Source organism: Vibrio salilacus (genome assembly GCF_002811245.1).
GTDB classification, from domain to species: domain Bacteria; phylum Pseudomonadota; class Gammaproteobacteria; order Enterobacterales; family Vibrionaceae; genus Vibrio; species Vibrio salilacus.
The window spans coordinates 1-57,546 of the sequence record NZ_NIVQ01000012.1; the positions used below are offsets into that span (position 1 = coordinate 1).

58 protein-coding genes and 1 pseudogene (1 of these 59 only partly in view) are annotated in these 57,546 nt (G+C 47.0%); 34 read left to right on the top strand and 25 right to left on the bottom strand.

Going from position 1 to position 57,546, the window contains the following annotated elements; genetic code table 11:
• Positions 1 to 389: 389 nt before the first annotated feature.
• On the top strand, positions 390 to 938 hold the full coding sequence (locus CDZ87_RS09915; RefSeq protein WP_100753407.1) for a gamma carbonic anhydrase family protein: 549 nt from the start codon (positions 390 to 392) through the stop codon (positions 936 to 938).
• Here the strand turns inward: CDZ87_RS09915 and CDZ87_RS09920 are convergent.
• From CDZ87_RS09920 to CDZ87_RS09935, 4 genes and pseudogenes are all read right to left on the bottom strand, one after another.
• Positions 931 to 1,197, bottom strand: a complete 267-nt coding sequence (locus CDZ87_RS09920; protein ID WP_100753408.1) for a DUF1488 family protein — start codon at positions 1,195 to 1,197, stop codon at positions 931 to 933. The two genes, CDZ87_RS09915 and CDZ87_RS09920, sit on opposite strands and share 8 nt — an antisense overlap.
• A gap of 2 nt (positions 1,198 to 1,199) precedes the next feature.
• Entirely contained in the window at positions 1,200 to 2,033 is an 834-nt protein-coding gene (gene aroE, locus CDZ87_RS09925; protein WP_100753409.1) for a shikimate dehydrogenase, read from the bottom strand.
• 75 nt (positions 2,034 to 2,108) lie between these two features.
• Positions 2,109 to 3,026, bottom strand: coding sequence for an oxygen-dependent coproporphyrinogen oxidase (gene hemF / locus CDZ87_RS09930; protein ID WP_100753410.1), 918 nt, complete (start codon positions 3,024 to 3,026; stop codon positions 2,109 to 2,111).
• 24 nt (positions 3,027 to 3,050) lie between these two features.
• Positions 3,051 to 3,269 (bottom strand): annotated as a pseudogene (locus tag CDZ87_RS09935) (Sua5/YciO/YrdC/YwlC family protein); the annotation flags it as partial.
• Between the two features lie 163 nt (positions 3,270 to 3,432).
• Between CDZ87_RS09935 and purE the strand changes: the two are divergent.
• Positions 3,433 to 3,918, top strand: coding sequence for a 5-(carboxyamino)imidazole ribonucleotide mutase (gene purE, locus CDZ87_RS09940; protein WP_038175858.1), 486 nt, complete (start codon positions 3,433 to 3,435; stop codon positions 3,916 to 3,918).
• Positions 3,919 to 3,922: 4 nt separating this feature from the next.
• Positions 3,923 to 5,056 carry a 5-(carboxyamino)imidazole ribonucleotide synthase gene (locus tag CDZ87_RS09945; protein ID WP_100753411.1) on the top strand — a complete coding sequence of 378 codons (1,134 nt, stop codon included), beginning with the start codon at positions 3,923 to 3,925 and terminating at the stop codon, positions 5,054 to 5,056.
• A 38-nt stretch (positions 5,057 to 5,094) separates the two neighbouring features.
• Here the strand turns inward: CDZ87_RS09945 and CDZ87_RS09950 are convergent, their stop codons facing one another.
• The 3 genes from CDZ87_RS09950 to dprA are packed head-to-tail and all read right to left on the bottom strand — an operon-like array spanning position 5,095 to position 7,293.
• Entirely contained in the window at positions 5,095 to 5,676 is a 582-nt protein-coding gene (locus tag CDZ87_RS09950) for a DNA topoisomerase family protein (protein WP_100753412.1), read from the bottom strand.
• A 16-nt stretch (positions 5,677 to 5,692) separates the two neighbouring features.
• Positions 5,693 to 6,172 (bottom strand): DUF494 family protein, encoded by a 480-nt coding sequence (locus CDZ87_RS09955; protein ID WP_038175854.1) that lies wholly within the window; start codon positions 6,170 to 6,172, stop codon positions 5,693 to 5,695.
• A 2-nt stretch (positions 6,173 to 6,174) separates the two neighbouring features.
• Complete coding sequence (gene dprA / locus CDZ87_RS09960; RefSeq protein WP_100753413.1) at positions 6,175 to 7,293, bottom strand: DNA-processing protein DprA; 1,119 nt, start codon at positions 7,291 to 7,293, stop codon at positions 6,175 to 6,177.
• A 236-nt stretch (positions 7,294 to 7,529) separates the two neighbouring features.
• On the opposite strand from dprA, the gene def reads away from it, so the two are divergent.
• The 5 genes from def to CDZ87_RS09985 all read left to right on the top strand — a co-directional run bounded on the left by def (position 7,530) and on the right by CDZ87_RS09985 (position 13,262).
• Positions 7,530 to 8,042, top strand: coding sequence for a peptide deformylase (gene def / locus CDZ87_RS09965; RefSeq protein WP_038175850.1), 513 nt, complete (start codon positions 7,530 to 7,532; stop codon positions 8,040 to 8,042).
• A 32-nt stretch (positions 8,043 to 8,074) separates the two neighbouring features.
• Positions 8,075 to 9,022 (top strand): methionyl-tRNA formyltransferase, encoded by a 948-nt coding sequence (gene fmt, locus CDZ87_RS09970; protein WP_100753414.1) that lies wholly within the window; start codon positions 8,075 to 8,077, stop codon positions 9,020 to 9,022.
• A 71-nt stretch (positions 9,023 to 9,093) separates the two neighbouring features.
• Positions 9,094 to 10,374: a 16S rRNA (cytosine(967)-C(5))-methyltransferase RsmB gene (rsmB, locus tag CDZ87_RS09975; RefSeq protein ID WP_100753415.1), complete on the top strand. Its 1,281-nt coding sequence runs from the start codon at positions 9,094 to 9,096 to the stop codon at positions 10,372 to 10,374.
• A 55-nt stretch (positions 10,375 to 10,429) separates the two neighbouring features.
• Positions 10,430 to 11,806, top strand: a complete 1,377-nt coding sequence (trkA, locus tag CDZ87_RS09980) for a Trk system potassium transporter TrkA (RefSeq protein WP_100753416.1) — start codon at positions 10,430 to 10,432, stop codon at positions 11,804 to 11,806.
• A gap of 10 nt (positions 11,807 to 11,816) precedes the next feature.
• The gene (locus tag CDZ87_RS09985) at positions 11,817 to 13,262 is read left to right on the top strand and encodes a TrkH family potassium uptake protein (protein ID WP_100753417.1); all 1,446 of its coding nucleotides are present in this window, start codon (positions 11,817 to 11,819) and stop codon (positions 13,260 to 13,262) included.
• 6 nt (positions 13,263 to 13,268) lie between these two features.
• On the opposite strand, the gene trhA is transcribed toward CDZ87_RS09985, so the two are convergent.
• Together trhA and CDZ87_RS09995 are read right to left on the bottom strand one after the other, a co-directional pair.
• Positions 13,269 to 13,922, bottom strand: coding sequence for a PAQR family membrane homeostasis protein TrhA (gene trhA, locus CDZ87_RS09990; protein WP_100753418.1), 654 nt, complete (start codon positions 13,920 to 13,922; stop codon positions 13,269 to 13,271).
• Positions 13,923 to 14,014: 92 nt separating this feature from the next.
• Positions 14,015 to 14,812 (bottom strand): sporulation protein, encoded by a 798-nt coding sequence (locus tag CDZ87_RS09995; RefSeq protein ID WP_100753419.1) that lies wholly within the window; start codon positions 14,810 to 14,812, stop codon positions 14,015 to 14,017.
• Between the two features lie 176 nt (positions 14,813 to 14,988).
• On the opposite strand from CDZ87_RS09995, the gene CDZ87_RS17165 reads away from it, so the two are divergent.
• From CDZ87_RS17165 to CDZ87_RS10025, 6 genes are all read left to right on the top strand, one after another.
• Positions 14,989 to 15,273, top strand: a complete 285-nt coding sequence (locus CDZ87_RS17165) for a hypothetical protein (protein WP_172953574.1) — start codon at positions 14,989 to 14,991, stop codon at positions 15,271 to 15,273.
• Positions 15,274 to 15,371: 98 nt separating this feature from the next.
• The gene (locus CDZ87_RS10005; RefSeq protein WP_100753420.1) at positions 15,372 to 15,638 is read left to right on the top strand and encodes a YihD family protein; all 267 of its coding nucleotides are present in this window, start codon (positions 15,372 to 15,374) and stop codon (positions 15,636 to 15,638) included.
• 261 nt (positions 15,639 to 15,899) lie between these two features.
• The gene (gene ccoG, locus CDZ87_RS10010) at positions 15,900 to 17,318 is read left to right on the top strand and encodes a cytochrome c oxidase accessory protein CcoG (RefSeq protein WP_100753421.1); all 1,419 of its coding nucleotides are present in this window, start codon (positions 15,900 to 15,902) and stop codon (positions 17,316 to 17,318) included.
• Between the two features lie 54 nt (positions 17,319 to 17,372).
• Entirely contained in the window at positions 17,373 to 18,359 is a 987-nt protein-coding gene (locus CDZ87_RS10015) for a serine/threonine protein kinase (protein ID WP_100753422.1), read from the top strand.
• A 25-nt stretch (positions 18,360 to 18,384) separates the two neighbouring features.
• Complete coding sequence (locus tag CDZ87_RS10020) at positions 18,385 to 18,987, top strand: thiol:disulfide interchange protein DsbA/DsbL (RefSeq protein ID WP_100753423.1); 603 nt, start codon at positions 18,385 to 18,387, stop codon at positions 18,985 to 18,987.
• A gap of 227 nt (positions 18,988 to 19,214) precedes the next feature.
• Positions 19,215 to 20,192, top strand: coding sequence for a DUF2860 domain-containing protein (locus CDZ87_RS10025; protein WP_100753424.1), 978 nt, complete (start codon positions 19,215 to 19,217; stop codon positions 20,190 to 20,192).
• 41 nt (positions 20,193 to 20,233) lie between these two features.
• Here CDZ87_RS10025 and CDZ87_RS10030 read toward each other — a convergent pair whose 3' ends face one another.
• The gene (locus tag CDZ87_RS10030; protein WP_100753425.1) at positions 20,234 to 21,757 is read right to left on the bottom strand and encodes a YifB family Mg chelatase-like AAA ATPase; all 1,524 of its coding nucleotides are present in this window, start codon (positions 21,755 to 21,757) and stop codon (positions 20,234 to 20,236) included.
• 483 nt (positions 21,758 to 22,240) lie between these two features.
• Between CDZ87_RS10030 and ilvG the strand changes: the two genes are divergently transcribed.
• The 6 genes from ilvG (at position 22,241) to acuI (ending at position 29,700) form a co-directional block, all read left to right on the top strand.
• Positions 22,241 to 23,887: an acetolactate synthase 2 catalytic subunit gene (gene ilvG / locus CDZ87_RS10035; RefSeq protein WP_100753426.1), complete on the top strand. Its 1,647-nt coding sequence runs from the start codon at positions 22,241 to 22,243 to the stop codon at positions 23,885 to 23,887.
• 1 nt (position 23,888) lies between these two features.
• Positions 23,889 to 24,173, top strand: coding sequence for an acetolactate synthase 2 small subunit (gene ilvM, locus CDZ87_RS10040; protein ID WP_100753427.1), 285 nt, complete (start codon positions 23,889 to 23,891; stop codon positions 24,171 to 24,173).
• An 11-nt stretch (positions 24,174 to 24,184) separates the two neighbouring features.
• Positions 24,185 to 25,132, top strand: a complete 948-nt coding sequence (ilvE, locus tag CDZ87_RS10045) for a branched-chain-amino-acid transaminase (protein WP_100753428.1) — start codon at positions 24,185 to 24,187, stop codon at positions 25,130 to 25,132.
• 26 nt (positions 25,133 to 25,158) lie between these two features.
• Entirely contained in the window at positions 25,159 to 27,000 is a 1,842-nt protein-coding gene (gene ilvD, locus CDZ87_RS10050) for a dihydroxy-acid dehydratase (RefSeq protein WP_100753429.1), read from the top strand.
• 3 nt (positions 27,001 to 27,003) lie between these two features.
• Positions 27,004 to 28,551: a threonine ammonia-lyase, biosynthetic gene (gene ilvA, locus CDZ87_RS10055; protein WP_100753430.1), complete on the top strand. Its 1,548-nt coding sequence runs from the start codon at positions 27,004 to 27,006 to the stop codon at positions 28,549 to 28,551.
• Positions 28,552 to 28,719: 168 nt separating this feature from the next.
• On the top strand, positions 28,720 to 29,700 hold the full coding sequence (gene acuI / locus CDZ87_RS10060) for an acrylyl-CoA reductase (NADPH) (protein WP_100753431.1): 981 nt from the start codon (positions 28,720 to 28,722) through the stop codon (positions 29,698 to 29,700).
• Positions 29,701 to 29,825: 125 nt separating this feature from the next.
• Here the strand turns inward: acuI and CDZ87_RS10065 are convergent, their stop codons facing one another.
• A complete protein-coding gene (locus tag CDZ87_RS10065) occupies positions 29,826 to 30,767 on the bottom strand; it encodes a LysR family transcriptional regulator (RefSeq protein ID WP_172953577.1) in 942 nt (313 codons plus the stop codon).
• Between the two features lie 153 nt (positions 30,768 to 30,920).
• Entirely contained in the window at positions 30,921 to 31,109 is a 189-nt protein-coding gene (locus CDZ87_RS10070) for a hypothetical protein (RefSeq protein ID WP_100753433.1), read from the bottom strand.
• 138 nt (positions 31,110 to 31,247) lie between these two features.
• On the opposite strand from CDZ87_RS10070, the gene tusA reads away from it, so the two are divergent.
• Complete coding sequence (gene tusA / locus CDZ87_RS10075) at positions 31,248 to 31,496, top strand: sulfurtransferase TusA (RefSeq protein WP_038175819.1); 249 nt, start codon at positions 31,248 to 31,250, stop codon at positions 31,494 to 31,496.
• Positions 31,497 to 31,545: 49 nt separating this feature from the next.
• Here tusA and CDZ87_RS10080 read toward each other — a convergent pair whose 3' ends face one another.
• On the bottom strand, positions 31,546 to 31,806 hold the full coding sequence (locus tag CDZ87_RS10080) for a hypothetical protein (RefSeq protein ID WP_100753434.1): 261 nt from the start codon (positions 31,804 to 31,806) through the stop codon (positions 31,546 to 31,548).
• Positions 31,807 to 31,958: 152 nt separating this feature from the next.
• Positions 31,959 to 32,513: a TMEM165/GDT1 family protein gene (locus tag CDZ87_RS10085; RefSeq protein WP_100753435.1), complete on the bottom strand. Its 555-nt coding sequence runs from the start codon at positions 32,511 to 32,513 to the stop codon at positions 31,959 to 31,961.
• A 454-nt stretch (positions 32,514 to 32,967) separates the two neighbouring features.
• Between CDZ87_RS10085 and glyQ the strand changes: the two genes are divergently transcribed.
• The 3 genes from glyQ (at position 32,968) to CDZ87_RS10100 (ending at position 37,443) form a co-directional block, all read left to right on the top strand.
• Positions 32,968 to 33,903, top strand: a complete 936-nt coding sequence (gene glyQ, locus CDZ87_RS10090) for a glycine--tRNA ligase subunit alpha (protein WP_100753436.1) — start codon at positions 32,968 to 32,970, stop codon at positions 33,901 to 33,903.
• 2 nt (positions 33,904 to 33,905) lie between these two features.
• Entirely contained in the window at positions 33,906 to 35,987 is a 2,082-nt protein-coding gene (gene glyS / locus CDZ87_RS10095; protein WP_100753437.1) for a glycine--tRNA ligase subunit beta, read from the top strand.
• 205 nt (positions 35,988 to 36,192) lie between these two features.
• Positions 36,193 to 37,443 (top strand): valine--pyruvate transaminase, encoded by a 1,251-nt coding sequence (locus tag CDZ87_RS10100; RefSeq protein WP_100753438.1) that lies wholly within the window; start codon positions 36,193 to 36,195, stop codon positions 37,441 to 37,443.
• 73 nt (positions 37,444 to 37,516) lie between these two features.
• On the opposite strand, the gene CDZ87_RS10105 is transcribed toward CDZ87_RS10100, so the two are convergent.
• The 5 genes from CDZ87_RS10105 to dnaA form a co-directional block, all read right to left on the bottom strand.
• Positions 37,517 to 37,954: an Hsp20 family protein gene (locus CDZ87_RS10105; protein WP_100753439.1), complete on the bottom strand. Its 438-nt coding sequence runs from the start codon at positions 37,952 to 37,954 to the stop codon at positions 37,517 to 37,519.
• A 361-nt stretch (positions 37,955 to 38,315) separates the two neighbouring features.
• Positions 38,316 to 40,736 (bottom strand): DNA topoisomerase (ATP-hydrolyzing) subunit B, encoded by a 2,421-nt coding sequence (gyrB, locus tag CDZ87_RS10110; RefSeq protein ID WP_100753440.1) that lies wholly within the window; start codon positions 40,734 to 40,736, stop codon positions 38,316 to 38,318.
• An 18-nt stretch (positions 40,737 to 40,754) separates the two neighbouring features.
• Positions 40,755 to 41,834 carry a DNA replication/repair protein RecF gene (recF, locus tag CDZ87_RS10115; RefSeq protein ID WP_100753441.1) on the bottom strand — a complete coding sequence of 360 codons (1,080 nt, stop codon included), beginning with the start codon at positions 41,832 to 41,834 and terminating at the stop codon, positions 40,755 to 40,757.
• Position 41,835: 1 nt separating this feature from the next.
• Entirely contained in the window at positions 41,836 to 42,936 is a 1,101-nt protein-coding gene (gene dnaN / locus CDZ87_RS10120; RefSeq protein WP_100753442.1) for a DNA polymerase III subunit beta, read from the bottom strand.
• A 71-nt stretch (positions 42,937 to 43,007) separates the two neighbouring features.
• On the bottom strand, positions 43,008 to 44,417 hold the full coding sequence (gene dnaA, locus CDZ87_RS10125; protein WP_038175804.1) for a chromosomal replication initiator protein DnaA: 1,410 nt from the start codon (positions 44,415 to 44,417) through the stop codon (positions 43,008 to 43,010).
• A gap of 406 nt (positions 44,418 to 44,823) precedes the next feature.
• Here dnaA and CDZ87_RS10130 point away from each other — a divergent pair, with 406 nt between their 5' ends.
• From CDZ87_RS10130 to CDZ87_RS10175, 9 genes are all read left to right on the top strand, one after another.
• On the top strand, positions 44,824 to 45,570 hold the full coding sequence (locus CDZ87_RS10130; RefSeq protein WP_100753443.1) for an amino acid ABC transporter substrate-binding protein: 747 nt from the start codon (positions 44,824 to 44,826) through the stop codon (positions 45,568 to 45,570).
• Positions 45,571 to 45,684: 114 nt separating this feature from the next.
• Positions 45,685 to 46,356, top strand: coding sequence for an amino acid ABC transporter permease (locus CDZ87_RS10135; RefSeq protein ID WP_038175801.1), 672 nt, complete (start codon positions 45,685 to 45,687; stop codon positions 46,354 to 46,356).
• The gene (locus tag CDZ87_RS10140) at positions 46,353 to 47,090 is read left to right on the top strand and encodes an amino acid ABC transporter ATP-binding protein (RefSeq protein ID WP_100753444.1); all 738 of its coding nucleotides are present in this window, start codon (positions 46,353 to 46,355) and stop codon (positions 47,088 to 47,090) included. The genes CDZ87_RS10135 and CDZ87_RS10140 overlap by 4 nt, the downstream gene beginning before the upstream one ends.
• 495 nt (positions 47,091 to 47,585) lie before the next feature.
• Positions 47,586 to 47,720: a 50S ribosomal protein L34 gene (rpmH, locus tag CDZ87_RS10150; protein ID WP_004735800.1), complete on the top strand. Its 135-nt coding sequence runs from the start codon at positions 47,586 to 47,588 to the stop codon at positions 47,718 to 47,720.
• Positions 47,721 to 47,765: 45 nt separating this feature from the next.
• A complete protein-coding gene (gene rnpA, locus CDZ87_RS10155) occupies positions 47,766 to 48,089 on the top strand; it encodes a ribonuclease P protein component (protein ID WP_239928257.1) in 324 nt (107 codons plus the stop codon).
• Positions 48,056 to 48,313, top strand: coding sequence for a membrane protein insertion efficiency factor YidD (yidD, locus tag CDZ87_RS10160; protein WP_084185992.1), 258 nt, complete (start codon positions 48,056 to 48,058; stop codon positions 48,311 to 48,313). Before rnpA ends, yidD begins: the two co-directional genes overlap by 34 nt.
• Before the next feature lie 2 nt (positions 48,314 to 48,315).
• Complete coding sequence (gene yidC, locus CDZ87_RS10165; RefSeq protein WP_100753445.1) at positions 48,316 to 49,935, top strand: membrane protein insertase YidC; 1,620 nt, start codon at positions 48,316 to 48,318, stop codon at positions 49,933 to 49,935.
• Between the two features lie 121 nt (positions 49,936 to 50,056).
• Positions 50,057 to 51,418: a tRNA uridine-5-carboxymethylaminomethyl(34) synthesis GTPase MnmE gene (gene mnmE / locus CDZ87_RS10170; RefSeq protein ID WP_100753446.1), complete on the top strand. Its 1,362-nt coding sequence runs from the start codon at positions 50,057 to 50,059 to the stop codon at positions 51,416 to 51,418.
• A 171-nt stretch (positions 51,419 to 51,589) separates the two neighbouring features.
• Entirely contained in the window at positions 51,590 to 52,771 is a 1,182-nt protein-coding gene (locus CDZ87_RS10175; RefSeq protein WP_100753447.1) for a site-specific integrase, read from the top strand.
• Between the two features lie 22 nt (positions 52,772 to 52,793).
• Here the strand turns inward: CDZ87_RS10175 and CDZ87_RS10180 are convergent, their stop codons facing one another.
• Genes CDZ87_RS10180 through CDZ87_RS10190 form a run of 3 tightly spaced genes read right to left on the bottom strand, consistent with a single transcriptional unit; the run spans position 52,794 to position 55,067 of the window.
• Positions 52,794 to 53,129: a helix-turn-helix domain-containing protein gene (locus CDZ87_RS10180; protein WP_100753448.1), complete on the bottom strand. Its 336-nt coding sequence runs from the start codon at positions 53,127 to 53,129 to the stop codon at positions 52,794 to 52,796.
• A gap of 60 nt (positions 53,130 to 53,189) precedes the next feature.
• Positions 53,190 to 54,863, bottom strand: a complete 1,674-nt coding sequence (locus CDZ87_RS10185; protein WP_100753449.1) for a DUF927 domain-containing protein — start codon at positions 54,861 to 54,863, stop codon at positions 53,190 to 53,192.
• Positions 54,864 to 54,875: 12 nt separating this feature from the next.
• Positions 54,876 to 55,067, bottom strand: a complete 192-nt coding sequence (locus CDZ87_RS10190) for a helix-turn-helix transcriptional regulator (protein ID WP_100753450.1) — start codon at positions 55,065 to 55,067, stop codon at positions 54,876 to 54,878.
• 501 nt (positions 55,068 to 55,568) lie between these two features.
• Here CDZ87_RS10190 and CDZ87_RS17030 point away from each other — a divergent pair.
• On the top strand, positions 55,569 to 55,724 hold the full coding sequence (locus tag CDZ87_RS17030; protein WP_157806459.1) for a hypothetical protein: 156 nt from the start codon (positions 55,569 to 55,571) through the stop codon (positions 55,722 to 55,724).
• Positions 55,725 to 55,740: 16 nt separating this feature from the next.
• Here the strand turns inward: CDZ87_RS17030 and CDZ87_RS10200 are convergent, their stop codons facing one another.
• The 3 genes from CDZ87_RS10200 to CDZ87_RS10210 form a co-directional block, all read right to left on the bottom strand.
• Positions 55,741 to 55,965, bottom strand: coding sequence for a hypothetical protein (locus CDZ87_RS10200; RefSeq protein ID WP_100753451.1), 225 nt, complete (start codon positions 55,963 to 55,965; stop codon positions 55,741 to 55,743).
• 407 nt (positions 55,966 to 56,372) lie between these two features.
• The gene (locus CDZ87_RS10205; RefSeq protein ID WP_100753452.1) at positions 56,373 to 57,119 is read right to left on the bottom strand and encodes a M48 family metallopeptidase; all 747 of its coding nucleotides are present in this window, start codon (positions 57,117 to 57,119) and stop codon (positions 56,373 to 56,375) included.
• Positions 57,119 to 57,546 carry the 3' portion of a type I restriction endonuclease subunit R gene (locus CDZ87_RS10210; RefSeq protein WP_100753453.1) on the bottom strand. 2,836 nt of this gene lie beyond the right edge of the window, so 428 of the gene's 3,264 nt are visible here — the last part of the coding sequence; its start codon lies off the right edge, out of view; its stop codon occupies positions 57,119 to 57,121. The genes CDZ87_RS10205 and CDZ87_RS10210 overlap by 1 nt, the downstream gene beginning before the upstream one ends.

The following is a 57,546-nucleotide window of genomic DNA, read 5'->3' on the forward strand; positions in this document are numbered from 1 at the left end:
CTAAGCAATAACCTATTGGATTGTCATCAACGAGTGCCCACACAGATTGATAGGTTTATATTGTTAAAGAGCGTTCTTCTTTGTGACTTACGTCACTTCGGAAGAGGCGGTCATTTTAGCGATATAAAGTTTAGTGTCAACCACTTTTTTCAAACTTTTTTCAAGCGTTTCCACTTGGCTAGATGACCTTGCTAATCGGTAATTCGTTTCTTTCGAAGCGTTCCCGTGTCAGCGAGGGGGCATTATAGAGATCGCCATCACATTGGCAAGTCCTTTTTTGCGTTTATTTTGATTTTTTTATTGTTTGAGTATTTTCTATTCAAAACGACCTATTTTCAGCACTAAACTGTATCCAAATGGGTGAATTTCCCTTGGTATAAGGAGATAAAATGAGCGCTTTACGTAGTTATAAAGGTATAAAGCCCCAAATCGGCCAACGCGTCTATATAGATTCGAGCTCTGTTTTAGTCGGCGACATTAAGATCGGCGACGATTCAAGCATTTGGCCATTGGTCGCGGCAAGAGGTGATGTCAATCATATCCATATCGGTCAACGGACCAATGTTCAAGATGGCAGTGTGCTGCATGTAACCCATAAAAATCATGCCAACCCGCAAGGCTATCCACTAATTATTGGTAATGATGTCACCATCGGTCACAAAGTCATGTTGCACGGCTGTATTATCAAGGATCGTGTTTTGGTTGGTATGGGAGCGATCGTTCTCGATGCTGCTACTATAGAAGAAGAGGTCATGATTGGTGCTGGAAGTCTGGTTCCACCAGGAAAAGTACTTAAGAGTGGCTACCTTTATGTCGGTAGCCCAGTTAAACAAGCCCGGCCATTAAATGATCAAGAACGAGCTTTCTTGCAAAAATCCGCTGATAATTACGTCCAGAATAAAGAAGACTACTTAAACCAAGTCGAAGTACTTAACTAACGATCTCTATTTGGCCATGATGATTGAATTCTTCGTCTTCTATTAGCCCTTCGGCAAGCTCTTCGAGATCAAAGCGATATTGATTAAATATCCTTAGAGCTTGCTGCTCATCAGCGATGACCTGAACCGATAACTTCTCTAGCTCACCCTTCGTGACGATACACTCAATCAATGCGCCAGATTGTTGAGCCGGAAATGTCATCACTTCGCTCTCGGCATGCCAAGTTTGTATATCAGGAAATAGGATAGATTGATTCACGCTTACATCCCTTCTATATTTTTACGTAGCTCTCGAAGAATCTGTTTGGCTCCAGGCCTTAATCCGCGCCATAACATGAAACTTTCGGCCGCTTGACCAACTAACATACCCAACCCATCATACGCCGTAGTAACACCATGTTGATGAGCCCATTGATTGAACGTTGTCTGCCCGGAGCCATACATCATGTCATAGACCACGCTAGACGGCGAAAAGATGCTTGGTGCAATTTCTGGCAACTGTTTAGATAAGCTCGATGAAGTCGAGTTAATAATCACATCAAAACTCTCATCTATCTGATCCATCGGCAATGCCGTTATCGGTCCATATAGCGCAAACATGTCGGCCAGTTGCACCGCTTTACCATGGGTACGATTAGTTATCACAATTTGTTGCGGGTGTTGATCTAATAGCGGCTTAATCACCCCACGCGCGGCACCACCAGCGCCAATCAACAATATTCGAGCCCCTTTTAAGCTGACCTGATATTGCAACAAATCTTGTACCAACCCTTCCCCATCGGTGTTATCGCCCAAGATTTCGCCATCATCGAGCTTTTTCAAAGTATTGACCGCGCCCGCTAATTGAGCGCGCTCTGTGAGTCGAGTAGCAAACTGATAAGCTTCTTCTTTAAAGGGGACCGTCACATTACACCCTTTCCCCCCTTGGGAAAAAAACGCAGAGACAGCAGGGATAAAGGCGTTTTTATCCGGACATGCTGTGGTGTAGTTGAGTGACTGATTTGTCTGGCGAGCAAATAGAGTATGAATAAACGGCGATTTGCTTTGTGAGATAGGATTTCCAAAAACCACGTAACGATCTAGTTGCTGAGTCATACCCTTACCTAGCATAAAATTAAAAAGGTCAATGCGAACATTGACCCTATCACTATCTATATAAGGAAGAAAGTGTTACCACTCTCTCGGCTTGAGGTAGTGATCGTACAATTGTGCTTCAGGAGAATTCGGTTCAACTTGATGCCCATACTCCCAACGCGCCAATGGCGGCATCGACATCAAGATCGATTCAGTTCTTCCGCCACTTTGCAGACCAAATAACGTGCCACGGTCAAACACTAGGTTAAACTCAACATAGCGACCACGGCGATAGAGTTGGAACTGACGTTCACGTTGACCATATTCCATCTGCTTGCGACGCTCGACAATCGGTACATAAGCTTGGGTAAAACCTTCCCCGACAGCTTTAATGTAAGCGAAACACTGCTCAAACTCCCACTGATTAAGGTCATCAAAGAACAGCCCACCAACACCACGAGTCTCATCCCGATGTGGTAGATAGAAATAACGATCACACCAAGCTTTGTGTTCGGCATAAACATTATCACCAAAAGGCGCACACACTTGTTTTGCCGTGTCATGCCAGAATTGAGCATCTTCTTCGAACGGGTAGAATGGCGTTAAATCAAAACCACCACCAAACCACCAAATAGGTTCCTCACCCTCTTTTTCGGCGATAAAAAAACGCACATTGGCATGGGAAGTGGGCACATAAGGATTATTAGGGTGCATGACCAAAGAAACCCCCATGGCTTCAAAACGGCGACCTGCAAGTTCTGGGCGATGCGCTGTCGCTGAAGCGGGCATCTCTTTTCCGGCAACGTGCGAGAAGTTAACCCCGCCTTGCTCAAAGACTTTACCCGCGGTCATCACGCGCGTGCGACCTCCCCCTCCGAGTTTTTCTCCCGGTTCACGCTGCCAAGCATCTTCGACGAACTTAGCCTGACCATCCGCTTGCTCAAGCTGGTGACATATTGAGTCTTGCAGTTCCATCAGGAACTGTTTAACCGCTTGTTTATCTATCGCTGACATACGACTTCCTTTACGACTGCAGGGTTAACCCTGTCTTAATACTTGTGAGGTTCGAGCATCGCGTATTTCACTCGGTTTTTCGCAACCACCCGTTTGCCCGTCAAGCACCGCCGCCAATTGGTGACCTAATTGCTGCCTGACTTGCTGGCTGATAAGGCACGGTGACTGACCAGTCAAATTCGCGCTGGTAGAGGTTAACGGCTTTGCAAACGCATTACACATCTTTTGTACTAAAGGATGATCGTAGTGTACAAATAATCCCTATCGATGACGAAAGCTAATTTGTCTCAAGTGCACACTTGCGGATAGTAAACCATGCGCAAACGTTTGCTTCAGTAAAAAATCCCCGTATAATGCGCTCAAACCAATTGCTCACCATATCTAAGCAGCTTTGAAGGAGTTTGAGATGAAAGTCGGGATCATCATGGGTTCGAAATCAGATTGGCCAACCATGAAATTAGCAGCAGAAATGCTCGATACCTTTGGCATTGAGTACGAAACTAAAGTGGTATCGGCGCACCGCACTCCTCAACTCCTTGCAGACTACGCGAACAGCGCCAAACAGCGTGGATTGAAAGTGATCATTGCTGGTGCCGGTGGCGCAGCGCACTTACCGGGAATGTGTGCTGCTTTTACCAGTTTACCAGTGCTCGGCGTTCCGGTTCAATCTCGCGCACTTAAAGGTATGGATTCACTCCTTTCGATTGTACAAATGCCAAAAGGCATTGCTGTCGGTACATTAGCTATCGGCGAAGCAGGCGCAGCAAACGCAGGCATTTTGGCCGCACAAATCATCGGCACACACGATGAGCAGGTGATGGCCAAAGTCGAAGCCTTCCGCCGTGAACAAACCGATACGGTTCTTGCTAACCCAAACCCAGCCGAGGACTAAGTCGATGCACGTTTTAGTATTAGGCGCTGGCCAACTCGCACGCATGATGTCTTTAGCTGGTGCGCCCCTTAATATTGAAATTTTGGCCTATGATGTCGATAGTGGCAATATCGTTCATCCATTAACGCAAAGTGTGATTGGCAATGACCTGCACAATGCGATTGAGCGAGCGGATGTGATTACGGCAGAATTTGAACACATTGCTCACGATATCTTGGCCATTTGTCAGCAAAGCGGTAAGTTTCTCCCTTCAGCCGACGCGATTAAAGCCGGTGGCGATCGTCGACTCGAAAAAGCCTTGTTAGATAAGGCCGGTGTACGTAATGCCAACTATTATGTCATCACCTCTCGCCAAGATTTCAATGATGCAATTGAACACGTTGGCCTGCCCATGGTGCTGAAAAGCGCGCTTGGCGGTTACGACGGTAAAGGTCAGTGGCGCTTGAAACAGCGCGATCAGATCGAGAAAATCTGGCATGAAATGGAGCAGTGCCTTGCAGCAACTGACACACAAGCGATTGTTGCTGAAGAGTTCGTTCCTTTTGACCGAGAAGTCTCATTGGTCGGCGCGCGCGGCAAAGATGGCAGTGTGGCGGTGTACCCATTAGCAGAAAACGTTCATACCAACGGCGTACTGACATTATCCACGGCGATTGCCGACACCGAACTGCAACAGCAAGCCAAACAGATGTTTACTGCGGTAGCAAATAGCCTTGAGTACGTAGGCGTATTAGCACTTGAGTTCTTCGATGTGGATGGTACGTTACTGGTGAATGAGATTGCCCCACGCGTCCATAACTCTGGCCACTGGACTCAGCAGGGCGCGGAAACCTGCCAGTTTGAGAATCACTTGCGCGCAGTGTGTGGCTTACCTTTAGGTAGCACAAAATTAATTCGTTCCACTGCAATGATCAACATTTTGGGAGAAGACACCTTACCACCGCAAGTTCTAGCTATTGGGGGCTGTCATGTTCATTGGTATGGCAAAGAAAAGCGCGCTGGACGTAAAATGGGACACATCAATGTGTGCGGAGACTATAACGGCGAACTGCAACGCAAGCTGTGCAAACTTGCGAAAATATTGGATAAACACGCGTTTCTTGCGGTGCATGAATTCGCGGCCAACTTTAGCGAATAAACCTCAATACACACAAATGGCGCGGATAGCGCCATTTTTTATGATGGTTGAGTGTGGTGGCACTTTCGACTCGCACACTGCAATTTCTCACCACTGGCCAACTTCTTCTCAATCAAAAGCGGAAAACCACACTTTTTACACTGCCCTGCAACTGGCGGCTGATTCACGGCAAACTTACACTTAGGGTAATTGTCGCAAGCATAGAACACTTTGCCAAAACGTGTTTTACGCTCGACTAACTGCCCTTGCTGACACTCAGGACAAGTATGAGCTTGTGGCGCTTGTTGCTGTTTGGGTTGGTCAATAGACTCAATGTGATGACACTCAGGATAATGACTGCAGCCAATAAACATCCCATAACGCCCTTGACGCAGCACCAATTCATTACCACACGCCGGACAAGCAACGCCCAGCTCTTTGATGACATGGCCATCATTTTGGTGTAATGGTTTAATGTAGTCACAATTTGGGTATTGGTCACAACCAAGAAATGGACCATGTTTACCGTGACGCAAGTGCAACTCGCCCTGTCGCTGCTCAGTTTGGCACTTAGGGCAAGCTTGGTGTTCTAACGCATGTTCATGAGCTGAAAACAGCTGCTGATCAATTTTGTTGCTCATAACCACTCAACAAGGTTTAGTGAAGAATACCTTGTTCCTTGGTATACAACAGCTCTTCCATAAGCGTATAGGCATTCTCGTTACCCGGTACGTTAAACAGCACCATCAAGACAATCCATTTTAAATCGTCAAGCTCAAAATCATCGGTCTCTAACCCCATGATACGATCAATGACCATTTCACGCGTTTCAGTGGTCAGTACATTAACCTGCTCAAGGAAAGTCAAAAAACCACGACACTCTAAGCTCAGGCGCTCACACTCTTTCGCCGTATAGATACGAGTTGAATTGGAGGCATTGCACACTGAGATCGCAGAGTGAGTTTCACTTTGCTGCAGTGCTGCTAGTTCTTCTAGCCAAACAAGGGCTTTATAAATGTCTTTTTGATGAAACCCTGCCCGAAGCAACTCTTCCTCGAGTTCATCTTGATTGACTTGTAACTCTGCATCGCTATGGATGTAAGTCTCGAATAGATACATTAGGATATCCATCATCATAGCTAGCCCCTCTCATTACGAATATAGCCACCGGAAACTGCAACAACATGCCCTTCGAGCTCAAGCTCCAAGAGCTGCATCATGACTTCTTGTACAGGTATATTGGTCCTGCTTGCAAGAATATCAACTGGTGTAGCCTTACTTCCTACGTTAGCTAACAGTGAAGCAAATGGCAATTGTTGTTTAGCTTCTATTTCCTCGAACAGTGGCGGCTGAACCTGTCTGTGCGTTTGATTGGTCCAATCAAGCAGCGAGTTAACTTCATTGAGGATATCTTCAACCGTCACAACCAAGCACGCACCCTGTTTAATCAACAAGTTACACCCCAAGGCTTGCGTGTTGTGAATCGAACCTGGCAAGGCAAAGACTTCTCGCCCTTGTTCAAGGGCATAGCGAGCGGTAATCAATGAGCCGCTCTTTTGCGCCGCCTCTACCACCAATACCCCCAGCGAGAGACCACTAATAATGCGATTACGACGCGGGAAATGCTCCGCTTTAGGCTGAGCGGTAGGATGAAACTCGGAAACCAGTGCGCCACCACCAGCAACCATTCGCTGCGCTAAGTCGCGATGACGCGCAGGATAAACACTTTGTAACCCGCAACCTAACACCGCAAGCGTCACGCCTCCTGCTTGTAGCGCACCATCGTGTGCATAGCCATCAGCGCCCAATGCCAAGCCACTGGTCACGGCTAACTGATGCTCAACTAAACGGATCGCAAAGTCGCGCGCACTGTTAAGCGCATCCACACTGGCATTGCGGCTGCCGACTATCGCAATTTGCGGCAGTGCAAGCGCGCTAGGGTCACCTTTAACAAAGAGCACCGCTGGTACAGAAGCGGCTTGGCGAAGTAGATCAGGATATCGAACATCATCAAGCGTCACTATGTGTTGGTTGGTGTCCGCGCTTTGCCACTCAAGACATTGCTCTACTTGAGTGTGCGCTTGATGTTTTAAAAATTGAATTTGCGCCGCATTTAATCCAAGCGCTTGCATCGATTGCGCTGACGCATTGACGATATTGAGCGGCGCATCGCGAGCGATTAACTTAGCAAAAGATTTAGGACCAATGCCGGGTGTGAAATAGAGCGCTAGCCATGCACTGAGTTGTTGGTCAAACATATCGTTCTCGTCACCGATGTTTGGCGTACGCTACGAACGCCAAGGTTGTTAATGTGGCCAGTTTGGTCTGCTTTAAAATCGCCGATTGACCGCTCTACAGCACGTAAAGTAGCATCGAATGAGAAAGAGAAGCGCTCCAAAAATCGTATTGATGCTGTCATTTAAAGTGTAAAATGTCTAGAATTGAGCCAACGAGGTTTATCCTGATTCGGCACAGTTCAACATTTCGAGTGTATATGTCTGTATTACAAGTATTAACAATCCCAGATGACCGCCTTCGCACCGTGGCAAAGCCGGTAGAGAAAGTTACTCCTGAGATTCAAAAGTTCGTCGACGACATGATTGAAACCATGTACGACGAGGAAGGTATTGGCCTGGCAGCAACCCAAGTCGATGTTCACCAACGTATTGTGGTTATCGATGTTTCTGAAACTCGCGATCAGCCTATGGTTCTGATCAACCCCGAGATTCTAGATAAACGCGGTGAAGATGGCATTGAAGAAGGCTGTCTCTCTGTTCCTGGTGCGCGTGCGCTTGTTCCTCGCGCGGCAGAAGTAACAGTGAAAGCCCTTAACCGTGATGGTGAAGAGTTCACCTTTGAAGCGGATGATTTATTAGCAATTTGTGTTCAGCACGAGCTTGATCACTTAGAAGGCAAACTATTTGTTGATTACCTTTCGCCTCTAAAACGCAAGCGTATCCAAGATAAGCTCGCGAAGATTAAGCGCTTCAATGAGAAGAACGCATAAGCTTAACCGCTAACCTATAGAAGGAAGGTACCTTGAGCAAACCTTTAAAAATTGTTTTTGCTGGTACTCCGGATTTCGCCGCCCGTCACTTGGCGGCGTTGTTGTCTTCGGAGCACGAGATTATTGCGGTTTACACCCAACCCGATCGCCCGGCAGGACGAGGGAAAAAACTCACGGCAAGCCCAGTTAAACATATTGCTGTGGAGCATGGTATTGCGGTTTATCAGCCAGAAAACTTCAAATCAGACCAAGCAAAGCAACAGCTGGCTGATCTGAATGCGGATCTGATGGTGGTGGTTGCTTACGGCTTACTTCTACCTCAAGCGGTACTTGATACACCAAGACTCGGCTGCATTAATGTTCACGGCTCGATTCTGCCTCGCTGGCGCGGTGCGGCACCGATTCAACGCTCGATTTGGGCGGGAGACACCGAGACTGGTGTCACCATCATGCAGATGGATATTGGCCTCGATACTGGCGACATGCTAAAAATTGCCACGTTACCCATTGAAGCCAATGACACCAGTGCATCGATGTACGAAAAGCTCGCGCAGCTAGGGCCAAGCGCCTTAGTTGAATGCTTAACTGAGATTGCACAAGGGACCGCCGTCGCACACAAGCAAGATGACGAACTTGCTAACTACGCCAAGAAGCTCAGCAAAGAAGAAGCGCGCATTAATTGGCAAGATGACGCGCGGCACATTGAGCGCTGTGTTCGAGCATTCAACCCTTGGCCAATGAGTCATTTTGACGTTGCCGACAACAGCATTAAAGTATGGCAAAGCCAAGTCGCTGAGCAAAGTACCGAACAACCTGCAGGTACCATTCTTCAAGCAGATAAAACGGGGATCTACGTCGCCACTGGTAACGGGGTTTTGGTGTTGCAACAACTGCAAGTGCCTGGTAAAAAAGCCATGCCAGTTCAAGATATTCTGAACTCACGTTCAAGCTGGTTTGCCGTTGGCACCCAACTGGTTTAACTCTCTATTCCCTCTTGGGAAACGTACATTTTGAGGGTGGAGACACCCTCCCTTTATTTAAGGTATTCAACATGAATGTTCGCGCAGCAGCAGCTAACGTCCTGTTCCAAGTGGTCGATAAAGGCCAATCTCTGTCACACGCACTCCCAGCCGCGCAAAAAACCATCAAACCTCGCGATCACGCTCTGCTCCAAGAGATCTGTTATGGTGCTTTACGCTACCTGCCACGCTTAGAGTCAATTGCCAACGAACTTATGGACAACCCTCTAAAAGGCAAAAAGCGAGTTTTCCACCACTTGATTTTGGTCGGGATTTATCAATTAAGCTTTATGCGTATTCCAGCTCACGCCGCAGTAGCCGAAACCGTCGAAGGCACCAAAACCTTGCGTGGTCCTAGCCTACGAGGTTTGATTAATGCCGTACTGCGTAGCTACTTGCGTGATCAAGAAACATTGGATGAACAAGCCGTCAGCCACAACGCAGGTAAGTATGGCCATCCAAATTGGCTGTTAAAAATGCTCCAAGAGAACTACCCGGAACAGTGGGAACAGTTGGTCGATGCCAATAACAGTAAGGCTCCGATGTGGTTACGTGTAAACCGCCAACACCATACTCGCGATGAATACCTTCAACTGCTGAATAATGAAAACATTGAATACAGCCTCCATTCACAAGCTGAAGATGCCATAAAATTGGCTTCACCCTGTGATGTCACTTTACTGCCAGGTTTTAGTCGCGGTTGGGTATCGGTACAAGATGCAGCCGCGCAGTTGTCAGTCAACTATTTGCAGCCGAAAAACGGCGAACTCATCTTAGATTGCTGCGCCGCTCCGGGAGGGAAAACTGCCCATATCCTAGAGCATACTGAAGACACTGAAGTAGTGGCGATCGACTGTGACGCCAAACGCCTGGATCGTGTTTACGATAACCTTGAGCGCCTACAATTACGTGCTGATGTGATATGTGGCGATGCGCGCTACCCTCATGAGTGGTGGCAAGGTGAGAAGTTTGATCGCATCCTACTTGATGCGCCCTGTTCAGCAACAGGGGTTATTCGTCGTCACCCTGATATCAAGTGGTTACGTCGCGCCAGCGATATTGAAGCTTTAGCTGAATTACAAAGCGAAATCCTCGATGCGATGTGGCAACAGCTTAAACCTGGTGGTACCTTGGTTTATGCAACTTGCTCGATCACACCACAAGAAAACGCCGAACAAGTGAAAGCATTTTTAGCCCGAACCAGCGATGCTCAACTGCAAGGCTCAAAAATCGATAACCCAGGACGTCAAATATTACCTGGAGAAGAGGATATGGATGGCTTCTATTATGCCGTCCTAACCAAGCAAGCGTAACCGTATCGGCGGCAGCTAATCTGCTGCCTTTAAAGTTGTTAAACGAGATAAACGTATGAAAATCATCATCCTTGGTGCAGGACAAGTCGGCGGCACACTGGCAGAAAACCTCGTTGGTGAAAACAACGACATCACTATAGTCGATCAAGACAGTAATCGTCTGCGTGGACTACAAGATAAGTATGATTTACGAGTGGTTAATGGTCACGCCAGCCATCCCGATGTCCTGCGCGAAGCAGGGGCCCAAGATGCCGATATGCTGGTCGCGGTAACCAATATGGATGAGACTAACATGGCAGCATGCCAAGTGGCGTTTTCTCTGTTTAACACCCCGAACCGAATTGCTCGAATTCGTTCACCTCAGTATTTGTATGAAAAAGAGGCATTGTTCCAATCAGGGGCGGTACCCGTTGATCATCTGATTGCCCCTGAGGAGCTAGTCACTAGCTATATTGAACGCCTAATTCAATACCCTGGGGCACTGCAAGTGGTCAGCTTTGCCGAGCAAAAAGTCAGCCTAGTTGCTGTTAAAGCGTATTATGGCGGCCCACTGGTCGGCAACGCACTCTCTGCTCTGCGCGAACATATGCCGCATATTGATACCCGTGTTGCAGCGATTTTTCGCCAAGGCCGCCCTATCAGACCACAAGGCACGACTGTCATTGAAGCCGATGATGAAGTGTTCTTTGTCGCCGCCAGCAATCATATTCGCTCGATAATGAGTGAACTCCAACGCTTAGAAAAGCCCTATCGGCGCATCATGATTGTCGGCGGGGGTAATATTGGCGCTAGCCTTGCTCGTCGCCTCGAACACTCTTACAGTGTTAAATTAATTGAGCGTAGCTATCAGCGTGCCGAACAGCTCTCGGAAGAACTCGAGAACACAATCGTCTTTTGTGGTGATGCCGCAGACCAAGAACTGCTTGCGGAAGAAAACATCGATCAGGTGGATGTGTTTATCGCACTGACCAATGAAGATGAAACCAACATCATGTCGGCCATGCTCGCTAAGCGCATGGGAGCCAAAAAGGTGATGGTGCTGATCCAGCGCGGCGCTTATGTTGATCTCGTACAAGGCGGCGTGATTGACGTGGCGATCTCTCCACAACAAGCGACCATTTCGGCCTTGCTTACTCACGTTCGTCGTGCCGATATCGTTAACGTGTCATCACTGCGCCGAGGCGCTGCAGAAGCTATCGAAGCAATCGCTCATGGTGATGAAACAACCTCGAAAGTAGTCGGTCGCGCCATTGCCGACATTAAATTGCCACCGGGCACCACTATCGGCGCGATTGTGCGTGGTGAAGAGGTACTGATCGCCCACGACCGTACCGTGATTGAACAAGATGACCACGTAGTAATGTTCTTAGTTGACAAAAAGTACGTACCTGACGTCGAATCCCTGTTCCAGCCGAGCCCGTTTTTCCTTTAAGGCGATTTATATGGTTAACTTTCGTCCCATACTTTTCGTCATTGGACTCGTGTTGTCTAAGCTCGCGTTATTTATGTACGTTCCCACTATAGTGGCATTTATAACGGGTACTCCCGGCTTTCTGGAATTTGGTCAAGCCGTGCTTATCACTCATCTGGCCGCTTTTTTCTGCCTAACGATTGGGCGCACTCGAACCTTTAAACTAAGCGTGCGTGATATGTTTCTGATCACCAGTTTGGTTTGGACAATTGCCAGTGCCTTTGCCGCGCTACCTTTTGTATTTATCAATCACATTAGTTTTACCGATGCTTACTTTGAAACCATGTCGGGCATTACCACGACAGGCTCAACCGTACTCAGCGGTTTAGACAATATGGCACCGAGTATTCTTCTGTGGCGTTCAATTTTACAGTGGCTGGGAGGGATTGGCTTTATTGTTATGGCGGTGGCAGTACTGCCGATGTTGAATGTCGGGGGTATGAAGCTGTTTCATACTGAATCGTCTGATTGGTCAGATAAGAGCAGCCCAAGAGCAAAAACCGTGGCTAAAAACATTGTTGCGGTTTATTTGGTCCTTACTGGTTTATGCTTCGCTGGCTATTTATTATCGGGGATGACGCCATTTGAAGCGATCAATCACTCGTTTACTACCCTGTCAACGGGTGGCTACTCGACGTCTGATGGTTCAATGAACCACTTTTCTAACGCTGCACATTGGGTGGCAATTCTGTTTATGTTCTTAGGTGGCTTGCCCTTTTTATTGTTCATCGCAGCAATACGTAAACGTCGGCTCAAGCAACTGATCAATGATGCGCAAGTACGGGGGTTTACCTCCCTATTTTTAATCAGCAGCGTAATCGTTGCCTCATGGCTCGTCATACGAGATGACTATATCATCATCGATGCACTACGAGTTTCTATGTTTAATATCATTTCAGTCGTAACCACCACCGGTTTTGGTCTGGAAGACTTCACCGCTTGGGGCGCTCTGCCAACCACCTTGTTTGCATTCTTAATGATGGCAGGGGCTTGTTCCGGATCAACCTCTGGGGGGATTAAGGTGTTTCGCTTTCAAATTGCCTTCACTCTACTCAACAAGCAAATGATGAAACTTGTTCACCCATCTGGTGTATTTGTTCAGCGTTACAACCAACGCCCAGTCAATGACGACATTATCCGCTCTGTGGTCGCTTTTGGCCTGGCATTTTTTATTACGATTATTATCATTGCTGGCGGGTTAAGCGCGATGGGATTAGACCCTATCACCAGCATCTCAGGTTCGATTACTGCTGTAGCGAATGTCGGCCCTGGAATGGGGTCTGTGATTGGTCCGACAGGGAACTTTGCTCCTTTGCCAGATACGGCAAAATGGTTGCTCAGTTTAGGTATGCTGATGGGCAGGCTTGAGATTCTGACGCTGCTGGTCCTTTTCTTCCCCGCCTTTTGGCGTCGTTGAAGCGCGTTAAGCGGTTGCCACGTAAAGATAAATAGCAAAAAAATGACAAGCGCAGCCGGCCAAAACAAAACCGTGCCAAATCGCATGATTGTAGGGGATGCGCTTAGCGACATAGAAAATCACCCCCAGTGAGTAAATCACGCCTCCCGCAGCGAGCAGAGTCAACCCGCCGATGGCTAAGTTCATCGCCAACTGATAAAGGACAATCAGCGATAACCACCCCATGATGAGATAAGTGGCCAAAGAGAGCTTTTTAAACCGATAGACAAAAGCTAGCTTCATGATGATACCGAATAAGGCAATCGCCCAAATCACGACCATTAAGCCCATCGCTAACGGCGTGCGCAGGCTGATTAACAGAAATGGCGTATAACTCCCCGCAATCAACAGATAAATAGCGCAATGGTCGAAAGTTTTCAGCGCCCGTTTGGCTTTTTGGTACGGGATCGCATGGTATAAAGTCGACGCAAGAAACAGCACAATCATGCTCACACCGTAAACCGTCATACTGGTCACGGTTAATGCATCGGCATCTTGTTGAATTGACTTCATCAACAGCAACACTAAGCCGACAATACTCAGCACCATGCCGAGGGCATGAGTTAAGGTATTGGCTAACTCTTCTTTTGTGCTGTATTGAGCGGCTTGATTGGCAGGCATAGACACCATACTCCGAGTCACTATTGGAATAATCACTCAAGAGTATGGCATATTAGGCTTACAGTTGTAAGCTGAAAGTGTGGCTTTTTCGTTTAAGAGTGTTGGTCCAAATATTCGACCACTAACTGACCCGCTTCTTGCGCAGAAGTGTGTAATGGAATCGCTAACTGACGTTTAAGTTGGCCAATACCTAATAGGCTCGCCAACATACCTCTAGCTCCCTCGCGATGACGATCGATTTCAAACCACATCTGCAACTCATCATCGGTCCGATAGGCGACCACTTCTAGTTCACGCCAACGGCCATGGAATGGTCCAGTGGTCGGAACAAATTCGAACTCTTGAACAAAAGGCCATGAAAAGCCATCGACCTCTTCACATTCGACCTGACGAATGCGCAAACCTTGTTCTTCCAGCGCGGTAAAAATACCGTCTAACAGTGCATCGGGTCTGACGGTTAACACATCTTTATCGGTTGGATCTTTGGCCATTTCGATGTCTAAGCCAGTCTCAAGCCACACTTTCGAGTCACCGACAGTGACTGGAGTATTCCAAGGCACATCAATTTCGATGTCAAAGTCGCGTGCCTCACCAGGGTTGATCGTAAACGCATAAGGCAGGGACCACTCGGCCAGCACATAACTTTCGGCAACGCGACGCATCCGCCCAGCCGTGTGTTTATCCTTATCGTGATCGGCGGGTACCTCTTTGATGTAGCGGCAGTACAGCTTCAGTTCGATGTTGTCAATCTCTTGCTCTGTCGCCCCTCCGTAGACATGAATGGTGATATTGACCTTCTGTCCTGGATACAACACTTCTTGCTGCAATACTGAGTCAACTTTTGCACTACCAATCCCAAAACTCGCCAAGGTTTTTTTAAATAACGACATAACTACCTCCATGGCATCAACGAGACACTCTAATATTCTCCATACTAATCTGCATTACCGTATCACGACTAGTGGCTTGTTCACATAATTGTAGTGGATTGCAATCGATTATTTATCGACCAGACAAATTGTTAGTGCTAATCTAATTATGATATGCATGCATATCATAACCCTGATTGACTATTTGGATTGGCGTAAGCCAGAAAGAGCCAAACTTCAGCGATGAAGATCAACTCATAGTTAATCAGGTCATTACATTGGCAATGGATATGCCTGACAAGTTAGGTAACTTAATGCGCCCAACAACCGTCAGGTTTTCGCACACTAACCGTAGTGCGATGCGTCGTCGTAGTGGCTTTGTTTCCGCTCCGATGGCCAAAAAGCCTGCTCCTGCAATGACTTTGGTTGAGAGAACCGCCGTCATGGCTTCAGCACCAGCTAAAGTTGTTCAAGCAGCATAATTAAAAAGCGCAGGAATCTCTGCGCTTTTTTCTTACCTTCATTTACTCAATTTGATACCTTTACTGGAAAGTCATTATAAAGAATATGGAGAAAGCCAATGAAGTGTCACCGTATTGAAGAACTGCTAGCATTGCTTGAACCGGAATGGCAGAAAGACCAACAGATGAACTTATTGCAATTTATCGTCCAACTTAGCCAAGAAGCGGGCTACCAAGGTAAACTTGAAGACCTCACCGACGATGTTCTGATCTACCACCTCAAAATGCGTAACAGCAGTAAAGAAGAGATGATTCCCGGCTTAAAGAAAGATCAAGAAAACGATTTTAAAACTGCTATTTTACGTGCTCGTGGTCTTATTGATTAAACAAAAACGTATTAACAGTAAGCGGCCATGCGTCGCTTTTTTTGTGCTAAATTTTTATCAACAGCCAAACTGTTAGGTGATTTATTTATAGAACTGTTGTGCACTTTGTTGTTAAAGGTTGATAGCCTTAAAGAAATGAAATTGTTATCGGGTATATAATCACCGCCCATTAGCATTAACTAAAATAGTACATCCTCATAATTTCGAGCGAGAACAATAAAAATCTCGCCAATTTACCGTTTAGCCCTAAAAGGAAGCGCAATGAGTCGGGATAAAATTGATATTAAAGATGTGACTCCCAAAACCTTCAACCCTAAAACCCATAAAACCAAAGGGGACAGGTTTAACCCGAGCAATCGAATCTATGTTCGCGAAAGTAAAGGGGTGTTCCAAAAACTGCGCCGTTATGGTGGCTGGTTCCTACTGGTTATGTTCGCCATGGTGCCATGGATTCCATATGGCGAGCGCCAAGCAATTTTGCTCGATATCGGCAACCAACAATTTAACTTTTTCGGCACCACACTTTATCCACAAGATCTGACCTTACTCGCGCTGCTGTTTATGATCGCAGCGTTTGGCTTATTCTTTCTCACCACATTTTTAGGCCGTGTCTGGTGTGGCTACTTGTGCCCTCAAACCGTCTGGACCTTTATGTACATCTGGTTTGAAGAGAAGCTTGAAGGCAGCGCCAATAAACGACGTAAGCAAGATTCTGGTAAGCTCACCACCAACATCGCGATGCGTAAGGCCATCAAACATTTAGCCTGGTGGGGGATCGCCCTAGCAACGGGCTTCACGTTTGTCGGCTATTTTGCGCCAGTGAAAGAACTCGTCGTGGACTTCTTTAGCTTTAACGCAAGCTTTTGGCCTGTATTTTGGGTACTGTTCTTTGCTGGCTGTACCTACGCCAATGCGGGTTGGATGCGTTCAATTGTGTGCATCCACATGTGTCCATATGCTCGCTTCCAGTCGGCAATGTTCGATAAAGACACCTTTATTGTTGGCTATAATGCCAAGCGTGGAGAGACTCGTGGCCCACGCTCTCGCAAAGCCGACCCAAAAGCCCTCGGTCTCGGTGACTGTATCGATTGTGACCTGTGTGTTCAGGTTTGCCCAACCGGTATCGATATTCGTGACGGCTTGCAATACGAATGCATCAACTGCGGTGCCTGTATCGATGCGTGTGACAACACCATGGAACGCATGGGCTATGAAAAAGGCCTGATTAGCTACACCACAGAACACCGCCTGTCAGGTAAACATACCAAAGTCGCTCGGCCTAAATTATTGGGGTATGGCGCCGTGCTGCTGGTTATGATTGGCCTGTTCTTTGTTCAAGTCGCCAGTGTCGATCCGGTTGGCCTGAGTGTACTTCGTGACCGAAGCCAACTCTTTAGAGTCAATGGCTCAGGTGAAATCGAAAACACCTATACGCTCAAGATCATCAATAAAACCCAACAACAACAGCAATATCGTCTTGATGTTGAAGGTCTTAATGATGTTTCGTGGTACGGTAATCAGACAGTAAAAGTCGAGCCAGGTGAAGTACTCAGCTTCCCACTAAGCCTTGGCGTCAAGCCCGATAATCTTAGCTCTCCAGTTTCAACGATTCAGTTTATACTGTCGGATAGCGAAGACTTTTCTATTGCCGTTGAGAGCCGTTTCATTAAGAAACTTTAGCCCGTCAGCGCCACCTAATGGAAAGAGGCTCAGCAATGAGCCTCTTTTATTTTTATGACCGAACAAGCTTTTAATTTTGAGGCTCTAACGCCGGATTTCATGTGGTATGCCCTTGAGAGTATCGGCATCCGCGCTGAATCTGGCTTCCTGGCACTCAACAGTTATGAAAACCGCGTTTATCAATTTACTGATGAAGAGCGCCAACGCTATGTGGTGAAATTCTATCGCCCACAGCGCTGGAACCAGGCACAGATCCAAGAAGAGCACGATTTTACCTTGGAGCTCATCGAGTCAGAAATTCCGGTTGCTCCCCCCGTAATCCTTAACGGACAAACCCTACATTATTACCAAGGTTATCTGTTTGCTTTATTTGCTAGCGTAGGTGGACGCCAATTCGAAGTGGATAACCTTGATCAACTCGAAGGTGTCGGCCGCTTTCTTGGTCGCATCCATAAAGTGGGCGAGAAACAGACGTTTAAACATCGCCCAACAATCGGCTTTGATGAATATGTCTACCAGCCGCGCAAGATCCTTGAACAGTCGCCGTTCATTCCCTCACATCTTGAGAACGCCTTCTTTAGCGATCTCGATATGCTGATCAAATCATTGGAAGCTCGCTGGGATGATAATTTCACTGACATTCGTCTGCATGGGGACTGTCATCCGGGTAATATTCTGTGGCGCGATGGGCCAATGTTTGTTGACCTCGATGACGCGCGTAACGGTCCGGCGATTCAGGATTTATGGATGCTGCTAAACGGTGAGCGCCACGATAAGCTTGCTCAACTCGATATCGTTTTGGAAGCGTACCAAGAATTTAGCGACTTTAATGTTAATCAGTTGAAACTAATTGAGCCTTTACGCGGTCTACGAATGGTGCACTATATGGCATGGCTGGCAAAAAGGTGGCACGATCCTGCATTTCCGCTCGCTTTCCCATGGTTTAATGATCCAAAATATTGGGAAAGTCAGGTCCTTGCGTTCAAGGAGCAGCTTTTTGCCTTAGATGAAGCGCCACTTTCACTTATGCCACAGTGGTAATTAATACGACAACATGGAGTCAAAAATGAAAAAGCTGTTTGCACTCGTCGCAACTGTGATGCTGAGCTTCACTGCTCACGCCGCCCAATTTAGTCAAGGCGAACACTATAAAGTGTTGGATCTTGAGGGATCAAAAAAACCGACTGTCACTGAGTTCTTCTCTTTTTACTGCCCACACTGTAAATCATTTGAACCCATCATCCAGCAACTCAAAGCGCAGTTGCCTGAAGAGGCCAAGTTACAGAAAAACCATGTGTCGTTTATGGGTGGCAACATGGGTGAGTCGATGAGCAAAGCTTACGCGACCATGTTGGTATTGAAAGTAGAAGACAAAATGGTACCTGTCATGTTCAACCGCATTCACAACATGCGTAAAGCACCAAAAGATGATGCTGAACTGCGTCAGATCTTCCTCGATGAAGGTGTTGATGCGCAGAAGTTTGACGCAGCGTTTAATGGCTTTGCGGTAGATTCGATGGTGCGTCGTTTTGACAAACAGTTTAAAGACAGTGGCCTGTCTGGTGTACCTGCAGTTATAGTCAACAACAAGTACCTAGTTGAAGCGCAGTCTATCAAAACGCTCGATGAGTACTTTGACTTAGTCAATTACCTACTGACATTGAAGTAATTAACGACTGAATACTGAAAGGGAGCCTAGGCTCCCTTTTTGCTTTTTGCTTTTTGCTACCAATACGATGCTAAAAATGAGATGAATGAGAAACTTAATCAACAATTCTCTTTAAAAAATTAAACAGCGTGTAATGATATAAGTCAGCCACTAACCTCACAACGGTCACAATCGTTTGACGCCAAACGAACCAAAGGTAGGTTCCAGGATTATCCAGGGAGAATGTAATGACGACCAAAACAATCACTTTTGCACTCGCATTGATGTATGCCACACCTGCCATTGCTCAGTTATCTGATACTGGAGGTTTCAGTGGTGAAGTGTCGTTGAGTGCCGGGTATACCTCTTCAAGCTCCAATTTTAATACCGACGCCAATGCCACCATCAATGATAATAATCAACAAGCCACAAGTGACCATCGTTTTATCCCTTTACCATTAGGTAATATCGCTTTTACTTTTGGTCAGGGACTCGATAAACAGATCTACGCAGGTACTTCACGCGAAGACATTGCCATCGGTACCTTAGCGCTCGAGATCGGCTTTAAGCAAAAGCTGGCCAATGGCACTGTTATCGACGTGGCGCTTCTGCCAACCATCATGTCGGGAAAGACTTGGGCCGACCCTTTTGTCGAGGGTTCAGCGCGCACTATCACTGATGAAAGTGGCAATGCCTACCGCCTCAAGCTAAGTAACATTGCAGGCTCTGGCTTCACCTTAGATACCGCCATGGCAACACAAGAGATAGATAATGAGCGTTCAGGCCTAGATTCGGGATACACAACAACCATGCTCAGCCGCAATTCAGACAAGCTATACGTCAAAGTTAGCTTTCGTCTATTCATCAATCGCAGCACCTTCTTAATCCCGTCCGTCAGCTACATAAAGTCAGACGCCGATGGCGAGGCAAATTCATTCACGTCTTGGAAAGGTGAGCTGTCTTTGTTTCAACGCTTCGGTCGCCACCAGCTCGCCCTGACCGCAGGCTACACCGAACGCAGCTACGATGCTTCACATCCGGTGTATAGCATGACTCGTGATGATAACGACCTCAGTCTATTTGCCGCCTACGAATATCAGCAATTATTCGGTTGGCGTAACCTATCGTGGATCTCATTTGCTGGCTATGGTCAAACCGATTCAACGATTCAATTTTATGACAGTGAGCAGATGATCGTTTCCACTGGTGTTAGCCTCAAGTTTTAATCGAGAAGCCCGCTCAGTGGGGGCTTCTCTTTTAAAAGCACTTAGACCGCCTGCGCAGTCAGTTGTCGGAGCAGACGATCCATCGCGCGATAACCCAAAGCTTCAGCTAAATGGTGTTTTTCGATATCCGGGCTGTGTTCTAAATCTGCAATCGTACGCGCGACCTTAATAATTCGATGATAAGCGCGCACGGATAACCCTAAACGATGCAAAGCACTTTCAAGAAATTCGGCATCTTGTTTATGCAATGGGCAATAACGTTCAATTTCTCGACTGCCAAGTAACGCGTTAACCTTACTCGCTCGGCTGAGCATTTTTTCACGCGCAACTTGTACCCGCTGGCGGACCACATCCGTTGACTCGCCTCTTTCTCCACCCTCCGCTAAAGTGCCTTTCGGTAGAGCGGGGATTTCTAGTGACATATCAAATCTATCGAGCAAAGGACCGGATAAACGGCCAAGATAGCGCAAGATGGTTTGTGGGTTGACCCGAGATTGATTGCCTTCATAGTAGCCTGTTGGGCTCGGATTAAGCGCCCCGACTAATTGAAAACGTGCAGGGAAGCGAGTTTTGCCCTGTGCACGTGAAATAATGATCTCTCCCGATTCCAGCGGTTCTCGTAACGAGTCGAGCACTTTACGTTCAAATTCTGGCATTTCATCTAAGAACAGTAGGCCGTTATGAGCGAGAGAAATTTCGCCCGGACGCGGAATTGAACCACCACCGACTAACGCCGCCATCGAACTTGAGTGATGCGGGGAACGAAAAGGGCGCGTTTTCCAATTATGAACATTGATCTCTTGCTGAGTTAAAGAAGCGACCGATGCCGTTTCTAACGCCTCTGCATCACTCATCTCAGGCAGCAGATCACACAACCGCGACGCGAGCATGGTCTTGCCAGTGCCAGGTGGTCCTAAGAACAGTAAATTATGATTACCCGCCGCGGCAATCTCGAGTGCTCGCTTGCCCTGCTGTTGGCCAATGATATCTTGCAAGTCGCGCTGCAAACTCACCACTTGGCGTTTATCACTGCTTGCGTGCAAACTCAGTGTCTGTTGCCCACACAGATCGGCGCATACTTCCAATAAACTGTGCGCCGATTTGTGCCAGTCTTTACCCACTAAGGCTGCCTGACCGCTATTTTCCATCGGTACAATTAGACGCCGCTCGACCTGATTGGCAGCCAGTGCTGCTGGTAATACCCCTTTCACGCGACGAATTTCACCAGACAACGCCAGTTCACCAATGAACTCTTGCTGAGTTAACTTGGTCAGCGGGATCTGCTCTGACGCGGCAAGAATACCCAGTGCGATCGGTAAATCAAACCGGCCTCCCTCTTTGGGCAGATCAGCAGGAGCGAGGTTGACGGTGATGCGTTTAGCTGGGAACTCAAAGCGCGAGTTAATGATCGCGCTACGCACCCGGTCACGCGACTCCTTGACCGTGGTTTCCGGTAAGCCAACCAAAGTAAAGCCCGGCATACCATTGCTGATGTGAACCTCCACAGTGACCTCGGGCGCTTCAACACCAACGCATGCCCGACTGTGAATCACCGCTAATCCCATAATAAATCCGTCTTTTGTCTGTCCATTATTTATCCCCTTGATAGTTCGTTTATTTTGTTATCAAGCTTGTTATATAGCGTGGTCAGATGCTTATATAATGTGAAAAAAGAATGACTTTTTGCTTGTCATTTAACGGATTTGTGTGATACCACTAGAGACGCAAACAATTTCGTGCCTTTATTAGGCAAACACAACATAAGAAATAACAATGAATATCAACGCCCGCTTTAACGCACAGATCCTCCTGATTATCGTGGTCATTATTGGCACCGCGCGGGGTCTAGTGGGCATAAGATAACCACAGAATAGAAAAAACCCCCGCACTGAAAAGTCCGGGGGTTTTTTTACAATTAGTTCGCTGAAAAATTAGGCTGACATCAATAAACTAAGCTCAAGAACACCAAGAGCATGCAGGAATATGGGAGCGCACATGACGTGCAAAACGAGACAAGATCAAGATAAGGACGACCAAGGAGGTGCACAATGACGGGAGCCCAGTTAGTCGTAGCAGCCCTTCAGCGACAAGGTATTAAGACCATTTTCGGTTACCCTGGTGGGGCAATCATGCCGATCTATGATGCCCTCTACGACGGTGGTGTTGAGCATATCCTCTGCCGCCATGAGCAAGGCGCTGCCATGGCCGCCATCGGCATGGCGCGCGCAACCCAAGATGTCGCCGTGTGCATGGCCACCTCAGGCCCTGGAGCCACCAACCTAGTCACTGGTCTCGCCGATGCTTTTATGGATTCGGTTCCTTTAGTCGCGATCACCGGTCAGGTTGCTAGCTCACACATCGGTACCGACGCCTTTCAAGAGATGGATGTGATCGGGATGTCACTCTCTTGTACTAAACATAGCTATCTTGTCACTGATATCAATGAACTGGCGCCAACCTTGGCCGAAGCCTTCGAAGTGGCAAAAGCGGGCCGACCTGGTCCTGTGATTGTTGATATCGCCAAAGATGTTCAGCTCGGCCAAGCTCCAACCACGATACTGCCACCGTTTACGCCGCCAGCCATACCAGTTGCGAGCCAAGAAGCGATTGCCGCTGCGCAGCAACTCCTGTCTGAAAGCTCTCGTCCTGTTCTTTATGTCGGTGGTGGAGTGCAATTAGGCCATGCCACGGATTCCGTTCGTGAATTTCTGCGCTTAAATCCAATGCCTTCTGTCAGCACCTTAAAAGGTTTAGGCACGATTGAACGCCACGACCCACACTATCTGGGTATGCTCGGAATGCACGGCACCAAAGCCGCAAACTTAGTCGTACAAGAGTGTGACCTGTTGATCGCTGTTGGTGCTCGCTTTGATGACCGAGTGACGGGCAAGTTAGATACCTTTGCGGCCAACGCCAAAGTCATCCACATCGACATCGATGCGGCAGAGATCCATAAACTGCGTCAGGCCAACGCGCCTGTACGAGGCGAGATCCCAACAATATTGCCGCAACTTGAACTCTCTCAAGACATTAACCCTTGGCTCAAACACAGTGAAAGCCTTCGCAGCGGCTTTAAGTGGCGCTATGACCATCCTGGCGAGTTAATTTACGCACCTGGGCTACTTAATCAACTCTCTGATATGATGCCAGATAGCTCAATCGTATCGACTGACGTCGGTCAGCATCAAATGTGGGCCGCGCAGCATATTCAGCCGCGCCAGCCACAAAATTTCATCACCTCTGCAGGACTTGGCACGATGGGTTTTGGCCTACCTGCCGCGATGGGCGCTGCGGTTGCTCGTCCAGATGACCAGTCAATACTCATCACGGGTGATGGTTCGATTATGATGAATATTCAAGAGCTAGGCACACTTAAGCGTCGCCAAATTCCAGTCAAGATCGTTTTACTCAATAACCAACGTCTTGGCATGGTGCGCCAATGGCAATCGCTGTTCTTTGATGGCCGCCACAGTGAAACCATCCTTGATGACAATCCTGACTTTGTCATGCTAGCAAAAGCCTTTGATATTCCTGGTAAAACCATCACCAAAAAAGCTGAGGTTGAGCCTGCTCTTAAAGAGATGCTAGCAAGTAACACTGCATACTTACTTCATGTTTTAATCGATGAAGAAGAAAACGTATGGCCGCTTGTACCACCCGGAGCATCAAACACCGACATGCTGGAGAACACATAACATGCAAAGATATCTCATCGACATTAAAGCTGACGATAAACCAGTACTGTTAGAACGTGTTCTGCGTGTGGTACGCCACCGAGGTTTTGTCGTTAAACAAGTAGCTGGCACACAAAATCACGCCAGCAAAATCGCCAGCGTTGAAATCATCGTCGACAGTGATCGCCCAATCTCATTTCTCACTAACCAAATCGAAAAGCTTTGGGATGTGCGCTCGGTTGAAGTCACTAAAATTGCGAATGACGAACTACCAAATAACAATTTACAACAACAAATTTGTGCATAAGGAAAGCAATAATGGCTACAAAAACAGCAGACTACATTTGGTTTAACGGTGAAATGCTTCCTTGGGCAGAAGCCAATGTCCATGTATTGACCCATGCGATGCACTACGGCACATCTGTGTTTGAAGGCGTTCGCTGCTACAACACACCAAAGGGGCCTATTGTCTTCCGTCATTTAGATCACGCTAAACGTTTAAAAGATTCTGCAAAAATTTATCGCTTCCCGATTCCTTATACTGTCGAAGAGATCATGGAAGCAACGCGCGAAACATTGCGCCAAAATAAACTCGATAGTGCTTACATTCGTCCGCTCGGTTTTGTTGGTAATGTCGGTTTAGGAGTTTGTCCTCCAGTAGGCACGGAGATGGATCTGATCATTGCTGCTTTCCCATGGGGTTCTTATCTCGGCGAGGAGGCTCTAGAGAAAGGCGTAGACGCGATGATTTCCAGTTGGAATCGCGCCGCACCTAATACGATTCCAACCGCAGCCAAAGCGGGCGGGAACTACCTATCTTCGCTGCTAGTCGGTGGTGAAGCGCGTCGTCATGGCTATGACGAAGGTATTGCTCTTAGTGTTGATGGTTACTTATCCGAAGGTGCTGGGGAAAATATCTTTGTGATTAAAGATGGCGTGATCATGACCCCACCAGCGACTAGCGCTATTTTGCCTGGTATTACCCGCGATTCGATCATGACCATTGCGCGTGACAAAGGCTACGAAGTGCGCGAAACCAACATTGCTCGCGAAGCACTCTACCTCGCCGATGAAGTCTTTATGACGGGGACTGCAGCAGAGGTCGTTCCTGTTGCCAATATCGATAAAATTGAAGTCGGTTGTGGTAAACGTGGCCCTATCACCAAAGACCTCCAAGACGCTTACTTCGGCCTATTTAATGGCACGACCGAAGATAAATGGGGTTGGTTAGATTACGTTTACCCTCAAGACGCTAAAAAAGCTTAAGCACCGGCAGATAAGGAAGTAACACAATGCCTAAATACAGATCAACAACCACAACTCACGGACGCAACATGGCTGGTGCGCGTGCCCTTTGGCGCGCCACTGGCGTGAAAGACGAAGATTTCGGTAAGCCAATTATCGCCGTGGTGAACTCATTCACCCAGTTTGTCCCAGGCCACGTTCACCTTAAAGATATGGGCCAACTGGTTGCTAGAGAAATAGAAAAAGCGGGCGGCATCGCTAAAGAGTTCAATACCATCGCGGTTGACGATGGTATTGCAATGGGTCATGGCGGAATGCTTTACTCACTGCCTTCACGTGAGTTGATTGCCGACTCCGTCGAGTACATGGTTAACGCCCACTGTGCTGATGCCATGGTATGTATATCTAACTGTGACAAAATCACTCCGGGCATGATGATGGCCGCTATGCGCCTCAACATCCCCGTTATTTTCGTTTCAGGCGGGCCAATGGAAGCCGGTAAAACCAAACTTTCCGATCAAATCATCAAACTCGACTTGGTCGATGCGATGATTCAAGGTGCCGACCCGAAAGTCTCTGACGAACAGAGCGAGCAAATCGAACGTTCTGCTTGCCCAACGTGTGGCTCATGTTCAGGCATGTTTACCGCTAACTCAATGAACTGTCTTACCGAAGCGCTTGGCCTGTCTCAACCTGGTAATGGCTCAATGCTGGCAACGCACGCCGATCGCGAGCAACTGTTCATTAATGCCGGTAAACGCGTGGTAGAACTCACCAAACGTTACTACGAGCAAGACGACGAATCCGCACTGCCACGCAACATCGCCAACCGTCCGGCATTTGAAAACGCCATGGCACTTGATATCGCGATGGGAGGCTCAAGTAATACGGTTCTTCACCTACTTGCCGCGGCGCAAGAAGGGGATATCGATTTTGATATGACCGACATCGATGCCATGTCTCGTCGCGTGCCACACTTATGTAAAGTGGCACCATCAACTCAGAAATATCATATGGAAGATGTCCACCGCGCGGGTGGTGTCATGGCTATTCTTGGCGAACTTGACCGCGCCGGCCTGATCAACAGCGACACCAGTACCGTGCTAGGGATGTCGATGAAACAGCAGCTTGCTCAGTACGACATCATGCAAACGGAAGATCAAGATGTACTCAAGTTCTTCCGCGCCGGTCCGGCCGGTATTCGCACTACCAAGGCGTTCTCACAAGATTGTCGTTGGGATCGCCTTGATGACGACCGCGTAGGCGGCTGTATTCGTACCAAAGAAAATGCCTTTAGCCAAGAAGGTGGTCTCGCGGTACTGTCTGGCAACATTGCCGTTGATGGCTGTATCGTTAAGACCGCTGGCGTTGATGAAGAAAACCTGAAATTTCAAGGTCCCGCGATTGTCTTTGAAAGCCAAGATACCGCGGTTGAGGGCATTTTAGGTGGCAAAGTCAAAGCCGGTGAAGTGGTGGTCATTCGCTATGAAGGCCCGAAAGGTGGTCCGGGTATGCAAGAGATGCTTTACCCAACCACTTATCTAAAATCGATGGGGCTAGGTAAATCTTGTGCTCTACTAACCGACGGGCGCTTCTCTGGCGGCACATCTGGCCTGTCGATTGGTCATGCATCACCAGAAGCTGCAAGTGGCGGCACGATTGGCCTAGTTCAAGATGGCGATATCATTACGATTGATATTCCAAACCGTTCTATCACTTTAGATGTGCCAGCAGAGGAACTGACGGCTCGCCGTGCAAAACAAGATCAACTCGGCTGGAAACCTGTTGATCGCCAACGTGAAGTCTCTTTGGCATTAAAAGCGTACGCAAGCATGGCGACCAGTGCCGATAAAGGCGCAGTGCGAGACAAATCTAAGCTAGAGGACTAGCTTATGACTGACTCTTTATCCTCTGGGAAAGCAAAACAGACTGGCGCAGACTATCTGCGCCAGATCTTACGCGCTCCCGTTTATGAAGTCGCCACCGTCACGCCACTGCAAGAGATGCCGCGCTTGACTGCACGTATTGGCAACCAAGTGCAAATTAAACGAGAAGACCGTCAGCCGGTACACTCGTTTAAACTGCGCGGCGCTTACAATATGGTCGCTAGCCTGAACGAAGAACAAAAAGCGGCAGGCGTCATCGCCGCATCGGCCGGTAATCATGCGCAAGGACTGGCGCTATCGGGCACCAAGCTTGGCATCAAAACCACCATTGTGATGCCTAAGATTACCCCTGATATTAAAGTCGATGCCGTGCGTAGCTTTGGTGGTAACGTTGTGCTTCATGGCAATAACTTTGATGAAGCTAAAACCGAAGCAGAACGTCTGTCAGCAGAGTACGGCTACACCTTTGTGCCTCCTTTTGATCACCCATTGGTGATTGCAGGTCAAGGCACGATAGGCATGGAGATGCTGCAACAAAACGGCCACCTTGATTATATCTTTGTGCCCGTTGGTGGTGGTGGCCTCGCCGCTGGCGTCGCTGTGTTAGTCAAACAACTGATGCCAGAAATCAAAGTGATTGCAGTTGAGCCCGAAGACTCTGCGTGTCTTAAGGCGGCGCTTGATGCTGGTGAACCCGTGGTATTAGATCAGGTCAGTATGTTTGCCGACGGAGTCGCGGTCAAACGCATCGGTGAAGAAACCTTCCGCCTATGCCACAAATATATTGATGGCCATATCAGTGTCTCAAGTGATGAGATTTGCGCAGCGGTGAAAGATATTTTCGAAGATACCCGCGCTATCGCTGAACCTTCTGGTGCATTGGCGTTAGCCGGTCTGAAAAAATATGTAGAGCAACATCAGCTTAAGAGCAAAAATCTCGGAACCGTACTGTCAGGGGCCAATACCAACTTCCACGGCTTGCGTTATGTGTCAGAGCGATGCGAGTTAGGAGAAAAACGCGAAGGTCTACTAGCGGTCACGATTCCTGAACGTCAAGGCGCATTTTTTGAGTTCTGTCACCTGATTGGTGGCCGTGCCGTCACCGAGTTTAACTACCGTTACAACGACGATGCACTCGCCAATATTTTTGTTGGTGTACGCCTGCAAGGCGGTCAGGATGAGCTGGAACATATCATTCATGATTTGCGTGAAGGCGGTTATCCGGTGGTTGACCTCTCTGATGATGAGATGGCCAAGCTGCACGTCCGCTATATGATTGGCGGTAAACCATCAAAGACATTGAAGGAACGTTTATACAGCTTTGAGTTTCCAGAATACCCTGGCGCACTGCTGAAGTTTCTCAGCACCCTCGGTACCCATTGGAACATTAGCCTATTCAACTACCGCAACCATGGCGCTGACTATGGGCGAGTATTGTGTGGTTTTGAGCTTGATGAAAGCGATCTCAAGCGCTTCTCAGAGCACTTGCGCGAACTGAATTATCGCTGTAAAGACGAGACCGATAATCCATCGTATAAATTTTTCCTCTCCTAACCCAACCAAGCCAGTCCTTCCGACTGGCTTGGCTTTTTCTTCTTTCGCCCAGTCGATGTAATGCGTGATACGCATAGATATAATGCTAAAGTTTCATTTTATTCATAATAGAATTGAGTCTACACTCAATTCTATTTTTAAAATTGCTGGCCTATTGTGGAGACCACTATGTTTAACGCACTGATTCTAAACCAAGAAGAAAAACGGACACTCGCTTCTGTTGAGCTAATTGATGAAGCACAACTGCCTGAAGGCGACGTATTGATTGATGTCGATTATTCATCACTCAACTACAAAGATGGCCTTGCGATTACAGGCAAAGGCAAGATCATCCGTAACTTTCCGATGGTACCGGGCATTGACTTAGCAGGCACAGTGGTTAGCTCTCAAGACGAGCGTTACCAAGCGGGCGATAAAGTTGTCCTAACAGGCTGGGGCGTGGGTGAAAATCATTGGGGCGGCATGGCGCAACGTGCATGCCTCAAAGCAGACTGGCTAGTACCGCTGCCAGCAGGCTTAGACAGTAAAAAAGCCATGATGGTTGGTACGGCTGGCTTTACTGGTATGTTGTGTGTGCAAGCACTGCTTGATGCAGGCGTGAAACCTGAAGATGGTGAAGTACTCGTCACAGGCGCAAGTGGTGGTGTTGGCTCTGTCGCCGTAACCCTGCTTGCCCAGCTTGGCTATAAAGTGGCCGCGGTGACGGGTCGCGCAGAGCAAAATGGTCCGCTGTTAGAAAAACTCGGCGCAAGTCGCATCATCGAGCGAGCTGAATTTGAACAACCGGCTCGTCCGCTAGAAAAACAGATCTGGGCTGGCGCCGTTGATACTGTCGGCAGTAAAGTACTGGCGAAGGTCTTATCACAAATGGACTATAACGGTGCTGTCGCGGCATGTGGTCTGGCGGGTGGTTTTGATTTGCCAACCACGGTAATGCCGTTCATCTTACGTAATGTTCGCCTGCAAGGGGTTGACTCTGTCTCGTGCCCAACCGAAAAACGCATCGCAGCGTGGCAGAAACTGGTTGAATTGCTTCCTGATAGCTACTTCGAACAAGCGTGTACTGAAATCGAACTGGCAGAAGCACCAAAATACGCCGAAGACATTACCAATGGTCAAGTGACGGGTCGCGTGGTGATTAAACTTTAAGCGCAGTAACGAACCACAGCCATTAGCATAGAATTAAAAACGAACACGTCGGTAACCTCTATCTATAACTAGAGATTACCGATATTTCGTGGCTACTCTTTACCCCGTGACCTTATTGGCTTTTTTCAGATTAAGCCAATATCTTCAATCCGTTTCGCGATCAAACGACCACACTCTTCTTTCACAATCGCCCTTAACCACTCCTGAGCCGGAGAGTGCTCACAACGTGGGTGCCAGATCACCGAATAGTCAAACGGTGTGAATTGAAACGGCAGTGGTTTAATCACTAAATCGTGACGCTCAGCAACCAAGTAGGCCAAGTCAGCTGGCACGGTGATGATCAGCGGCATAGTATCGACAATCGCTAATGCAGCCTCAAGATGATAAGCGCGCAATACCATACGTTGTTTGGGCTTTTCCACTAGCGCCTGCTCAAGCAATGCTTTCACCCCATCACTGATGGCAATCATCGCATGAGGGTAAGTTAAATAATCATCTAAACACATGTCGACATCCGCTAACGGATGCTGCCTAGACACTAAACACAACACACTCACTCGGCCCAACACTTCACTACGCAGCGGTGTGACGGGTCCAATGGGGCGACAAATGGCTAAATCGGCGCCCTCGGCCGTCAATTGATCAGCTAACCTGTCATGCTGCAAAGGTAAGAAGTTAAACGACACATTCGGTGCTTCTTGATAAATGCGCGGCAAGGCAAATGGTAAAATGGTCTGCATCGCATAATCGGTGGTCGCAATGGTAAAGGTTTGCTCACAACTGCGGGGCTCAAACTCGACCGGTGAAAGCAGGATACGCAGAGATTCAAGCGGTTCACCGAGTAAGCGATCCATTTCTCGCGCTTTTTCAGTCGCAATCAAGTGTTGACCTTGGCGGGTAAATAAGGGGTCATCGAGCATGTCTCGTAAACGACCAAGCACCCTACTCATTGCTGACTGACTCAGATTAAGACGTTGAGCCGCCTTGCTAACGCTGCACTCTTCAATCAACACACGCAATGCAATTAACAAATTGAGATCGCGACGATAAATATCTTCTAGTTCCACGTTTAACCACGACATTGACAAGGTATCTATTGATTGTACCTTTTTCAGGCAAAAAAAATCCCGCTTTTCAGCGGGGAAGCCCAAGAAAACTGGGGATAGTGTCGGAATGTAGTTGATCGTAGTGATTAAAAAAAGTAACAGCTGGAAGGCCTGTTAGCCGTTTCCTTGCTCTTCAGATGCACTCGGCCAGCGATGCATCTCAAGCCAAATTCCAACTATTGTTGCACCCATACCAAGCAATGGCATAAATGACGACGATTCTGCTGGGGAACGTAACACCAGAGCACAGAAAGAAATAAAACACAGTACTGAGTAGATAGTTAAACGATCTAACGCTGTCATAAGATTCCGCTCCCCGAACTAAATGTTACTAACTTGTTAAATAAGTTAAAGCAAAATGTTCACTTTGCCAAGGGGTTATTGAATATTTTTTCCTCACTAGTATTATCTAAGCCAAATTGAGTAACCAAAGACACGACCATGACATTCAATCCACAGCAGGCAAATCAAACTCTAGAGGCAGAAGGACTCCGTTGCCCAGAGCCAGTAATGATGGTCAGGAAGACAATTCGCAACATGCAGCAAGGTGAGGTTTTACTGGTGAAAGCCGATGATCCGTCAACGACTCGTGATATTCCTAGTTTTTGTCGTTTTATGGATCACCAATTGATTGGTTCGCAAACCGATCAGTTGCCGTACCTATATTTAATCAAGAAAGGGGTGGTGTAACACTGCCTAGATTGGAAACAAAACGGCTGCCTAATGGGCAGCCGTTATTTTATTCGTCGTATTCGATGGTATGCACTTTCGACTGAAGTTTCTGGATTTGCTTTCTCATTGACTGCATCTCTTCATGCATTGGGATGATATGTGCAACGCGAATCCACGACTCAACCATCAATCCAGTCAAAATAAATGCCCCTGCGACAATTGGCAGCCACATATCGGTTAACACCATCGCCAATAAGCACAACGCTAAACCAAAGGTGAATAAGTAACTCTGACTGCGCGCCGTCATTCCGATGTAACGTGTAAGCATGATTTTGCCCTCTCGCTATCATTTACACCATTAAATTAGCATGACATGCGTAACACGAATAGATCATTGATCACGTCTCGATACGAATCTTAGTTCAAGTCTCAGCGCGCAATTTACTAGTCATAATTGAAGAGTAAACGGATTATAGTCACTCAGAACATCGCCGCGCCAATCGCTAGAATAACAAATAATAAAGCCGTCACTTTGCGAATCAAATTCAAGGGCATTTTATCTGCTGACAGTTTACCAATTAATACCACAGGAACATTGGCAAGCAACATACCTATGGTTGTACCCAACACCACCAGCATCAGCGCATCGGCATATTGAGCTCCAAGAATTGATGTGGCTATTTGAGTTTTATCGCCGATTTCAGCCACAAAAAAGGCAATAAAACTGGCGATAAAAGGGCCTCGTGTGGAGACTTGTTCATCATCATCCAATTTGTCCGGAATCAGCACCCAAACGGCCATAGCAATAAAGCTGACCACCAGCACCCACTTAAGCACTAAAGGAGAGAGGTAATCGGCAACCACGACCCCTAACCAAGCAGCTAAGGCATGATTGACCATCGTTGCTAAAAAAATAGCGGCAATGATAGGGATAGGTTTACGGTATCGGCTCGCTAACAATAGCGACAACAATTGAGTTTTATCACCAATTTCCGCCAGTGCGACGGTAGTGATTGAGATAGCTAAAACGCTCACGACATGCTCTTATGAGGCAGGGATAATGATTTTAACCAAAGACAAACCTCACGCCCCGCCTCGGTTCGTGATGATTTGTCTAAGGTCTTGCTAAACAAAGTGGCCGTTTTTGTTGTGTTATGGCCAAACCTTTGTCTCGAACGCCATGATGATTTTGCATCAATTATGTTGACGAACGAACTTAATATATCGGTGTTGATAATTAGGTAAGCTACTCCCCAAAGACGCGGGAATTCTATCCGTCTCTGGCTGCTACCTCAAGCCCTAAAGTGCAAATTTACTCCCTTTTAAGAAAGTGTGCTTATCTAGGCTAGTATATTTCCATTAAAGGATATTTTTGCTTAGCAATTAATCAAGATTAGCCCTACTCCCAGGCCTAATATCTGGGTATACTTGATTGCTATCTTCCTCTGTTTCAGACAGACTTTTTACTCAAAGAATTGCGCGAATTACTATGCAAAAATACGATATCAAAACCTTCCAGGGAATGATCCTCGCGCTGCAGGATTATTGGGCACAAAACGGTTGTACTATTGTTCAACCTTTAGATATGGAAGTAGGTGCGGGCACCTCCCACCCAATGACATGTCTACGTGCACTTGGCCCTGAGCCAATGTCAACCGCTTATGTACAACCTTCACGTCGCCCAACCGATGGCCGTTACGGCGAAAACCCTAACCGTCTTCAGCACTATTATCAATTCCAAGTAGCGCTAAAACCATCGCCAGACAATATCCAAGAATTGTACTTAGGTTCCCTTGAAGTGCTTGGTGTCGATCCGCTGGTTCACGACATCCGTTTCGTTGAAGATAACTGGGAAAACCCGACTCTTGGCGCATGGGGGCTTGGCTGGGAAGTGTGGCTTAACGGTATGGAAGTGACTCAATTTACGTACTTCCAGCAAGTGGGCGGCCTTGAATGCAAACCCGTTACCGGTGAAATAACGTACGGCATCGAGCGTCTAGCGATGTACATTCAAGAAGTTGATTCGGTTTACGACCTAGTATGGAACGTCGCACCTGACGGTTCTAACGTCACTTACGGTGATATCTTCCACCAGAACGAAGTTGAGCAATCTACCTACAACTTCGAACACGCCGATGTTGATTTCCTATTCACTTTCTTCGACCAGTGTGAAAAAGAGTGTCAAGCCTTACTAGATCTAGAGAAGCCGCTGCCGCTTCCTGCTTATGAACGCATTTTAAAAGCAGGCCACGCATTCAACATTCTTGATGCTCGTAAAGCGATCTCGGTGACCGAGCGGCAACGTTACATCCTTCGTATCCGCAACCTAACCAAGGCGGTAGCAGAAGCATACTACGCGTCACGTGAAGCGCTTGGCTTCCCTATGTGTCGTTCTGTAGAAAACAAAGCGAACGAGGAGAAGTAATCATGGCAAAAGAATTTTTAATTGAACTGGGTACCGAAGAGCTACCACCAACGCAACTTCGTACACTAGCAGAAGCATTTGCTGCCAACTTCGAAGCGGAGCTTAAAGAAGCCAATCTCGCTCATGAAGGCGTGAAGTGGTACGCAGCCCCTCGCCGCCTTGCACTACGTGTCGCGGCGCTAGCTGAAGGCCAAGCAGACAAAGTAGTAGAAAAACGTGGCCCTGCCATTGCGGTTGCCTTCGACGCTGAAGGTAATGCGACCAAAGCCGCGCAAGGTTGGGCTCGTGGTAACGGCATCACCGTTGACCAAGCAGAGCGTCTAACAACAGACAAAGGCGAATGGCTCCTTTTCAAACAAGAAGTCAAAGGCCAAGCAACGTCTGAGATCGTGGTTGAGCTGGCCGCAAAAGCACTGGCTAACCTACCGATCGCAAAACCAATGCGTTGGGGCAACAAAACCACCCAATTTATCCGCCCAGTGAAAACCCTGACGATGCTAATGGGCAGCGACCTTATCGAAGGTGAAATTCTCGGCGTCGCATCAAGCCGCACTATTCGTGGCCACCGTTTCATGGGTGAGCAAGAGTTCACTATCGACTCTGCTGAGCAATACCCTGCGATTCTAGCAGAGCGCGGTAAAGTGATGGCTGATTACCAAGCACGTAAAGCGATCATCCTTGCTGACGCCCAAAAAGCAGCTGCAGCGGTTGGCGGTGTTGCTGATCTTGAAGATGACCTCGTTGAAGAAGTGACTTCTTTGGTTGAATGGCCTGTCGTTCTTACGGCTAAGTTCGAAGAAGAGTTCCTAAAAGTGCCTTCGGAAGCCTTGGTTTACACCATGAAAGGTGACCAGAAGTACTTCCCCGTCTACTCATACGGAGAAGGCGATGACAACAAGAAGCTACTACCTAACTTCATCTTCGTTTCAAACATCGAATCTAAAGAGCCTCGCTACGTTATCGAAGGTAACGAAAAGGTAGTACGCCCACGTCTAGCCGATGCTGAGTTCTTCTTTAACACTGACCGTAAGCGCCCGCTAATCGACCGTCTGCCTGAACTAGATCAAGCCATTTTCCAAAAACAGCTTGGGACAATCAAAGACAAGACTGATCGTATTACTGAGCTGGCTGGCTACATCGCTGAACAAATCGATGCTGACGTAGAGAAATCGAAACGTGCAGGTTTGCTCGCGAAATGTGACCTAATGACCTCGATGGTATTCGAATTTACCGATACTCAAGGTGTGATGGGCATGCACTACGCAACCCATGACGGTGAAGACGAGCAAGTTGCGCTGGCGCTATACGAGCAATACATGCCGCGTTTCGCTGGCGACGACCTGCCAAGCACAGGCATCTCTTCTGCCGTAGCCATGGCGGATAAGCTAGACACAATCGTCGGTATCTTTGGTATTGGCCAAGCCCCTAAGGGTTCTGACCCATTTGCCCTACGTCGCGCGTCACTCGGTGTGCTGCGCATCATCGTTGAAAATGGCTACAACCTTGACCTAACCGACTTAATCGGTAAAGCGAAAGCACTACTGGGTGATAAGCTAACCAATGACAACGTAGAAGCTGACGTTATCGACTTTATGCTTGGCCGTTTCCGCGCATGGTATCAAGATGCTGGTTTCAGCGTTGATGTCATCCAAGCAGTACTGGCACGCCGTCCAACCAAACCAGCTGACTTTGACCAACGTGTTAAAGCTGTTTCTCACTTCCGTGAACTGGACGCTGCAGAAGCGCTCGCAGCGGCAAACAAGCGTGTGGGTAACATTCTGGCCAAATTTGACGGTGAGCTAGCAGCTGAAATCGATCTTGCATTGCTACAAGAAGACGCTGAGAAAATACTCGCTGAAAACGTTGAAGTGATGACTGAAGCGCTAGAGCCCGCCTTTGCAACAGGCAACTACCAGCAAGCGCTAAGCCAACTGGCTGAGCTACGTGAGCCTGTCGATGCCTTCTTCGATAACGTGATGGTAATGGCCGATGACGAAGCGCTGAAGAATAACCGCCTAATACTATTGAACAACCTGCGTAATCTGTTCCTGCAGATTGCGGATATTTCACTATTGCAAAAATAACCCGCGGTAATAGCCGCTCTTTAGTATAAAGACCGTTATCTAAGCCCAACTCCTCGGAGTTGGGCTTTGTTTTATCTGTTGCACAGAATTAGTGCTTTTCGTGACCACACCATTAAGGTATGTTCAGGGATTACTCTGTTGACCAACTACGCATTGGTCTTTCTTTATAAAAGCAATGACAACAATGAATTAGGTACAAAAAGAAATGCAGTTTTCTAAGTTTGGCGAAAAGTTTAATCAGTACTCCGGAATCACTCAATTAATGGATGACTTGAATGATGGTCTACGCACCCCCGGTGCCATCATGCTCGGCGGAGGCAATCCAGCCGCTATTCCCGCCATGCTCGATTACTTTCATCAAGCCAGTGAAGAGATGCTCGCCAGTGGCGAACTGGTGGCAGCCATGGCCAACTACGACGGGCCGCAAGGTAAAGATGCTTTTGTTAAATCGCTGGCCAAACTACTAAAACAGACCTACGGCTGGGATATATCAGAAAAAAATATCAGTCTAACCAACGGTAGCCAAAGCGGTTTCTTCTACCTATTTAACCTTTTGGCTGGCAAGCAGCCAGACGGCTCGCACAAGAAAATTTTGTTGCCTCTTGCACCTGAATATATTGGCTATGGTGATGCGGGTATTGATGAGGACATTTTTGTCTCTTATCATCCAGAGATCGAAATGCTCGACAATGGCCTTTTCAAGTACCATGTCGATTTTGAACAGCTTAAAGTGGATAAGTCTGTCGCGGCCATTTGCGCTTCTCGCCCCACCAATCCGACTGGTAACGTGCTTACCGATCAAGAGATTCACAAGCTCGATAAGCTGGCACGTGAAAACAATATCCCGTTAATCATTGATAATGCCTACGGTCTACCTTTTCCTAATATCATCTTTGAAGACGTCGAACCATTTTGGAATGACAACACCATCTTGTGTATGAGCCTATCTAAGCTCGGGTTACCTGGCGTACGCTGCGGAATCGTGATCGCCAGCGAAGAAATAACACAAGCCTTGACCAATATGAATGGGATTATCAGCTTGGCGCCCGGCAGTCTTGGCCCGGCAATAGCCAACCATATTATTGGCAAAGGAGACTTGCTTAAGCTCAGCGCTGAGGTGATTAAACCGTTCTACCAACAGAAATCACAGCGCGCGGTTGAACTGTTACAAAAAACAATTACAGACTCTCGCTTTCGTATCCATAAGCCAGAGGGCGCGATCTTCTTGTGGCTGTGGTTTGATGAGCTCCCCATCACCACAATGGAACTGTATAAACGCCTTAAAGCACGCGGCGTGTTAATTGTTCCGGGCGAGTATTTTTTTATTGGCCAACAAGATGACTGGCAACACGCTCACCAATGCTTGCGTATGAACTATGTACAAAATGATGAGATGATGCAAAAAGGGATTTCTATCATCGCAGAAGAGGTCGAAAAAGCGTACTTGCAGCAATAGGCTCTCACAACATCGCACCAAATAAAAAGAGCGCCATCGGCGCTCTTTCACTCATTATTCGCACTATCCGCGATTATTTACTCTCAATATATTTATTACTATTAATTTCAATTTTTCGTGGTTGCATTGCTTGAGGAATTTCACGCTCTAGGTCGATATGCAATAGACCGTTTTCCATGCTCGCACCGATGACTTTTACATAGTCAGCAAGTTGGAATTTGCGTTCAAAGTCGCGCTCAGCAATACCTTGGTAAATGTAACTTTTACCCTCTTCGGCTTTACGTTCACCTTTAACGATCAAGGTGTGTTCTGCCTGAGTCAGTTCTAGCTGATCTTCAGCAAAACCTGCCACAGCCATAGTGATACGGTAGTGGTTATCATCTTGCTGTTCAATGTTGTATGGAGGGTAACCGCCTGAACTGTTTTTAGCGGCGGACGCTTCCATCATATCAACCAGACGATCAAAGCCGATGGCGTTGCGGTATAAAGGAGTGAAATCTGCAGTTCTCATAATACTATCCTCTTGATAAGCAATAGTCTTAGCCGTGAGTTTCCAGTACCAGATGCACTGGCGACTAAGTGATTGTTTGCCACTCCACAGGCAATATTGCACAGGGACATGGTTAGAATCGGGATTTTAAATCAGGGCTAACTCCGAATCCTCCAACGAGCGAGACGGCTTTAGCGGTACCGGGGGCCTGTTTCTTCTCGACTGAGCAAGACAGCTGACCCCTTCACCAATAGATATAGGGATGCGGCAAAATCGTTTCAAGAGAAAAAATTAAAATTTTTTCATCCTCATTAATTTCAGTCACTTAAAAACAAAAATACCGCCCAAAATTGGACGGTATTGAGACTAAAGTGGCGCCAGACTAGACGTCTAGGTTGGCCACCTTCAATGCGTTCTCTTCGATAAAGTTACGACGTGGTTCAACTTGGTCACCCATCAGTGTCGTAAACAACTGGTCAGCACCAACCGCATCTTCAATCGTTACTTGCATCATACGACGAGAGTCTGGATCCATGGTGGTTTCCCAAAGTTGGTCAGGGTTCATTTCACCCAAACCTTTATAACGCTGTAGTGAAAGACCACGACGCGACTCTTTGATCAACCAATCTAATGCTTCTGTGAAACTAGAAACTTCTTGAGTACGCTCGCCACGTTTGACATACGCACCCTCTTCAATTAAGCCATCTAATGCTTCTGATAGATCCGCTAAACGGCCGTATTCTTTCGAGTTTAATAGATCCAAAGAGACCACATATTCATGCATCACACCATGCGTACGAACCACCAGCTTAACAATGCTCACACCCAACTCTTCGTGTTTTTCCACTTCAAGTGAGTATTGGCTTGCGCCAACCTCTTTAGCGTTCAGTTGCTCGACCAGTTTTGCCCCCCAAGCTTGCACTTGGTTAGCATCTTTACACATCTCTGGGGTTAAACGAGGGATATAAGTCAGCTCGTTGATCATTGCATATGGGTAACGACGACTCATACGCTTAATCAGTTTCATGCTTTGGTTGTATTGAAGTACTAGTTTTTCAAGCGGTCCGCCAGCTAGAGCAGGAGCATTAGCGTTGACATAAAGCTCAGCATTATCCAAAGCAAGACCAGCTTGATATAGCTCCATCGCTTCTTCATCTTTAATGTATTGCTCTTGCTTACCTTTCTTCACTTTGTAAAGTGGTGGCTGAGCAATATAGATGTAACCACGTTCAATCAACTCTGGCATCTGACGGTAGAAGAAGGTCAATAGTAGCGTACGGATGTGAGAACCATCGACATCAGCATCGGTCATGATGATGATGTTGTGATAACGCAGTTTGTCAGGGTTGTATTCGTCACGGCCAATACCACAACCAAGGGCAGTAATAAGTGTGGCAACTTCTTGAGAAGAAAGCATTTTATCAAAGCGTGCTTTCTCAACGTTAAGGATTTTACCTTTCAACGGCAAAATCGCTTGGTTTTTACGGTTACGCCCCTGCTTGGCTGATCCGCCAGCAGAGTCTCCTTCCACTATGTACAGTTCAGAAAGAGCAGGATCCTTTTCTTGGCAATCGGCCAGTTTACCCGGCAGGCCCGCTAAATCTAGCGCGCCTTTACGACGAGTCATGTCACGCGCTTTACGCGCCGCTTCACGAGCACGAGCCGCATCAATAATTTTGCCACACACGATTTTTGCTTCCGTTGGGTTTTCAATTAAGAACTCCGACAACTTCTCACTCATCGCTGACTCAACTGCCGATTTCACTTCTGATGAAACCAGTTTGTCTTTGGTTTGGCTTGAGAATTTTGGATCAGGCACTTTTACCGAAACAACCGCCGTTAAACCTTCACGAGCATCATCACCTGAAGTCGCCGCTTGCGCTTTCTTCGAGTAACCTTCTTTGTCCATGAAATTATTAAGCGTACGTGTCAATGCGCCACGGAAACCCGCTAAGTGAGTACCACCATCGCGTTGTGGGATATTGTTGGTGAAACAGTACACCCCTTCCTGGAAACCGTCGTTCCATTGCATCGCCACTTCGACCGTAATGCCATCTTCTTCACGAGTATGATCAAAGTAGAAAATCTTTTGGTGAATTGGGGTTTTATTGCGGTTTAGATGCTCAACAAAAGCACGGATACCACCTTCAAACATGAAGTGATCCGATTTATCTTTTTCGCGCTCATCGATTAACTTAATCGATACGCCAGAGTTTAGGAACGAAAGCTCACGCAGACGTTTAGCCAGAATGTCATAATGGAATTCAATATTGGTGAAGGTTTCTTCACTTGGCCAGAAACGGATTCGAGTACCGGTTTCTTCCGTTTGACCAATCACAGTTAATGGCGACTGAGGTACACCATGATGATAGATTTGTTGGAATATTTCGCCTTTACGCTTAATGGTCAGTTCCACTTTTTCAGATAAGGCGTTCACAACCGAAACACCAACCCCATGTAGACCACCGGATACTTTGTATGAGTTGTCATCGAACTTACCGCCAGCGTGCAGTACCGTCATGATAACTTCAGCAGCAGAAACACCTTCTTCTTCGTGCATTTCCGTTGGAATACCACGGCCATCATCGCTGACCGATACCGAGTTATCTTCATGGATGGTGATTATGATGTCTGAACAATGGCCTGCCAACGCTTCATCAATTGAGTTATCCACCACCTCAAAAACCATGTGGTGCAGACCGGTGCCATCATCAGTGTCGCCGATGTACATTCCTGGACGTTTACGTACCGCATCCAGACCCTTCAGTACCTTAATACTCGATGAATCGTAATTATTCGACATCAGTTACTCTCTCACTATTTATCCGTGTCCTATTGTGCCATGTTCCACATGAAACATCTTGCTGTTTGACTCAATCATGTCAGCAACTTGGCTTTCAGTAATAGAACTTACAAAAACCTGAGCCCCCGTCGCTTTTAAGCAATCTGCTAAGCGCTGTCGACGTTGACTATCTAATTCAGAAGCAAAGTCATCTATCAAGTAGATGCATTGCTTGCCCGTCAATTGAGTAAGGTGCTGTCCTTGTGCAACACGCAGTGCACATACCATTAACTTCAACTGACCTCGTGATAAAACGTCTTCTACTGGCGTTCCATTCACTTTAATTTTTAAATCCGCTTTATTCGGGCCACTAAACGTGTAACCAAGCGATTGATCACGCTCGAAGTTTTTTTCGAGGATCTGCTGATAAGGGGTGTCCTTATCCCAGCCTCTTGAATACTTCAATTGAATATCAAATTCGGGTAAAAAGCCTTGGCACAACTCTTCAGCCACCAGTTTCATTTGGGCCACGTACGCACTACGCCAAACATCAATCTGTTGCGCTAAACGCGCCATTTCTTGATCCCAGTAACTGAGTTCGCGATAACTGGTCGCAGTTTTTAATAACGCATTACGTTGCTTGTTGAGACGCTTAAAACGCCCCCATGCATCATAAAAAGCAGCTTCAGTATGGAACACGCCCCAATCGATAAATGCACGTCGTTGTTTTGGTCCATCCGTGAGTAGTTCAAACCCTTCAGGATGAATCAACTGCAATGGTAAAACTTGCGCCAACTGTGCCAATTTTTGCCCAGATTGACCGCCTATTTTAACCTCTGTCGAGCCATCACGCTGCTTATTAATGCCAATTGGTAGCTCAAATTGATCCGAGTTCAAAAAACGTCCATGAACAAACAGTTCACTGCAGTCATTTTGAATCACTCGCCCAGTTAATGAGCTCTTAAATGAACGACCATGTCCGAGCAAATAAATCGCTTCTAGGATACTGGTTTTGCCACTGCCGTTTAGTCCAATAAGAAAGTTAAAGCCTGCTGATAGTTCAATATCACAGGCTTTAATATTTCGAAATTGCTGAATGATGAGACGAGAAAGCGGCATGCTAGAGTCGAATTGGCATCACCACATACATGGCACTGTCATCGGCGGCATTCTCAATGAGGGCGCTCGCATTTGAATCTGACATCGAAATACGCACTCGCTCACAACGCAGAGTATTGAGCACATCGAGCACGTAACTGACGTTAAAACCAATTTCAATCGGTTCACCGTCGAAATGTACATCGAGCATCTCTTCGGCCTCTTCCTGTTCAGGGTTATTGGCCGTAATACGCATCTGTGTATCAGCGAGGTTAACACGCACGCCACGAAACTTTTCGTTAGACAAAATCGCCGCACGAGAGAAAGACTGGCGCAACTCATCACAACCCGCTTCAAGGGTTTTGGTGGTAGTTTGTGGCATAACACGCCGATAGTCAGGGAAACGACCATCGACCAACTTAGAGGTAAAGACGTAATTGTTCACTTCAGCGCGCACATTCGAGCTACCGACTTGCAACACGACTGGTTGCTCTGGGGCATCAAGCAGTTTGACCAACTCAAGTACCCCTTTGCGTGGCACAATGATCTGCTTGTTGGCAAAGTCTGCCCCTAACTGGGTTTGTGACACTGCCATACGGTGACCATCGGTTGCGACACTGCGTAGAGTGGTGCCATCAATTTCAAACAGCATCCCGTTGAGATAGTAGCGCACATCTTGATTGGCCATCGAAAACTGGGTTTTCTCGACCAAGCCACGCAATTCGGCTTGGGAGAGCGAGATTTCGACTTCGCTTTGCCAATCTTCAATATTAGGAAAATCATTAGCTGGTAGTGTCGCAAGCGAAAAACGGCTGCGCCCGGAACGAACCTGCACACGATCGCCTTCCAATAAAAAGGTAATCACAGCGTCATCTGGCAAACCGCGACAAATATCTAAGAACTTACGCGATGGCACCGTAATGCTCCCCGCTTCAAATTCACCTTCCAGAGTGACACGACTGATCAGCTCTACTTCAAGGTCGGTTGCCGTCATCGACAACATGTTGTCTTCGACTTTCAGTAGTAAGTTACCCAAGATCGGCAACGTTGGTCGACCACCTAACGCACCTGAAACTTGTTGAAGAGGTTTCAGTAGGTGGCTACGCTCAATGGAAAATTTCATAAGAGGCTCTTATCCGAATTCGTTATTATTGCTCGGTGCTTAGAATACTGTGAATCAAGAAATAGTGCGAATCAAGACGACAAAGTACGAATCAGGTTCGAGTAGTCTTCTTTAATATCATGGCTCTCTTCACGCAATTGCTGAATTTTACGGCAAGCGTGCAGCACAGTGGTATGGTCACGACCGCCAAACGCATCACCAATTTCTGGCAAACTGTGGTTAGTGAGCTCTTTCGCTAGCGCCATCGCCAATTGACGTGGACGCGCCACTGAACGTGAACGACGCTTAGACAGCAGATCAGCCACTTTAATTTTGTAGTATTCCGCCACGGTCTTTTGAATATTGTCTATCGTTACCAGTTTCTCTTGCAGAGCCAGCAAGTCACGTAGCGCTTCGCGAACGAAATCAATAGTGATTGGGCGGCCAGTGAAGTTGGCATTGGCGATCACTCGGTTGAGTGCGCCTTCCAACTCACGAACGTTAGAACGTAAACGCTTGGCGATAAAGAACGCGACTTCATCCGCCAAATGAATCTGGTGATCTTCCGCTTTCTTCATCAAGATCGCGACACGAGTTTCCAACTCTGGCGGCTCAATCGCCACCGTTAGGCCCCATCCAAATCGTGACTTGAGACGATCCTCTACCCCGTTGATCTCTTTCGGGTAACGGTCTGAGGTCAAAATGATCTGCTGATTGCCTTCTAACAACGCGTTAAAGGTATGAAAGAACTCTTCTTGCGAGCGCTCTTTGTTAGCGAAAAATTGAATATCATCGATAAGCAACGCATCAACGCTACGATAGTAACGCTTAAACTCTTCAATCGCATTGTTTTGCAATGCTTTAACCATGTCTTGAACGAAACGCTCAGAGTGCATATAAACCACTTTGGCATTAGGCTTGTTATCAACAATCGCATTACCTACCGCGTGTAACAAGTGCGTTTTACCTAAACCAGTGCCACCGTATAAGAACAGCGGATTATAAGCAGAGCCCGGATTATCAGACACTTGACGCGCTGCGGCCAAGCCTAATTGGTTCGACTTACCTTCGACAAAGTTATTGAATTTGTGTTTTGGATTAACGTTCGATCTATGGTTGATGTTGGCAATCGCTTGTGCGTCGTCATCCCAGGTTTTATGTACTGGTTTGCGCGCTTGTAATTGCGCAGGCGCCGACGATTCTGCGGCCACATCTGCAGGGGTACGCTTAGGAGCCGCCGGTTTTGGCGCAACAACACGACGACTGCCGATCTCAAAACGTAGACTCGGCACATCATTGCCACAGTATTGCTGTAGCAGGCGGTTGATATTGTTAATGTACTTGTCACGAACCCAATCAAGAACAAAACGGTTTGGGGCAAATAGAGTAAGCGTATTGTCATTGAGCTCCGCTTGTAACGGGCGAACCCACATGCTGAATTCAGTTGCTGGTAGCTCTTCTTGAAGCTGTTGCAAACATTGCAACCAAAGCGAAGATGACACGGTGCCCCCACTCGAAGTAATTGATCTGGAAAGATTGGCAATTTTACCTGTTGATAACCAAGATCGCCAGCAAATGATCGAGGATCCAGTGAATAAGATCGAAGTTATTCACAATATTTTCGATATTATTCCCGAGTTCACCACACGCTGCCCCACTTTTACCCACACTTTGATCCACAATAGGGCATTTTTGCCACGATCCTTGAATTGGTGATAAGTCTGTGAATGAATGATCGCCACGACGACGAAAAGACCTAAGATCAACCAGGAAAAGTGACTCGATGATAAAGTGGACAATTATCAACCAAGCTTATTACTCTAGTGACTAGGTTATTGCTCTTAGTTATTTATCTAATTAACTAAAGTGACAGTAGTATTTATCCCCAAGATAATTTGGAGTTGTAATATGAAAAACTGGATTAAAGCTGCTGTGGCAGCCATCGCACTATCAGCGGCTACTGTTCAAGCAGCAACGGAAGTGAAAGTCGGCATGTCAGGCCGTTACTTCCCATTCACTTTTGTTCAGCAAGATCAACTGCAAGGCTTTGAAGTCGACCTGTGGGATGAAATCGGCAAACGCAATGACTACCAAATAGAATACGTCACCGCTAACTTTTCTGGCCTATTTGGTCTGCTAGAAACAGGTCGCATCGATACAATCTCAAACCAAATCACCATGACGGACGCGCGTAAAGCGAAATACCTGTTCGCTGACCCGTATGTGGTCGACGGTGCGCAAATTACCGTTCGTAGCAACAATGACAGCATCAAAGGCGTCGAAGATTTAGCGGGGAAATCCGTTGCCGTCAACTTAGGCTCTAACTTTGAACAACTACTACGTAACTATGACAAAGACGGCAAGATCAACATCAAAACATATGACACGGGCATAGAGCACGATGTCGCACTTGGTCGAGCGGATGCCTTCGTTATGGATCGTCTGTCTGCTCTTGAGCTTATCAAGAAAACCGGTCTGCCTCTCAAACTGGCTGGTCAACCGTTTGAGACCATTCAAAATGCGTGGCCATTTGTTGATAACCAAAAAGGCAACAAGCTTCAAGCAGAAGTCAACCAAGCTCTAGCAGCCATGCGCGCAGACGGCACTCTAGCGAAAATTTCGCAAAAATGGTTCGGCGCTGATATCACAGAGTAAAATCTGTATACTTTCTATCGCAGTTCAGAGATAGAAAATTTTTAACCCACTGCTTGCCTTCCTCTGCAGTGGGTTTTTGCTTTTCTATACCGTTATCAAATATTGGAAACCATTATGGGATTTGACTTTAACTACATGCTGGATTTAATGCCAATACTACTCAAGTATCTTGGCACCACCATGGAAATGGCCACATGGGGGCTATTTTTCTCACTGATTTTGTCGGTCATTCTGGCCAATATTCGCGTATTTCGCATCCCAGTACTTGATCAATTAAGTCAGCTCTATATCAGTTTTTTCCGTGGCACTCCGCTGTTGGTTCAACTGTTTCTGCTTTACTACGGCTTACCTCAAATCTTCCCATGGTTGGTCGGGCTCAATGCATTTAGTGCCGCGGTGATTGGTTTAACCTTGCACTTTGCCGCTTATATGGCAGAAAGTATTCGCGCCGCCATTATCGGTATCGATCGCAGCCAAATGGAAGCCAGTCTGTCGGTCGGCATGACAACTTCTCAAGCGATGCGTCGGATCATTTTGCCACAAGCAACACGCGTCGCGCTGCCGTCACTGATGAACTACTTCATTGATATGATTAAGTCGACTTCGCTGGCCTTTACCCTAGGCGTGGCAGAAATCATGGCTAGAGCGCAGATGGAGGCCTCATCGAGCTTTCGTTTCTTCGAAGCTTTCTTAGCGGTTGCACTTATTTACTGGGGTGTCGTGGTGATCCTAACTCGCGTGCAAATCTGGGCAGAGGCCAAACTGAATAAGGCGTATGTACGATGATCAAACTAGACAATATTCATAAACGCTTTGGCGATAGCGAAGTACTTAAAGGGATCAACCTTGAGATAAAACAAGGTGAGATCATCGTGATTATCGGTTCAAGTGGCACAGGTAAATCGACTCTACTTCGCACCGTTAACTTTCTCGAGAGAGCCGACAAAGGTGTCATTAGCATTGATGATGTCAGTGTCGATAGCGAAAAGCATACCGAAGCAGAAGTGTTGGCTCTCCGTCGTAAAACTGGTTTTGTATTTCAAAATTATGCGTTATTTGCCCATATGACGGCGCGACAAAATATTGCTGAAGGTCTGATCACCGTTCGCGGATGGAAAAAATCACACGCCTTACAGCGTGCACAACAGATTCTCGATGACATTGGTTTAAGTGACAAGGGTGATAGTTATCCAGCATCGCTATCTGGTGGCCAGCAGCAACGTGTCGGTATTGGTCGAGCTATGGCTCTGCAGCCAGAATTATTGTTATTTGACGAACCAACGTCGGCGCTAGACCCAGAATGGGTTGGTGAAGTTCTTAGTTTAATGAAGGACTTAGCAACAAAACACCAAACTATGCTGGTGGTTACCCACGAAATGCAATTTGCCAGAGAGGTCGCCGATCGGGTGATCTTTATGGCGGAAGGACATATTGTTGAGCAAGGTTCTCCACAGGATATCTTCGGTAATCCACAAGATCCTCGCTTGAAAAAATTCCTTCGACAAGTCGGAGCTGACTAGGGTCTGTTGACCTTCCGAGCTGATTTTTGCAGCACTTTGTGGGAAATTTATACAAGGCAGAGGCTTTGACGTGTAGTTGCTCTACATAAAAAGCCGATAACGCAGTAGAAATGAACCACAAAGGCTGCTCGAAGGGTTCGGCTAGAATCGTTCTATGCTTTGTTAAGAAGTATTGGCTTAGAATAACTAGGCGACATACTCCTTGCCGCGCCTAAAACGATTCTATCTCGAACAAAATTTAACCGCGAAAGGTTAACAGACCCTAAAGATCACTAAAGAAGATCGATCGATCCTTGAGATTTTGCTCACACTCCGTATAATCGCTCGGCCGGAATTTAGCATTTGCACAAAGATTGACACTTAGTGTGACTGTGATTACAATTCCGCCTCTTTGTTGAGAGGCGTCGGTTTTGTCCTCTTTTATATAAAGAAGACGTTACGACCCACGCCGGGTTAACATTGACCTAAAACTACTGATCAGTAAAGGTAATTATCATGAAACGCACTTTTCAACCTACCGTTCTAAAGCGCAAGCGTACTCACGGTTTCCGTGCACGTATGGCTACTAAAAACGGTCGTGCTACAATCAATGCACGTCGTGCAAAAGGCCGTAAGCGTCTTTCTAAGTAATCTTCGATTATTTTGAATACGTACGCGTTCAATCGGGAGTTACGTTTGTTAACTCCCGAGCATTATCAAAATGTCTTTCAGCAAGCTCACCGAGCAGGCTCACCTCATTTCACCATCATTGCTCGTAAAAATAGCCTATCTCATCCTCGACTAGGTTTAGCCGTTCCAAAAAAACAGATCAAAACCGCCGTCGGTCGAAATCGTTTTAAGCGCCTTGCACGTGAAAGCTTTCGTAACAATCAACATCAACTTGCTAATAAAGATTTTGTTGTTATTGCTAAGAAAAGCGCGCAAGATTTAAGTAATGAAGAAATTTTCAAACTGTTTGATAAATTATGGCAGCGCCTATCTCGCCCTTCGCGTGGTTAGCAATCGGCTTCGTCCGTCTCTATCAAGGTCTTATTAGTCCGCTTATCGGACCTCGTTGTCGTTTTACTCCAACTTGCTCAACATATGCCATTGAAGCGTTGAAAGCTCACGGTTTTGTAAAAGGGTGTTGGTTATCAAGCAAACGTCTATTAAAATGCCACCCTTTGAATGAAGGGGGTTACGACCCCGTTCCACCAGTCCAAAAACAAGACAGAGATAAATAACGATGGATTCTCAACGTAATATCCTGTTAATCGCGCTAGCACTGGTTTCTTTTCTATTGTTCCAGCAATGGCAAGTCGCAAAGAATCCAACGCCTCAGCCGGTTGAGCAGGCTCAATCAAGCAGTACTCTACCCGCACCATCTTTTGCAGATGAGCTAGACCCAACGCCAGGGCAGCAAGCTTCTGCTAAAACGATTACCGTGACCACTGATGTATTGACTCTGTCGATTGATACGGTGGGTGGCGATGTCATCAATGCAGATTTAAACCAATACTCAAACGAGCTAGATTCGTCTGACCCATTAGTTCTACTAAAAAGCGAACCTGGTCATCAGTTCATTGCTCAAAGTGGCCTTGTTGGTCCTCAGGGTATTGATCTGAGCAGTTCAAACCGCCCTGCTTACTCGGTCAGCGCAGACAACTTTACCCTCGCGGAAGGTCAAGATGAACTGCGTATTCCATTAACGTACGCAGCTAACGGTCTTGAATATGTCAAAACGTTCGTTGTAAAACGTGGCAGCTATGCTCTTGATGTTGAATACGATGTCGTCAACAAGTCTGGCAACAACGCGACACTCGGTATGTACGCGCACTTACGTCAGAATCTACTTGACGCTGGTGGCAGCATCACGATGCCAACCTACCGTGGCGGTGCTTACTCAACTGAAGATACTCGCTACAAAAAGTACAGCTTCGACGATATGCAAGATCGCAACCTTTCTCTACCGCTACCAAACGGTCAGGGTTGGGCGGCAATGATCCAGCACTACTTCGCTACCGCGTGGATTCCACGTAATGAACCAGGCACCAATCTCTACACTCGTGTAATTGGTAACTTGGGCGATATCGGTGTACGCATACCAAACAAAACCATCGCCGATGGTGACAGCACTAAATTCCAAGCAACACTTTGGATTGGTCCTAAGCTACAAGATCAAATGGAACAAGTGGCGCCTAACCTCGACTTAGTGGTTGACTACGGTTGGCTATGGTTTATCGCCAAACCACTGCACACTCTACTTTCATTTATTCAAAGCTTTGTCAGCAACTGGGGTGTCGCAATTATCTGTCTGACCTTCATTGTTCGTGGTGCGATGTACCCGCTAACTAAAGCGCAGTACACCTCAATGGCAAAAATGCGTATGCTTCAGCCTAAGCTGCAAGCGATGCGTGAGCGTATTGGCGATGACCGTCAGCGCATGAGCCAAGAAATGATGGAACTGTATAAGAAAGAGAAAGTGAACCCCCTCGGTGGCTGTCTTCCTCTGATTCTACAAATGCCTATCTTCATCTCGCTATACTGGGCACTGATGGAGTCGGTTGAGTTACGTCACTCACCTTTCTTCGGTTGGATTCATGACCTTTCAGCGCAAGACCCGTACTACATATTGCCACTACTGATGGGTGCGTCGATGTTCATGATTCAGAAAATGAGCCCGACCACAGTGACCGACCCAATGCAGCAGAAGATCATGACCTTTATGCCGGTGATGTTTACCTTCTTCTTCCTGTTCTTCCCATCAGGTCTGGTTCTTTACTGGCTTGTTTCGAACGTAGTAACGCTAATCCAGCAAACGCTGATTTTTAGATCGCTCGAGAAAAAAGGCTTACACTCCAAGTAACCTTCAATAAATGGAATAACAGTAAAAGGCGGCCAAAAGGTCGCCTTTTTTATTTGAGCTGATTACAATTCAGCTAAGTGTATATTTGCCAAACTGGCACCGAGAGATAACAGGCTCATTTATGACAACAGAGACCATAGTGGCACAAGCGACCGCCCCAGGTCGTGGTGGCGTGGGTATTATTCGCGTTTCTGGCCCACTCGCAGAAAAAGTCGCGCAAGAAGTGACCGGAAAATCACTCCGCCCTCGTTATGCGGAGTACCTGCCATTTTGCGCTGAAGATGGCAGCCAAATAGATCAAGGTATCGCCCTCTACTTCCCTAATCCACACTCGTTCACTGGCGAGGATGTACTTGAGCTGCAAGGCCATGGTGGCCCAGTGGTGATGGACATGCTGATAAAACGCATCGTTGCCATCGAAGGCATTCGTACTGCCCGTCCAGGTGAGTTCTCCGAGCGTGCATTCTTAAACGACAAGCTCGACTTAGCCCAAGCTGAAGCGATTGCTGACTTGATTGATGCCAGTTCAGAAGAAGCCGCTAAGTCTGCGCTACAGTCGCTACAAGGCGCTTTCTCATCACGTATCCACACCTTAGTCGAATCCTTAATTCACCTACGCATTTATGTCGAGGCAGCGATTGATTTTCCTGAAGAGGAAATCGACTTTCTCGCCGATGGTAAAGTGGCTGGCGATCTGCAGGCAATCATCGATAACCTCACCGCCGTGCGCAAAGAAGCCAACCAAGGCGCGATTATGCGTGAAGGGATGAAAGTGGTGATTGCAGGCCGGCCGAATGCGGGTAAATCCAGCCTGCTGAACGCCCTGTCGGGTAAAGAGTCTGCCATCGTGACGGACATTGCAGGTACCACCCGTGACGTGCTGCGCGAACATATCCATATCGATGGTATGCCACTGCATATTATCGACACGGCAGGTCTGCGCGACGCTTCAGACGAAGTGGAAAAAATCGGTATCGAGCGCGCTTGGGATGAAATCGCCCAGGCCGATCGCGTGCTGTTTATGGTCGATGGCACCACCACTGATGCGACAGACCCAAAAGAGATCTGGCCCGATTTTGTCGATCGTCTCCCCGCCAATATTGGCATTACCGTGATCCGTAATAAAGCGGATCAAACCGGTGAAGAGCTAGGAATCTGTCACGTCAATGATCCTACTCTCATTCGCCTTTCCGCTAAAACCGGTGAAGGCGTTGAGGCTCTGCGTACTCACTTAAAAGAATGCATGGGCTTTGCTGGTGGTAATGAAGGTGGCTTTATGGCGCGTCGTCGTCATCTAGAGGCATTGGAACGCGCCGCAGAGCATCTCGATATTGGTCAGCAGCAGCTAGAAGGTTACATGGCGGGTGAAATCCTCGCTGAAGAGCTGAGAATAGCGCAACAACATTTGAGCGAAATCACTGGAGAATTTAGCTCCGATGACCTACTCGGACGCATCTTTTCATCATTCTGTATCGGGAAGTAAAGTGGGCAAATAACGGAAAACAACAGCAAGAAACGGTAGATAACACACTGATTTTCTTAGATCATCATTTGCCGTTTATTTCCATCCGTTGCCGTTAATTGCCAAATCTAGTCCCCATTTGGGCTCCATGACATGCTACTCGCACTGATTGGGGCCCAAATGGAGTCTAAAATGAAAATTTCTATTCAAAAACGAACACTTAGAGCTGATGGCACACGCTCACTACGTTTGGTTTATGATCATGGTTATGCCACAAACACACTAGGTGGACGCCAAAATAAACGTAAACGCAGCTACGAAACTTTAGACCTGTACGTTCACGACAAACCTAAAACACCCACCCAGCGCCAACACAACAAAGAACATATGCTTCTCGCCGAAACCATTAAGAGTAAACGGCTGGTTGAGTGGCAATCCCAAAAGCATGGCTTTGAGGATAGAACCAAGCGTTCAGCTAGCTTCATTGATTACTTTCAACGGCAAATTGACATCAAAGAACAAACTACCTCAAGCTCCAACCACTCGATCTGGCTTTCAGCTCGTAAGCACCTGCTGTTCTACTGCGGGAAACATGATCTTAGCTTTGATGAGCTGGATAAAGACTGGTTAGACGGATTTAAGTATTACCTGACCAATGAAGCGAAAACCAAGAGTGATGAGCCTTTGTCTCGCAACACGCAAAGCTCCTACTTCAATAAAGTTCGAGCGGCGATCAACGAAGCACATCGAGAGGGTATTATTCGCGATAACCCGCTTGCACAAGTAACCAGCATCAAAGCAAAGACGACTCAGCGTGTTTATCTGACATTAGATGAGGTTAACTCTCTAGCTCAAACGGAATGTCGCTACCCAATTCTCAAGCGTGCATTTCTTTTCTCCTGCTCAACAGGTATGCGTTGGTGCGACATTCAAAAGCTCACCTGGTCAGAAATAGAGACGTTTCAAGAGCACAAACGAATTATCTTCGACCAGAGCAAGCTCTCTCACGGCGATGCTAAGAGCCTTCAGTATTTAGATATACCAAAGTCAGCTGAAACTCTTCTGGGTAGCCCTAAAGCTTCTCACGAGCGCGTATTCAAGGGATTAAAGTACTCTTCGTACATGAACGTTGAATTGCTTAGATGGAGCCTGGCTGCTGGGATCAGTAAACACGTTACATTCCACAGTGGCCGCCATACCTTTGCCGTGATCCAATTGAGCAGAGGTGTAGATATTTACTCAGTGTCTCGATTACTCGGTCATAGCGAACTTAAGACAACAGAGATCTACGCTGACATCATTGAACAACGCAGGATGGAAGCCATGCTGACATTCCCTGATATTTTTGCTTCTGGAAAGGATTCAGCGGCCTGATGAGGCCGCTGCTATAAAAGTATTACTTACGAGAAACGGTGGCGACATAATTTGCTGCCCTTTTTTCGATCTCATAATGAGATGAAACACGCTGCTCCTCAACCCAACTCATGATAGCTTGGCGCTCAAATCGGAGGTGTTTGCCAAGCTTAAAGTAAGGGATCTCTGCCGAGCTCGTTAGCTTATACAGCTGGTTGGTTGATAAACCCAACAAGGCTGCACATTCATCAACGGTTAGAATGTCCTTTCCAAGCAACTCCACCTTTTGTTGCTGCAAACGCTGCTCCAGAACAGCGCGCTCAACACGATCAATCTTGGCGAGAATGGATTGAAGAAGAACTTGCTCGTTGGTTGTCATCGTATCACCGCCTCACCCATTGGAATGTCTTTGGGAAGAGTGGGAAAACCGGGAAATGCACTATTCATCAATACCCATCTCCTTCAACTCAGAGAGGATCTTTTCCGGCCAAAAGGCGAAAAAACGATGATCAAACTCACTACCGTTCTTCTTGTCGATAACCCGAAGTGTTCCCCTACGATCTTCATTGGTTTCAAACCACCCTTTATGAATCAAAGGGCTCAATTGACTCTTATACTGACGCCGCAGTCGAAGCTGCTTAACAAATTCTTGTTTGTGGATAAGCCACTGGACGTCATCACCATCCTGCCGCCAGTAACCAAACTTTGACGGTCTGCTTGTACAGAGTTCAGGAAGCTTATTTTCCCAATGGCTAATCGCTTGTTTCAAAGCACTTAACACCTCATACGTTTCTTGATTATGCTGGTGCCCTCTGTGAGATAACCAGCGACTAAAAACGCTATAGACGGAATACAGCGACTCTTCTTCAGACCATGGCACTAAGTGGTTTCGTGACGCAACAGACAACGCTACACCAACCAGGACAAAGCGCTTCAATACCCGATGAACCTGGCCGGAATAATTGCTTTTAGACCAATGCTGCCTCAGCGTTTCGATTTCACGCTGTAAAACGACTTCCAGATCGGGCTTATCTGAAATAAGCGTCATCCAAGCCGTGAACAAAGTGCCAAAGTACTTTTGAGTCTGCTTTTCTAAGTGCTCAGCAAACTGAGATGGTGAGGAAAAGCGGTGTAGATCCGCAAAACAACCGAAACGCTCTTCGGCAGGAATTTCGATGACTCGAATGAGCTGACCTGCTTTCACTTGATAGCCAGCTGACTCCATCAGCTCTGTCAGGCCAACTTCTCCATTGCTCAATGTCAACGTCCGCCAATTGGCAATATTCGCCAGGCCGCCTGTTTCGGTGGCTCGCAGCTTTCCACATCCGTTGACGATTTGATAAGCCGCAGAACTGGCTTCTTCCGCCGAGCACAACCCAAGCTCATCTAACACAAGCAACATGTCATGATGTTCCGATGCAACCGCTTCAATACCGTTTGCCGTCGTTTTCCACGACTTGATATATGACTTATCAGCATAAACAGACGCCGCAACAAACGATGTGACAGATTTCCCCGATGAAGACGGCCCCATAATATGGAATGCCGCACTTTCCATTCCAACAGGCTTGAGAAGCGGTGCGGCCAACGCAACACCAACAGAAAAAATGAGCAATGGGTTGCCGACCAACAAAGAACCGACTTCACTTTGCCATTCCGCTAAGCTCCCTTTTGCCAAACAGAGCGAATCAGCCATCCCACCAGAAAAATAGTAGGACTCATCTGACCGTCCGAAACTTTTCTCCGGAGTGACGAACACCTTGTCATGCCAACCTGTTCTTGTGACACAAAAGGCCGTTTCTGCCGCTTTGAGCTCTTCCCGCAAATAGCGCTGGACCATATTCCATGCAGTTTGCTCAGGCTCCAGCCAAAAACCGGTATCAAACAATTCATCTCTTAACTGATAGTTGGTCCCTCCCATGATCTTTCTGGCAGGCACTATCATTCGAATCGTCTGTCTGTCCATATTGATGATTTCAATACAAGCACTGAACCCTGACTTCCGATCAGGTGAACGCGTTCTAGCAAGAACCTTGACCGAAGAGCTCAACGAACGCCAACCTCGCTCACGGCAGAAATACTGTAGTTGATCATGGTGATGACGAAACTTCATATGACCTCCCTATCACAGGCTCAAAAGCCACTTCTGCACATCTTCAACTCGAAACCTCACAGCTCGAGAGCCAGGCGATAAATTCACTGGAGAAGGAAAAGAACCGCTTTTTACATAGCGGCGAATCGTCGCTTGAGATAGTTGCGTTAGTTTGCAAACTTCTTGATAGCTTAATAGCTGATTTGATTGTTTTTGTGCGGTCATAACTACTCCTGATAGCTAATGAATAATCAAGAAGTAGTTTGCAGGGTGAGCAACGCAAAGGCGCGCGGTGCTCAGGCCCATTTTGGGCAGTTTGGAATGAAAGAAGGCCTGTAAAATAGGATATTTAGGATTACAGAAGCAGATAATGGTGCGGTGATTAAATTCAGCAAAAAACGTACTCTTCATGATCTGAAGATTCATAACCCCACTAAAACAATTTACCGCGCACTTTCACATGTGAAAGAGGCATCATCATAGTCTTAGGAAAGTAGAAAACTGGAATATTAACCGTCCTTATGATTCTCACTCCGTTTCATCTGATATGTGGCATACCAGTATACACACCCAACAGCAACCACTGTCAAAACTGGTATCAATGCTAGTCATACTGTTATCCCCAAAACACATTGCAACCGACATCAATACAAGAGTTTTCCATCATTGGAAGGCCACTTGTAGGGTTTATATCTCCATACCAATGGTGTTGAACTCGAATCAGAGATGAAATCTGGAGTATCTGGTATCAATTCCACACCCGCCGCACCAGCCTGTCCAGCTTGGTATATTACTGAACTTGATATGCCAGATGGCGAACCATCTACCATTGAAATGTGCCTATGCCCTGCGAACCTTCTCCCCCTTCTTGGCCTACCATAACGTCGATGGAGTTTGTTCAACCAAACCAAAATGATGCGGTAAGCAAAATAATCAAAAATGAAACTGGAGCAGGTAAAGCAAACATGAGCACTACAAAAAGAACCAACTTCACCATCACTTTTATCGACCATAGCCAATCACGGCATACTGTTGCCTTCGCCTCTTTTTCTGCGAACGCATGAGGTTCAATGCCAGCACAGCCTGGATGGCTAACCGCAGCTTCAGCTGAGTCAGTTTTCATTTTTATCGGCTTACCTGTTCCCCTACCTCGTTACACCATATTAACCAGTCTGGCAAGAAACACCGGATATGCGACAACTAATTGAAATATTTGAACTATGTACAAACAGAATAATCCCAAACCCAATACAAGCCATCTGAAAAGTGTACCGGTTCATAGACCACCTAGAAAAGCGGTATACTTGCCGCCCTAGCAAAAACGGCCTCAATGCCTTGATCGCAGACATAACAAGGGATGACTGCCATTTTTCTCAAAACCTTAAGCCGCAATGAACTGTACCGTTTAGACCAAATCGGTACAGTTAAATCACGTTAGGGGGCTTATCATTGCCAATCAAAATGAATTATGGTTCTGCTGCCACGTCGTGATCAGTTATACATTCGGAGTGGCTAGAGCATCAGTATTAACTAAATAAGTGCCATTTCTAGTTTATGCTTTCGCTTCACCCAATCTGGTAGAGAGCGTTCGAGTAAGCGATAAAACTCTGGACCGTGGTTGTGGTGCTCTAGGTGACACAGTTCATGAATGATCACGTACTCAATACACTCTTTCGGTGCCTTAATTAACTCGCGGTTTAAGGTAAGCGTTCCGTTTTTTGATAGACTGCCCCAGCGTTTTTTGAGTTGCATTATTTTAATGGTTGGCTTGTTGTCATCTGAATGTTTGAACTTCTCCCAACAATCCGAAAACACCTTATTTAAATGAAAATCGGCCTTTTCTCGATACCAATCACTCAGTAGCGACTCCACATGGTCTGGTTTACCATTGGCAGACGTTACCCAAAAAAAGCCCGCTTTCAGCGCTACACCGTTGTCAGTGCCTACTGCAATTTTTAGCCGATACTTCTTACCAAGATACAAATGGCTTTCACCACTGACGTATTTGCGAGAAGGAGTTCTTGGATCAAACTGGTCAAAGTAGCGAATTTGACGTTTGATCCACCGAGCTCGCTTTTTCACCTTGGCTTCAATGGCCTCACGGTCGGTGCCTTCAGGAGCTTTCACAAAAACTGATTTGTCAGGGTGAACTGATATTTCCAGCGATTTGCGTTTAGAAAAAGCCAGCTGGAAGGGGATTTCTCCCCCTCCGTATACAACCGCTAGCCTTTCAGCACTTGCCGCTGGTGCCTCGGTTTGCTTGATGGTTGACGACATCAAGAATGCCTCCGGTGCTTCGCAACCTGCATGGTTTTCTCAATGATTTCGTCCATTTGTTCTAAGCTCAGCGTCACGCCGTACTGCTCTTTGACTTCATCATAAAGAAAATCGTCAATATCATTCATCGCCGTTTTTTGAACGTCGGCATCGTCCCAAAAATCGACCTTCCAATGATCATCAATGATCTTTTGTATCGCTAACGATGTTTGTGCCGCAATGGCATCAAGCTGAGCATCATCTAACTCGTTGAGTGTTGCCACTTGCTGAAACTGCGGCTTAATCAAACCAAAGTAGGCACACGCTTCGTCGTTCTCACGAATGCAATCAGGCATATCATCATGCTGCTTCGTGGCCACTTTGTTACGAATATCAATCACTCGGTTGAGATATTCTAAGTCTGAGATGCGCTTGGCCTTAAAGTCAT

Bases quoted from the DNA above. Each gene is read 5' to 3' on its own strand.
- rpmH (WP_004735800.1), top strand. From the start codon at position 47,586: ATGAAACGCACTTTTCAACCTACCGTTCTAAAGCGCAAGCGTACTCAC.
- yidD (WP_084185992.1), top strand. From the start codon at position 48,056: ATGGCAGCGCCTATCTCGCCCTTCGCGTGGTTAGCAATCGGCTTCGTC.
- CDZ87_RS10135 (WP_038175801.1), top strand. From the start codon at position 45,685: ATGGGATTTGACTTTAACTACATGCTGGATTTAATGCCAATACTACTC.
- CDZ87_RS10020 (WP_100753423.1), top strand. From the start codon at position 18,385: ATGAAAAAGCTGTTTGCACTCGTCGCAACTGTGATGCTGAGCTTCACT.
- recF (WP_100753441.1), bottom strand. From the start codon at position 41,834: ATGCCGCTTTCTCGTCTCATCATTCAGCAATTTCGAAATATTAAAGCC.
- CDZ87_RS09950 (WP_100753412.1), bottom strand. From the start codon at position 5,676: ATGAGCAACAAAATTGATCAGCAGCTGTTTTCAGCTCATGAACATGCG.
- CDZ87_RS10080 (WP_100753434.1), bottom strand. From the start codon at position 31,806: ATGCTTACACGTTACATCGGAATGACGGCGCGCAGTCAGAGTTACTTA.
- CDZ87_RS10175 (WP_100753447.1), top strand. From the start codon at position 51,590: ATGAAAATTTCTATTCAAAAACGAACACTTAGAGCTGATGGCACACGC.
- CDZ87_RS10130 (WP_100753443.1), top strand. From the start codon at position 44,824: ATGAAAAACTGGATTAAAGCTGCTGTGGCAGCCATCGCACTATCAGCG.
- trkA (WP_100753416.1), top strand. From the start codon at position 10,430: ATGAAAATCATCATCCTTGGTGCAGGACAAGTCGGCGGCACACTGGCA.
- ccoG (WP_100753421.1), top strand. From the start codon at position 15,900: ATGAGTCGGGATAAAATTGATATTAAAGATGTGACTCCCAAAACCTTC.
- CDZ87_RS10140 (WP_100753444.1), top strand. From the start codon at position 46,353: ATGATCAAACTAGACAATATTCATAAACGCTTTGGCGATAGCGAAGTA.
- glyQ (WP_100753436.1), top strand. From the start codon at position 32,968: ATGCAAAAATACGATATCAAAACCTTCCAGGGAATGATCCTCGCGCTG.
- tusA (WP_038175819.1), top strand. From the start codon at position 31,248: ATGACATTCAATCCACAGCAGGCAAATCAAACTCTAGAGGCAGAAGGA.
- CDZ87_RS10015 (WP_100753422.1), top strand. From the start codon at position 17,373: ATGACCGAACAAGCTTTTAATTTTGAGGCTCTAACGCCGGATTTCATG.
- gyrB (WP_100753440.1), bottom strand. From the start codon at position 40,736: ATGTCGAATAATTACGATTCATCGAGTATTAAGGTACTGAAGGGTCTG.
- ilvM (WP_100753427.1), top strand. From the start codon at position 23,889: ATGCAAAGATATCTCATCGACATTAAAGCTGACGATAAACCAGTACTG.
- aroE (WP_100753409.1), bottom strand. From the start codon at position 2,033: ATGACTCAGCAACTAGATCGTTACGTGGTTTTTGGAAATCCTATCTCA.
- CDZ87_RS09915 (WP_100753407.1), top strand. From the start codon at position 390: ATGAGCGCTTTACGTAGTTATAAAGGTATAAAGCCCCAAATCGGCCAA.
- purE (WP_038175858.1), top strand. From the start codon at position 3,433: ATGAAAGTCGGGATCATCATGGGTTCGAAATCAGATTGGCCAACCATG.
- def (WP_038175850.1), top strand. From the start codon at position 7,530: ATGTCTGTATTACAAGTATTAACAATCCCAGATGACCGCCTTCGCACC.
- ilvE (WP_100753428.1), top strand. From the start codon at position 24,185: ATGGCTACAAAAACAGCAGACTACATTTGGTTTAACGGTGAAATGCTT.
- CDZ87_RS17030 (WP_157806459.1), top strand. From the start codon at position 55,569: ATGAAATCTGGAGTATCTGGTATCAATTCCACACCCGCCGCACCAGCC.
- CDZ87_RS10180 (WP_100753448.1), bottom strand. From the start codon at position 53,129: ATGACAACCAACGAGCAAGTTCTTCTTCAATCCATTCTCGCCAAGATT.
- CDZ87_RS10105 (WP_100753439.1), bottom strand. From the start codon at position 37,954: ATGAGAACTGCAGATTTCACTCCTTTATACCGCAACGCCATCGGCTTT.
- CDZ87_RS10030 (WP_100753425.1), bottom strand. From the start codon at position 21,757: ATGGGATTAGCGGTGATTCACAGTCGGGCATGCGTTGGTGTTGAAGCG.
- hemF (WP_100753410.1), bottom strand. From the start codon at position 3,026: ATGTCAGCGATAGATAAACAAGCGGTTAAACAGTTCCTGATGGAACTG.
- trhA (WP_100753418.1), bottom strand. From the start codon at position 13,922: ATGCCTGCCAATCAAGCCGCTCAATACAGCACAAAAGAAGAGTTAGCC.
- rsmB (WP_100753415.1), top strand. From the start codon at position 9,094: ATGAATGTTCGCGCAGCAGCAGCTAACGTCCTGTTCCAAGTGGTCGAT.
- CDZ87_RS09955 (WP_038175854.1), bottom strand. From the start codon at position 6,172: ATGATGATGGATATCCTAATGTATCTATTCGAGACTTACATCCATAGC.
- ilvA (WP_100753430.1), top strand. From the start codon at position 27,004: ATGACTGACTCTTTATCCTCTGGGAAAGCAAAACAGACTGGCGCAGAC.
- CDZ87_RS09945 (WP_100753411.1), top strand. From the start codon at position 3,923: ATGCACGTTTTAGTATTAGGCGCTGGCCAACTCGCACGCATGATGTCT.
- CDZ87_RS09995 (WP_100753419.1), bottom strand. From the start codon at position 14,812: ATGTCGTTATTTAAAAAAACCTTGGCGAGTTTTGGGATTGGTAGTGCA.
- CDZ87_RS10100 (WP_100753438.1), top strand. From the start codon at position 36,193: ATGCAGTTTTCTAAGTTTGGCGAAAAGTTTAATCAGTACTCCGGAATC.
- CDZ87_RS10070 (WP_100753433.1), bottom strand. From the start codon at position 31,109: ATGACAGCGTTAGATCGTTTAACTATCTACTCAGTACTGTGTTTTATT.
- glyS (WP_100753437.1), top strand. From the start codon at position 33,906: ATGGCAAAAGAATTTTTAATTGAACTGGGTACCGAAGAGCTACCACCA.
- CDZ87_RS09985 (WP_100753417.1), top strand. From the start codon at position 11,817: ATGGTTAACTTTCGTCCCATACTTTTCGTCATTGGACTCGTGTTGTCT.
- acuI (WP_100753431.1), top strand. From the start codon at position 28,720: ATGTTTAACGCACTGATTCTAAACCAAGAAGAAAAACGGACACTCGCT.
- dprA (WP_100753413.1), bottom strand. From the start codon at position 7,293: ATGTTTGACCAACAACTCAGTGCATGGCTAGCGCTCTATTTCACACCC.
- CDZ87_RS10005 (WP_100753420.1), top strand. From the start codon at position 15,372: ATGAAGTGTCACCGTATTGAAGAACTGCTAGCATTGCTTGAACCGGAA.
- CDZ87_RS10025 (WP_100753424.1), top strand. From the start codon at position 19,215: ATGACGACCAAAACAATCACTTTTGCACTCGCATTGATGTATGCCACA.
- mnmE (WP_100753446.1), top strand. From the start codon at position 50,057: ATGACAACAGAGACCATAGTGGCACAAGCGACCGCCCCAGGTCGTGGT.
- CDZ87_RS10190 (WP_100753450.1), bottom strand. From the start codon at position 55,067: ATGACCGCACAAAAACAATCAAATCAGCTATTAAGCTATCAAGAAGTT.
- ilvG (WP_100753426.1), top strand. From the start codon at position 22,241: ATGACGGGAGCCCAGTTAGTCGTAGCAGCCCTTCAGCGACAAGGTATT.
- CDZ87_RS10200 (WP_100753451.1), bottom strand. From the start codon at position 55,965: ATGAAAACTGACTCAGCTGAAGCTGCGGTTAGCCATCCAGGCTGTGCT.
- CDZ87_RS10205 (WP_100753452.1), bottom strand. From the start codon at position 57,119: ATGTCGTCAACCATCAAGCAAACCGAGGCACCAGCGGCAAGTGCTGAA.
- ilvD (WP_100753429.1), top strand. From the start codon at position 25,159: ATGCCTAAATACAGATCAACAACCACAACTCACGGACGCAACATGGCT.
- yidC (WP_100753445.1), top strand. From the start codon at position 48,316: ATGGATTCTCAACGTAATATCCTGTTAATCGCGCTAGCACTGGTTTCT.
- dnaN (WP_100753442.1), bottom strand. From the start codon at position 42,936: ATGAAATTTTCCATTGAGCGTAGCCACCTACTGAAACCTCTTCAACAA.
- CDZ87_RS10185 (WP_100753449.1), bottom strand. From the start codon at position 54,863: ATGAAGTTTCGTCATCACCATGATCAACTACAGTATTTCTGCCGTGAG.